General features: G+C 62.5%; 46 protein-coding genes and 2 pseudogenes (1 of these 48 running past the window's edge). 28 read left to right on the forward strand and 20 right to left on the reverse strand.

Translation table 11 applies throughout. The features are described 5' to 3' along the window. The 5 genes from KVP70_RS00005 to KVP70_RS00025 all read right to left on the reverse strand — a co-directional run. The coding region (locus tag KVP70_RS00005) for a DUF3304 domain-containing protein (RefSeq protein ID WP_217939985.1) at positions 1–451 on the reverse strand (451 nt) is incomplete at its 3' end. Positions 452–514: 63 nt separating this feature from the next. Continuing rightward, positions 515–1,288 (reverse strand): DUF3304 domain-containing protein, encoded by a 774-nt coding sequence (locus tag KVP70_RS00010; protein WP_217939986.1) that lies wholly within the window; start codon positions 1,286–1,288, stop codon positions 515–517. A 4-nt stretch (positions 1,289–1,292) separates the two neighbouring features. Beyond that, positions 1,293–2,120 (reverse strand): DUF4123 domain-containing protein, encoded by an 828-nt coding sequence (locus tag KVP70_RS00015; RefSeq protein ID WP_217939987.1) that lies wholly within the window; start codon positions 2,118–2,120, stop codon positions 1,293–1,295. A 3-nt stretch (positions 2,121–2,123) separates the two neighbouring features. Next, a complete protein-coding gene (locus tag KVP70_RS00020; RefSeq protein ID WP_217939988.1) occupies positions 2,124–4,991 on the reverse strand; it encodes a type VI secretion system Vgr family protein in 2,868 nt (955 codons plus the stop codon). Continuing rightward, entirely contained in the window at positions 4,988–5,653 is a 666-nt protein-coding gene (locus KVP70_RS00025) for a hypothetical protein (protein WP_229224483.1), read from the reverse strand. Before KVP70_RS00025 ends, KVP70_RS00020 begins: the two co-directional genes overlap by 4 nt. A 374-nt stretch (positions 5,654–6,027) precedes the next feature. On the opposite strand from KVP70_RS00025, the gene KVP70_RS00030 reads away from it, so the two are divergent. From KVP70_RS00030 to tssA, 6 genes are read left to right on the forward strand one after another with little or no spacing between them, the layout of a single operon-like run. Further along, positions 6,028–6,867, forward strand: coding sequence for a M15 family metallopeptidase (locus tag KVP70_RS00030; protein WP_217939990.1), 840 nt, complete (start codon positions 6,028–6,030; stop codon positions 6,865–6,867). A 37-nt stretch (positions 6,868–6,904) separates the two neighbouring features. Further along, on the forward strand, positions 6,905–8,287 hold the full coding sequence (locus KVP70_RS00035) for a hypothetical protein (RefSeq protein WP_229224484.1): 1,383 nt from the start codon (positions 6,905–6,907) through the stop codon (positions 8,285–8,287). Between the two features lie 32 nt (positions 8,288–8,319). Further along, positions 8,320–12,204 carry a type VI secretion system membrane subunit TssM gene (gene tssM, locus KVP70_RS00040; protein ID WP_217940481.1) on the forward strand — a complete coding sequence of 1,295 codons (3,885 nt, stop codon included), beginning with the start codon at positions 8,320–8,322 and terminating at the stop codon, positions 12,202–12,204. Then, a complete protein-coding gene (gene tagF / locus KVP70_RS00045) occupies positions 12,201–13,187 on the forward strand; it encodes a type VI secretion system-associated protein TagF (RefSeq protein ID WP_217939992.1) in 987 nt (328 codons plus the stop codon). Before tssM ends, tagF begins: the two co-directional genes overlap by 4 nt. A 2-nt stretch (positions 13,188–13,189) precedes the next feature. Then, the gene (locus tag KVP70_RS00050) at positions 13,190–13,990 is read left to right on the forward strand and encodes an OmpA family protein (RefSeq protein WP_217939993.1); all 801 of its coding nucleotides are present in this window, start codon (positions 13,190–13,192) and stop codon (positions 13,988–13,990) included. 16 nt (positions 13,991–14,006) lie between these two features. Next, positions 14,007–15,041 carry a type VI secretion system protein TssA gene (tssA, locus tag KVP70_RS00055; RefSeq protein ID WP_217939994.1) on the forward strand — a complete coding sequence of 345 codons (1,035 nt, stop codon included), beginning with the start codon at positions 14,007–14,009 and terminating at the stop codon, positions 15,039–15,041. Positions 15,042–15,044: 3 nt separating this feature from the next. On the opposite strand, the gene KVP70_RS00060 is transcribed toward tssA, so the two are convergent. From KVP70_RS00060 to KVP70_RS00100, 9 genes are read right to left on the reverse strand one after another with little or no spacing between them, the layout of a single operon-like run. Further along, positions 15,045–15,722, reverse strand: coding sequence for a hypothetical protein (locus KVP70_RS00060; protein WP_229224485.1), 678 nt, complete (start codon positions 15,720–15,722; stop codon positions 15,045–15,047). A gap of 14 nt (positions 15,723–15,736) precedes the next feature. Continuing rightward, positions 15,737–18,394 carry a type VI secretion system ATPase TssH gene (gene tssH / locus KVP70_RS00065; RefSeq protein ID WP_217939996.1) on the reverse strand — a complete coding sequence of 886 codons (2,658 nt, stop codon included), beginning with the start codon at positions 18,392–18,394 and terminating at the stop codon, positions 15,737–15,739. A 17-nt stretch (positions 18,395–18,411) separates the two neighbouring features. Beyond that, complete coding sequence (gene tssG, locus KVP70_RS00070) at positions 18,412–19,494, reverse strand: type VI secretion system baseplate subunit TssG (protein WP_217939997.1); 1,083 nt, start codon at positions 19,492–19,494, stop codon at positions 18,412–18,414. Further along, on the reverse strand, positions 19,458–21,302 hold the full coding sequence (gene tssF, locus KVP70_RS00075; RefSeq protein WP_217939998.1) for a type VI secretion system baseplate subunit TssF: 1,845 nt from the start codon (positions 21,300–21,302) through the stop codon (positions 19,458–19,460). The genes tssG and tssF overlap by 37 nt, the downstream gene beginning before the upstream one ends. 1 nt (position 21,303) lies before the next feature. Next, a complete protein-coding gene (tssE, locus tag KVP70_RS00080) occupies positions 21,304–21,795 on the reverse strand; it encodes a type VI secretion system baseplate subunit TssE (RefSeq protein WP_217939999.1) in 492 nt (163 codons plus the stop codon). A gap of 32 nt (positions 21,796–21,827) precedes the next feature. Continuing rightward, a complete protein-coding gene (locus KVP70_RS00085; RefSeq protein ID WP_008449053.1) occupies positions 21,828–22,319 on the reverse strand; it encodes an Hcp family type VI secretion system effector in 492 nt (163 codons plus the stop codon). Between the two features lie 40 nt (positions 22,320–22,359). Continuing rightward, the gene (tssC, locus tag KVP70_RS00090) at positions 22,360–23,844 is read right to left on the reverse strand and encodes a type VI secretion system contractile sheath large subunit (RefSeq protein WP_026334533.1); all 1,485 of its coding nucleotides are present in this window, start codon (positions 23,842–23,844) and stop codon (positions 22,360–22,362) included. Positions 23,845–23,846: 2 nt separating this feature from the next. Continuing rightward, complete coding sequence (tssB, locus tag KVP70_RS00095; protein WP_217940000.1) at positions 23,847–24,350, reverse strand: type VI secretion system contractile sheath small subunit; 504 nt, start codon at positions 24,348–24,350, stop codon at positions 23,847–23,849. 50 nt (positions 24,351–24,400) lie between these two features. Next, complete coding sequence (locus tag KVP70_RS00100) at positions 24,401–24,892, reverse strand: tetratricopeptide repeat protein (protein ID WP_229224486.1); 492 nt, start codon at positions 24,890–24,892, stop codon at positions 24,401–24,403. A gap of 383 nt (positions 24,893–25,275) precedes the next feature. Between KVP70_RS00100 and tssK (KVP70_RS00105) the strand changes: the two genes are divergently transcribed. The 14 genes and pseudogenes from tssK (KVP70_RS00105) to KVP70_RS35185 all read left to right on the forward strand — a co-directional run bounded on the left by tssK (KVP70_RS00105) (position 25,276) and on the right by KVP70_RS35185 (position 41,541). After that, on the forward strand, positions 25,276–26,616 hold the full coding sequence (gene tssK, locus KVP70_RS00105; RefSeq protein WP_217940002.1) for a type VI secretion system baseplate subunit TssK: 1,341 nt from the start codon (positions 25,276–25,278) through the stop codon (positions 26,614–26,616). A gap of 14 nt (positions 26,617–26,630) precedes the next feature. Beyond that, the gene (gene icmH, locus KVP70_RS00110) at positions 26,631–27,395 is read left to right on the forward strand and encodes a type IVB secretion system protein IcmH/DotU (protein ID WP_217940003.1); all 765 of its coding nucleotides are present in this window, start codon (positions 26,631–26,633) and stop codon (positions 27,393–27,395) included. Then, on the forward strand, positions 27,395–30,301 hold the full coding sequence (locus KVP70_RS00115; protein ID WP_229224487.1) for a type VI secretion system Vgr family protein: 2,907 nt from the start codon (positions 27,395–27,397) through the stop codon (positions 30,299–30,301). The genes icmH (KVP70_RS00110) and KVP70_RS00115 overlap by 1 nt, the downstream gene beginning before the upstream one ends. A gap of 12 nt (positions 30,302–30,313) precedes the next feature. Further along, positions 30,314–31,846 carry a hypothetical protein gene (locus KVP70_RS00120; protein ID WP_217940004.1) on the forward strand — a complete coding sequence of 511 codons (1,533 nt, stop codon included), beginning with the start codon at positions 30,314–30,316 and terminating at the stop codon, positions 31,844–31,846. Then, positions 31,843–32,922 (forward strand): Imm71 family immunity protein, encoded by a 1,080-nt coding sequence (locus KVP70_RS00125; protein ID WP_229224488.1) that lies wholly within the window; start codon positions 31,843–31,845, stop codon positions 32,920–32,922. The genes KVP70_RS00120 and KVP70_RS00125 overlap by 4 nt, the downstream gene beginning before the upstream one ends. Positions 32,923–33,052: 130 nt before the next feature. Further along, positions 33,053–33,661 (forward strand): annotated as a pseudogene (gene tssK / locus KVP70_RS00130) (type VI secretion system baseplate subunit TssK); the annotation flags it as partial. A gap of 14 nt (positions 33,662–33,675) precedes the next feature. Continuing rightward, positions 33,676–34,440: a type IVB secretion system protein IcmH/DotU gene (gene icmH / locus KVP70_RS00135; RefSeq protein WP_217940003.1), complete on the forward strand. Its 765-nt coding sequence runs from the start codon at positions 33,676–33,678 to the stop codon at positions 34,438–34,440. Beyond that, on the forward strand, positions 34,440–35,549 hold the full coding sequence (locus KVP70_RS34050; protein ID WP_229224489.1) for a type VI secretion system Vgr family protein: 1,110 nt from the start codon (positions 34,440–34,442) through the stop codon (positions 35,547–35,549). The genes icmH (KVP70_RS00135) and KVP70_RS34050 overlap by 1 nt, the downstream gene beginning before the upstream one ends. After that, positions 35,498–37,318, forward strand: coding sequence for a DUF2345 domain-containing protein (locus KVP70_RS34055; protein WP_262311681.1), 1,821 nt, complete (start codon positions 35,498–35,500; stop codon positions 37,316–37,318). Before KVP70_RS34050 ends, KVP70_RS34055 begins: the two co-directional genes overlap by 52 nt. After that, a complete protein-coding gene (locus KVP70_RS00145; protein ID WP_217940005.1) occupies positions 37,315–37,869 on the forward strand; it encodes a carbapenem self-resistance protein CarG family protein in 555 nt (184 codons plus the stop codon). Before KVP70_RS34055 ends, KVP70_RS00145 begins: the two co-directional genes overlap by 4 nt. A 10-nt stretch (positions 37,870–37,879) precedes the next feature. Beyond that, positions 37,880–39,583 (forward strand): LysM peptidoglycan-binding domain-containing protein, encoded by a 1,704-nt coding sequence (locus KVP70_RS00150; RefSeq protein WP_217940006.1) that lies wholly within the window; start codon positions 37,880–37,882, stop codon positions 39,581–39,583. A gap of 8 nt (positions 39,584–39,591) precedes the next feature. Then, positions 39,592–40,245: a M949_RS01915 family surface polysaccharide biosynthesis protein gene (locus KVP70_RS00155; RefSeq protein WP_217940007.1), complete on the forward strand. Its 654-nt coding sequence runs from the start codon at positions 39,592–39,594 to the stop codon at positions 40,243–40,245. A gap of 184 nt (positions 40,246–40,429) precedes the next feature. Continuing rightward, positions 40,430–40,747 (forward strand): hypothetical protein, encoded by a 318-nt coding sequence (locus KVP70_RS35180; protein ID WP_262311680.1) that lies wholly within the window; start codon positions 40,430–40,432, stop codon positions 40,745–40,747. A gap of 197 nt (positions 40,748–40,944) precedes the next feature. After that, positions 40,945–41,541, forward strand: coding sequence for a contractile injection system protein, VgrG/Pvc8 family (locus tag KVP70_RS35185; protein WP_262311679.1), 597 nt, complete (start codon positions 40,945–40,947; stop codon positions 41,539–41,541). On the opposite strand, the pseudogene KVP70_RS34060 reads toward KVP70_RS35185, so the two are convergent. Further along, positions 41,528–41,866 (reverse strand): annotated as a pseudogene (locus tag KVP70_RS34060) (IS3 family transposase); the annotation flags it as partial. The gene KVP70_RS35185 and the pseudogene KVP70_RS34060 sit on opposite strands and share 14 nt — an antisense overlap. Positions 41,867–42,035: 169 nt before the next feature. On the opposite strand from KVP70_RS34060, the gene KVP70_RS00165 reads away from it, so the two are divergent. After that, positions 42,036–42,467: a hypothetical protein gene (locus KVP70_RS00165; RefSeq protein ID WP_217940008.1), complete on the forward strand. Its 432-nt coding sequence runs from the start codon at positions 42,036–42,038 to the stop codon at positions 42,465–42,467. Positions 42,468–42,556: 89 nt separating this feature from the next. On the opposite strand, the gene KVP70_RS00170 is transcribed toward KVP70_RS00165, so the two are convergent. Then, positions 42,557–42,946 carry an OsmC family protein gene (locus KVP70_RS00170; RefSeq protein ID WP_217940009.1) on the reverse strand — a complete coding sequence of 130 codons (390 nt, stop codon included), beginning with the start codon at positions 42,944–42,946 and terminating at the stop codon, positions 42,557–42,559. Positions 42,947–43,100: 154 nt separating this feature from the next. Here KVP70_RS00170 and KVP70_RS00175 point away from each other — a divergent pair, with 154 nt between their 5' ends. Next, positions 43,101–45,335: a TonB-dependent receptor domain-containing protein gene (locus KVP70_RS00175; RefSeq protein ID WP_217940010.1), complete on the forward strand. Its 2,235-nt coding sequence runs from the start codon at positions 43,101–43,103 to the stop codon at positions 45,333–45,335. 131 nt (positions 45,336–45,466) lie between these two features. On the opposite strand, the gene KVP70_RS00180 is transcribed toward KVP70_RS00175, so the two are convergent. Beyond that, positions 45,467–46,612 (reverse strand): branched-chain amino acid ABC transporter substrate-binding protein, encoded by a 1,146-nt coding sequence (locus tag KVP70_RS00180; RefSeq protein ID WP_217940011.1) that lies wholly within the window; start codon positions 46,610–46,612, stop codon positions 45,467–45,469. Positions 46,613–46,746: 134 nt separating this feature from the next. Here KVP70_RS00180 and KVP70_RS00185 point away from each other — a divergent pair, with 134 nt between their 5' ends. Together KVP70_RS00185 and KVP70_RS00190 are read left to right on the forward strand one after the other, a co-directional pair. Next, positions 46,747–47,898 (forward strand): pyridoxal phosphate-dependent aminotransferase, encoded by a 1,152-nt coding sequence (locus tag KVP70_RS00185; RefSeq protein ID WP_217940012.1) that lies wholly within the window; start codon positions 46,747–46,749, stop codon positions 47,896–47,898. A 9-nt stretch (positions 47,899–47,907) separates the two neighbouring features. Further along, the gene (locus KVP70_RS00190) at positions 47,908–50,130 is read left to right on the forward strand and encodes an ATP-binding protein (RefSeq protein ID WP_217940013.1); all 2,223 of its coding nucleotides are present in this window, start codon (positions 47,908–47,910) and stop codon (positions 50,128–50,130) included. On the opposite strand, the gene KVP70_RS00195 is transcribed toward KVP70_RS00190, so the two are convergent. From KVP70_RS00195 to KVP70_RS00205, 3 genes are all read right to left on the reverse strand, one after another. Beyond that, positions 50,114–50,854: a substrate-binding periplasmic protein gene (locus tag KVP70_RS00195; RefSeq protein WP_217940014.1), complete on the reverse strand. Its 741-nt coding sequence runs from the start codon at positions 50,852–50,854 to the stop codon at positions 50,114–50,116. The genes KVP70_RS00190 and KVP70_RS00195 overlap by 17 nt on opposite strands. 101 nt (positions 50,855–50,955) lie before the next feature. Continuing rightward, positions 50,956–52,038 (reverse strand): metallophosphoesterase family protein, encoded by a 1,083-nt coding sequence (locus KVP70_RS00200; protein ID WP_217940015.1) that lies wholly within the window; start codon positions 52,036–52,038, stop codon positions 50,956–50,958. A gap of 10 nt (positions 52,039–52,048) precedes the next feature. Continuing rightward, entirely contained in the window at positions 52,049–54,265 is a 2,217-nt protein-coding gene (locus KVP70_RS00205) for a TonB-dependent receptor (RefSeq protein ID WP_217940016.1), read from the reverse strand. 292 nt (positions 54,266–54,557) lie between these two features. Between KVP70_RS00205 and KVP70_RS00210 the strand changes: the two genes are divergently transcribed. The 4 genes in view from KVP70_RS00210 to KVP70_RS00225 are tightly spaced (at most 16 nt apart) and all read left to right on the forward strand, a layout consistent with a single transcriptional unit that may run on beyond the window. Further along, positions 54,558–55,781 (forward strand): cytochrome-c peroxidase, encoded by a 1,224-nt coding sequence (locus tag KVP70_RS00210; RefSeq protein WP_217940017.1) that lies wholly within the window; start codon positions 54,558–54,560, stop codon positions 55,779–55,781. Between the two features lie 16 nt (positions 55,782–55,797). Beyond that, positions 55,798–57,114: a putative porin gene (locus KVP70_RS00215; RefSeq protein ID WP_217940018.1), complete on the forward strand. Its 1,317-nt coding sequence runs from the start codon at positions 55,798–55,800 to the stop codon at positions 57,112–57,114. Position 57,115: 1 nt separating this feature from the next. Beyond that, on the forward strand, positions 57,116–57,652 hold the full coding sequence (locus KVP70_RS00220) for an FMN-binding protein (protein WP_217940019.1): 537 nt from the start codon (positions 57,116–57,118) through the stop codon (positions 57,650–57,652). Further along, positions 57,649–57,671, forward strand: partial view of an FAD:protein FMN transferase gene (locus KVP70_RS00225; RefSeq protein ID WP_217940020.1) — the 5' end (the start) only. Its footprint extends 802 nt past the window's final position; 23 of the gene's 825 nt are visible here — the first part of the coding sequence; the start codon lies at positions 57,649–57,651; the stop codon falls past the right edge of the window. The genes KVP70_RS00220 and KVP70_RS00225 overlap by 4 nt, the downstream gene beginning before the upstream one ends.

Raw genomic sequence — 57,671 nt, forward strand, 5'->3', positions numbered from 1 at the left:
TTAACGAACCATCGGCGGCACGAACCACCCATAACTCCCCTGCCTTGCCATTGACATACTCAGGCACTTCGACGATCTTGGTTTCAGCGATTTCCGGCCCCGCTTTATCGGGCGAAAGCCGGGCGCTATGGACAGCTTGCACCTTGATCTGAATGCCGGGACGCCATATCTGCGGAAGACTATAGCAACACATAGTCCCGCCAGCCTCATACGGCCCGATACTCTCCCCTCCACCTTTATTCCGGCTGTCCAGAGGATCTTCGACGACGTAAGAAAAGTCGTCGCCACTGTAGTTCACTGCGTGAATACCGACAGGCACAGTTCCATTCCCGCACAGGCCGATCACCGGCAGCACGAACAGACTTGTCGCCAGCAATCGTCTGGAAGCGCGCAGCACGCGCTGAGTTGTCGACTTCATGTATTTCCCATTTCTTTTCAACAGCAACGACACTTTGTCGCCACTCGATCATTCCTTTAACCTTACCATCTCAATGTCACGAACATAGGCGGGCGCTCATGGCCGACGTTCCTGCACCTGTCGAACCTTTTCCTCAGAATTGTGTTTCATCTTCTCAAATTTTTTCCGAACGAATTCAAGATAACTCACATCTTCAGGACCGCTGAATCCTTCCACCAACTTCGCATGATATTTTCGATCGACATCCCATGACTCGAGAAGTAATTCCGCAGGGGAATTTTTCAACTCATCCAAAGCCTCGTTGGCGGTATCAAGCGCGTCTTGCGCCAGCTTCATATACTGCCCCCATCGCTGCCGTCGATACTCCAAAGACGGCACCGGCCATCCCTTGACGGCGCCAGGCCATTTGGCATGATCCGGCTGAAAATCGCTGGAGATTACGCTCAACGAGCCATCGGCGGCACGCACCACCCATAACTCGCCGGCCTTACCATCGACATACTCTGGCACTTCGACGACCTTGGTTTCAGCGATCTCTGGCCCCGCTTTATCGGGCGAAAGCCGGGCGCTGTGGACTGTATGTACTTTGATCTGAACGCCGCGACGCCATGTCTGCGGAAGCCTGTAGCAGCACATAATTCCACCAGCCTCGTAGGGGCCGATACTCTCCCCACCACCTTTGTTCGAACTGTCCAGTGCGTCTTCAACGACGTAAGAAAAGTCGTCGCCACTATAGTTCACTCCGTGAATACTGACAGGCACAGTTCCATTCCCGCACAGGCCGATCGCAGGCAACGCAAACAGGCCCGTCACCAGCAAGCTTCTGGAACCGCGCAACACGCACTGATTTGTCGGCTTTATGTCTTTCACATCCCTATTCAATAGCGGCAACACTGTGCCGCCACTCGATCATTCTTTTAGCCATCACTATCTCATCCGGCAACACGGAATGTATCAGACACTCCTCACACCAATCGATCAGCAAATTATCATCCAGCGTCTGCGTCTCTGCGATACGCAACGCCTGGGAAATCGTAGCGTGCAAATGGGACGGCTTCGCATCAGGCAAATGCTGGCGGCGAGAGATACGAACCAGCATGGATTCGACCTCGTTATCGCTGACCATCATCCCGAACTGCCCGTCATCAAGCTCGGGCCGCCCCTGGGCAACAGGTCCATCCAACATTGGAACAGGCAACTCCTTCCATCCCCCTTCGCGATCGATATACGCCCATCGCGTTGCCGGTCCGGCCAGTTGTGCCCGTTGATCGGCACGCAGGGCAGAGAAAATCCCCGGCAGCCGGCGAGTATCCGGAAAGCGGAAATTAAACCTTTGCCCGTCCGAGTAGATCACACACCAGGCGGCCAATCGTTCCGTCAACTGCTCCAGTGTCTCCTTGGTCTCGACTGCGCTAACCATCGGCGAGCCACTGCAATGGCCCAATATTTTTTCGAGACCACTCAGCGTTGCGTCGTACCGCACTAGAAATGGCGACACGTCGCGCACCTTGTCAGAGCAAGAAGGCAGGGTCTCAAACAGCAGCGTCATCTCCATTGCCGGTACCGCCTTCCGAACTTGACGATACAGTCCGGGGACAAACACGCCATCGATCAAGAGGTAGATTTGGGCATGCTCGTCAAGCTGGCTTGCCCGTTCATGCAAGTCAGTTAGCCAGTCTTCATGGTAAGTATCGATAAGCATATTTTATTCAACAACCGTAAAGGCAGACCCTGCGGCAAGTGACTTTTTCAGGCACTCAACGCAGATACTGTTTGGCAGGCCCGGCATTGGATACGGCATTTTCGCTGGCCCAGAAAAATTCTTGGTCCCCGCATGAATCGTAATCTTGCCTGGACACTGCACCGTGATATTGCCACCATCGATGGTGATGTTGGCGCCGCCAGCAGTCGACAGCGTGATGCTTTTGGCAGCGGCCCAGTCGACAAACGCGTTGGCGCTGACAAGATTGACCTCATCACGCGCCTGCACCTTCAGCACATCCGCTTGCGCCTGGATATCGATGGCATCCTTGGCGGCAATCATCTGTACTCCGATATTATTCTCACCGGCTTTGACCGCACCGCCCAATACGCCAATCGCCTGTCGTGTTTGCACGCGCAGTTGGCCGCCGCTGACAAATTGGCTGTCAGCGCCACTCATCAGGGCAATCGTTTCGCCGTTGGACATCTGCATAGCCTGACCTGCGGTCGCGCTCAGGCCGCCCTTGCCGCTGATAGCGATGATCGGCGAACTGGCATGCGGCAATTGATCATCACCGGGTGCGGTATTCTTTTTGCCGGCATCAGCCTTGGCGGCACCCAGGCTGGCATTACCCACCATGCCCGACGCCGCCGCCAGCATCGCCTTCAACGGCGCGGACTTGTCGTCCAGCGCGCTCTCATCGGCCTTGGTGGCGCCGATGTGCGAGGCCAACGCAACCGTCTCATGCGTCTTGGCCGCGTCGCTGAACGTCTGCCCCAGTTGTACCGCCTGCTTCAGCAGCGCGATGCCGGCCGTGTTGTCGCCCATCGGCTCTCGCTCGCTGGCACTGTGGCTGATCGCATAGCTCGACACCAGCAAGCCACCAGCCGCGCGCACGACGCCATACGCATCGGTGCGCAGCTCGGCGCCCTGCCCGCGCAGACTGCCGCGATAGTTGTCGGCGCTGTGGATCAGATGACCCAGCGTCAGCTCGCTGGCCGCATGCGTCGAGCGCAGCTGCACGCGCCCCTGCGCGTCGGTATCGTCGAACAGCAGCTGGTTGTAGCCGGACGCGCCAAACTCCTTGCTGCGCACGCCCCACTGCGCCGCCGCGTTGCCGTGGCCGCCAGTATCGGCGGAAGCACCGTGCCACAAGGGACTGTTGCCCGCCGCCAGATTGCCCTGCGCGGAAGGCGCATGATCGCTGGCTGGATTGAACACTGAAGCCCGGCTGTCCCCGGCCGCCTGCCCCGCCGGGGTTGGCGCCACACCGCCCTCGCCCTGGCCGTTGTACAAGGCGCCGAGGATGACGGGCCGGTCGATATCATTCTCGATGAACTGCACCAGCACTTCCTGCCCCACGCGCGGCAGGAACTGGCTGCCCATGCCGCCGCCAGCCGAACGCTGCGCGACGCGCACCCAGCAGGTGGCGTCACCGCTGTCCTGCCAGTGGTAACGGATGCGCACGCGGCCCAGCGCGTCGCAGTGGAGCTCGTCGGCGCCGGCCGGCTGGTCCAGGCCATCGGCCCCGACGACGATCGCGCTTTGCGCGCCCGAAGCGGTTGGCTTTGGATGGTTGCGGCCATCGCTGTCCGGCAGTTGCGGACGCCAGATCACATCGCTGGCAACCGCTTCAAAACTGTTGGCGTAACCTGTGCTGCGGGCCTGCTCGATCACCAGCGCAAAGTCCGCATCGCGTTGCGGCGCCAATTCTTCCAGCAATTCCGGAATGGGGCCAAACAACTCGGCCAAACCCTGCTGCGCCGGCGACGGCAGGTTGTTGACACCGACGCTGGTCACGCGCAACAAAGTGTAGGCCGGCACAGCAGCGCCCTCGGCCGAAGCCAGCGGCCCCTGCGTGACATTCACGCGCCGCCCAGCGGCCATGGTACGCACCGTCGATCGACCGCGCCACATCTGGCTGCGCGCTTCCCGTCCCTGCATCTGCAATTCGGCGTAATGCTGCGCCAACCCGCCGTCCGCATAGGCGTATTGGCCGGGCACGTCGAAACTCTCCAGCGCCGGCAATTTCTCGGACTGCCGCATGGCCGGCACACTGGCGCTGACGGCTTTCTTGGCCTTGTAATCGTAGCTGAGCAAGCTGGTCAGCGTAGCCGACACACTGCGCCGAGCCTGCAAAGCCTGGATGGTGTCCTGCTGCTCGCCGGCGCGCACGCCGTGGAAGCGGATACCGCCACCAGCCTCGCTGCTGGCGTCTTCCGGCACCGCGCTGAGCTGGCTGCTGTCGGCGAACAGCACCAGGCACAGGCCGTCCTTGCTCTCCTCGAAGCGCCAGACCAGCCCCTCCTCGGTCAGCAGGCGCAGCACGAAGTCGTAATCCGACTCACGATACTGGCAGCAATAGCTGCGCGCCGGCACATCGGCCAGGAAACTGTCGACCTCTTCGCTCCAGCGCCATTGCGCCAGCGGCCGATAGATGTCAAAGACCGATTCAACAATCTCGATCACTGTCTTGTCCTGCCAAACGCGGCTGTTGCGCACCTGGCCCAGGCGCCACAGCCACGGCGTCAGCCGCAAGCGGAAACGCGCCAGGCCGCCTTCGCTGCCCAGCATGGCTGCCTGCGTGATATCGCCGCTGAAGGTGGTGCGGCTGCCGTCCACCAGGCTCACATCCAGGCTGGCCGGCTTGCCCAGCAACGTCGCCAGCTCGACGTGCGCGTTGGTCGACAGCACGATGATGTCGCGCGCCCCCGTGCCCTGCACCACGTCGTCTGCCGAAAAAGCTTCCACCAGCAGACCGCCGGCACCCAGGTCGGCGTCATCGTCACCCAGCTTCAGCGCGTACAGGCGCGTGGCGCTGGAGAATTGCGCCAAGGCGGTGGTGATTTGTTCCAGCAGTGCGGCACTCATGAGTTCGATGCGGTTTTCGCGCCGGGAGCAGCCTTACATTCGGGCTCTTTCTTGGCGTCGGCCGCGCACAGGCGCGCGCGACACTGCTCTTCGCCGGCGGCGTTGTATTGCTTGCAGGTCTTTAGCTGCTCGGCAGGCGTGCTGGTCTTCTTGACCGGCGGACGGGTCTGCAAATGCGCCATCAGCGCGGTGATCAGCGTAACGTCGTTGTCCGGTTGCTTGGCTGCCGGTTTGTCCTTGGCCGGCGCCGTTTTCTGGGCCAGCTTGACGTTGTCGGATTTGTGCTCGGCCTTGCGTTCGGGCTTGTGCTCAGTCTTATGTTCGGGCTTGCGCTCAGCCTTGGCCAACTGCGGCGCCTTCGGCTGCGGCCGTTCCAACGCCTGCGTCAGTTCGTCGGGAGCGGACTTGGGCTTGGCCGGCGCGGCCAGCATTTCCTTCAGCGACGGCAATTTCTCGGACACCGGGGCGACGACCGGCGCCTCCTCCAGGATCGCCGCAGTCGACACTTCGGGCTCGGCCGGCACAGCCGCAACGGTTACCGGCTTGGCCGGCGCCGCGACCACAGCGACTGGCACACTGTCTTCGTCAGGCGTATTGCTCATCCAGGCCAGCGCGCCGCCCACCGCCGCCAGCACGCCAATGCCTACTGTGCCCCAAACCAATAAACCGCCAGGACGCCTGCCTGGACTGCGCGCCACGGCGCCCCCGGACGCAGGCGGTTTGTTGTCCAACGTGCTCAGAATGCGCTGGCGGTCCACCTCCGCTTGCTGTTCCGAGGAAAGCAGACTGGGCCTGCCCCCCTTTGAAGGGCGATCGTCTTGACGTTGCAAAATGTACTCCTTGTTAATTTCGCATTACTTTACGCGATTCAAGGAAAACGCGACGCATCTTACAAAGTCAACCGTGCGCACCCCGGATTTCCGCCGTGTCATAGGGCGATTTCAATCGTGCGCTGGATTGTCATAACTGTAAGATATACTCAAAGCAATGCTTTAAGGACACTAATGATGCAACGTTATGCTGGAGAGGAACTGTCGTGCTGATACTGGCAATCGCACTCTATTTCGTACTTGCCTGTTTGATCAGCTGGATGGTCCTGTTCCCGGCCGGACGCGAATTCGTGCTCAGCGCGATCGCTGGCGCCGGCCAGCGGCTGCAACAGCGCATGGGCCAGATCGCCCAGCGCCGCCATCAGGACGCCAGCGCGCTTGGCCGCACCGGACGCGCCTCGGCCGGCGAAGTCGGTTCCTTCCTGCGCCAGCACTATGTGTTGTGCCTGGGCGGCGCGGCGCTGATCTGCGTGCCGCCGCTGCTGGCGCTATTGATGAGTTCCAAAAGCACGCTAAGCGGCTTCGACACCTCGACCCGGGAAGTCAACACCCAGGTCGCCGATCTGCTGCAAGGCGAGCAGCTGGTGCCGCCGCAGGCGCTGCCGCCGCTGGTGTTTGCCTCGGCTGAAGTCGCGCTGGAGCGGCCGATGCTGGTTTCCGCAAGCCGCGACTGGGCCTTGATGGACGCCGCCTATGCGCAGCGGCTGCTGATGGCCTTCAAGATCATGAAGGAGAAGCACGGCTACGACATGGCGATCCTGGAAGGCTACCGCAGCCCGGAACGCCAGAACAAGCTGGCCGCGATGGGGCCGAACGTCACCAACGCGGCGGCGTTCCAGAGCTGGCACCAATACGGCCTGGCCGCCGACTGCGCGTTTCTGCGCGACGGCAAGCTGGTGATCTCGGAAAAGGATCCGTGGGCCATGCGCGGCTATCAGCTCTACGGCGAGGTGGCCGAGTCGCTGGGCCTGACCTGGGGCGGACGATGGAAGATGATGGACTTCGGGCACACGGAACTGCGCATGCCCGGTGTGATGAAACGATAAGGTACAGCTAAAAATGGCGGCATGGCTTAAAAATTTGATGATGACGCTCCTGGCATTCGGCGCCAGTTGGCTGGGCGCCGTCTGGTACTGGCGCGCGAACAACCGCGTGCCGGCCACCGACGACCTGGTGCTGTACCTGTTGGTGCTGCCGCTGGCGCTGCTGGCCGTGTTCTGGCTGGGCCAAAAAATCTATCGCGCCATCAGCGCTCCCGCAGCTGGCGCGGCCACCGTCGACGCTGCCGCACAAAGTGTAGCGCCGGCGGAACCGGCGCGCGGACCATCGCTGTCGCTGGTGGCAGCCGCCGTGCGCGCACCGCATGGCGTATCGCCCGCTGAACTGAGCGCCACGCTGGCCGACGACAGCCCGCGCCCCGAGCTGGACCCGGAACTGATCGACGCCTATGGCTACCCGATCATGAGCGCCCGCATCGCCGACCTCGATACCGAAGTGCTGCGCGCCGAAATGTCGGACTGGCTGACCACCAACGCATTGCCCTCCAACTTCAGCGACGAACAATGGCGCGCACTGAGCGCCGGCAGCGAAGTGGTGGCCGAGCTGTCCGGCCACCTGGCCGGCCACGCCCAGCTCGAGGCTCACGCCGGCCACATCGCGCAACGCGAACCGTCGCCGCTGCCGATGCTGCAACTGCATCCTGTATGGCCGCCCGAATGGAAACCCGAGCAGCGCCAGGCCACCACGCTGTGGTTCCGGCACCTGGCGATCCAGGCTGGATGGCCGGAAGACCGCATCACGGCCGCCCCCGAACGGGGCGCGGCCGACACCGAAGCCGGCACCGTGCTGGCACGGCTGCTATCGAACGAGCCGCCGGCGTTGGCGCTGGTTGTGGCCTGCGGCTCCCACATCGGCGCCGACAGCGTCGAGAGCATGGACAACGCCACCGCGCTATTCAACCCCAACCACCCGCAAGGCCGCATCCCCGGCGAGGGCGCCGCCGGCCTGCTGCTGGCCGACGCCGCCCAGGCCAAGCTGCTGGCGTACGGCGCCGAGCTGCCACAATTGCTAGCCATGAGCAGCGGCCAGCTGCCACATTCCGCCGATACATCCAAACGTTCCAGCGCCGAGCTGCTGCAAGAGCTCAGCGCCAAGGCGCTACTCGGCGCCGGCCGCGAGGCATCCTCCATCGCCCTGATCGCCGCCGATACCGACCACCGCACCAGCCGCGTCATGGAGCTGATGGGCGTGGTGTCGGCATCGACGCCGCAACTCGATCCTGGCGTCGATGTGCTCAGCGTGGGCGCCAGCTGCGGCAGTTGCGGCGGCGTCACCTGGTTGACCGCGCTGGCATTGGCGCGGCAGGAAGCCGAGAACCGCAACGCCGCGATCCTGTGCATCAGTAATCTTGACCCGTTCCGGCGCTACGTCGCCGTGATCGGCCCCGCCGTTGCCGTACCTGTTTGACTTTGACGAATTTTTCTAGAGCCCCAATCATGATGCAAAAAACCTGGCAATTCCTGACGACCCGCAACAGCCTGATCGTGATCGGCTGGGTGGCATTCGCCGCCTGTTTGCTGATCGCCGCCGCCATCTTCCAGTGGCCGGCCAGCGTCGCCTGGACCGTGCTGGCAATTGCGCTGCTGTTCGGCGCCGTCGTCTGGCTGTGGCGCCGCCAGCGCCGCCAGCGCGCCGCCGCGCAACTGGGCGACATGCTGGAACAGCAGGTCAACAAGTCGCCCGCCAAACCCGATCCGGCCCAGCGCCAGGAGACGGACGTGATCCGCAAGCGCCTGCTGGACGCCATCTCCACCATCAAGGGCTCGAAGATAGGCCAGTTCTCCGGCAACGCCGCGCTGTACGAACTGCCGTGGTATATGGTGATCGGCAATCCGGCCGCCGGCAAGAGCACAGCCATCGCCAGCTCAGGCCTGCAGTTCCCGTTCGCCGACACCAAGATCGTGCAAGGCGTGGGCGGCACCCGCAACTGCGACTGGTTCTTCACCACCGACGGCATCCTGCTCGACACGGCGGGCCGCTACTCGGTCGTCGACGAAGACCGTGGCGAATGGTTTGGCTTCCTCGACCTGCTAAAAAAATACCGCAAGAAGGCGCCGATCAACGGCGTCATCATCGCCGTCAGCATCGCCGAACTGACGCGCAACCGTCCGGAATTCGCCATCAACCTGGCCAAGAACCTGCGCCAGCGCGTGCAGGAACTGACCGAGCGCCTCGAAGTGCATGCGCCGGTGTACGTGGTCTTCACCAAGGCCGACCTGATCACCGGCTTCAACGAATTCTTCCAGGACGCCGAACGTGGCGAACGCGATAAGATCTGGGGCGCCACCCTGCCCTACAGCCAGTCCACCACCAGCGAACAGATACTCGACCAGTTCGACGCCCGCTTCGATGAACTGTACGACGGCCTCAAGGATCTAAGCCAGGCCAATATGGCGCTGCAGTGGCGCGAACGCATGCCCTCCGGCGTGTTCACCTTCCCGCTGGAATTCAGCTCGATCAAGCCGTCGCTGCGCGCCTTCATCGCCACGCTGTTTGAAGAAAATCCATTCCAGTTCAAGCCCGTATTCCGTGGTTTCTACTTCACCAGCGCCCTGCAGGAAGGCGAATCGGTCTCCGCTTCCTCGCACCGCGTGGCCCAACGCTTCGACCTGAAACTGCAACCGCAGGAGCACGAAGAAAGCCACCAGCAGCAAGGCTACTTCCTGCTTAACCTGTTCCGCAAGGTGATCTTCGCGGACAAGGACCTGGTCGCCCAATACGCCAGCCCGGCCAAGACGCGCATGCGCTACGCCGCCTTCTTCGCCGCCACCGCCTTCGTCGGCCTGGCGCTGGCCGGCTGGAGCTGGTCGTACATGAACAACCGCCAGCTGGTCGCCAACGTCCAGGCGGACCTGGACCAGGCCATCAAGGTGCAGCAGAACCGTATGGACCTGCAATCGCGCTTCCAGGCGCTGGAGATCCTGCAGGACCGCATCGAACAGCTGGATAGCTACCGTGACCACCGCCCGCTGTCGCTGGGCCTGGGCCTGTACCAGGGCGACCTGCTGGACCGCAAACTGCGCGAGGAATACTTCGCCGGCGTGCGTGAAGTCATGCTCAAGCCAGTGGGCCAGTCGCTGGAAGCCTTCCTCGCGGAAGTCAACAGCGGCGCCGCGCAGCTGCAACCGATGGCCAAACCGGTGACGGCGGCGGTCACCGCCGCAGCCGGCGGCGTAGCGACCGACGCCAGCGCGTCCGCCGCCCCGGTCAACAACGGCGCCACCCAGTTCAAGGACGCCTCTCCCGCCAACGCGGAAGACGCCTACAACGCGCTGAAAACCTACCTGATGCTCAACGATAAGTCGCGCGCCGAAGCCGGCCACCTGAACGACCAGCTGACCCGCTTCTGGCGCGTCTGGCTGGACGGGAACCGTGGCGCCATGCCGCGCGAGCAGATGATACGCAGCGCCGAACGCATGATCTCCTTCTACCTGGCGCAGATCAACGATACGTCGTGGCCGCAGATCGACGGCAAACTGGCGCTGGTCGACCAGACCCGCGACAACCTGCTCCGCGTGGTGCGCGGCATGCCGGCGCGCGAGCGTGTCTACGCCGACGTCAAGGCCCGCGCCGCAACCCGCTTCCCATCGATGACCGTGGCCCGCATCGTCGGCGACCAGGACAAGGAACTGGTACTGGGCAGCTACGCCATTCCCGGCAGCTTCACCCGCCAGGCATGGGAAGGCTTCGTACAGGAAGCCTTCCGCGACGCCGCCAACCGCGAAATGCAAAGCGCCGACTGGGTGCTGAAGACCTCCTCCAAGGACGACCTGACGCTGGAAGGCAGCCCGGAACAGATCCAGAAATCGCTGGTGGAGCTGTACAAGAACGACTACGCCAAGGAATGGGAGAAGTTCATTCAGGGCGTCACCATCCGCGACCTGGAAGGCTTCGACAACGCCGCCGCCGCGATGAACCGCCTGGGCGATCCGCAAACCTCGCCGATCAACAAGCTGGTCACCACGGTCTACGAACAAACCTCGTGGGATAACCCGTCGCTGCTGGACGCCGGCCTGCAACGCGCACAACGCGGCGTATCCGGCTGGTTCCGCGAGACCATCCTGCGCCAGAAGCCATCGCAGCTCAACATCAACGTCGGCAGCTCCGGCAATGTGCAGAACGCCGCGCTGCCGCTCGGTCCTGTGGGCCGCGAGTTCTCCGGCGTCGCCCGCCTGGTGGTGACCAAGGACCGGGACGCATCGCTGATGCGTGGCTATATGGAGCAGATGTCCAAGCTGCGCACCCGCTTCAACCAGATCAAGAACCAGGGCGATCCAGGCCCGGGCGCCAAGCAGCTGATGCAGCAAACGCTGGACGGCAGCGGTTCCGAACTGGCCGACGCCCTCAAATACGTCGACGAACAAATGCTGACCGGGATGACCGATGCGCAGAAACTGGCGATCCGCCCTCTGCTCGTGCGTCCGCTGATGCAGACCTTCGCCGTCATCGTCAAGCCGACCGAGACCGAAATCAACAAGGTTTGGGTCGCGCAGGTGCTGCAACCGTTCAGCAAGAACCTGGCGCTGAAGTATCCGTTCGCGACCGAATCGCGCGCGGAGGCCACCAACGCCGAAATCGGCGAGATCTTCGGACCGGATGGCGCCATCGCCAAGTTCTTCAACACCACCATCGGACCGTTGGTGGTGCGTCGCGGCGACTCGCTGAGCGCCAAGACCTGGGCCGACATGGGCGTCAACCTGGCGCCGCCAGTGGTGGCGGCCTTCCCTAACTGGATCGCGCCACTGTCGGCGGCCGGCGTCGCCAACACCGCCGCATCCAGCGGCGGCGAAGCGCAGACCATGTTCGACTTACAGGCGCTTGGCGCCGTCGGCGCGACCGAGTTCACCATCGAGATCGACGGCCAGTCGCTGCGCTGGCGCGGCCAGCCGCAGCCTTGGGTACACATGGCCTGGCCGAATCCGCAAGGCGTGCCTGGCTCGAAGATCACCGCGATCACGCCGGAAGGCCGCAGCGTCAGCCTGCTGAGTGAGCCTGGCCACTTCGGCCTGAAGAAAATGATCGACGCCGCCAAACGCAAACGCAAGGACAACGGCGTGTTTGAACTGAGCTGGGACAACGCCGGCGTGGTCGTCACCGCCAACCTGAAGATCGTCACCACCACGCAGGCCCCGGCGCCGCAGCCGGTGCAAGCGGCGCAAGGCTTCAAACGCCTGCGCCTGCCGGAATCGATCATCGCCGCCGGTCAGCTCCCGGCGCCAAAGGCAGCACCGGTCACACCGGCCGCACCGGCGGGAGCGCCTGCGCCCATGCCGCCGGCCGCGCCATCGCGCACCGCTGCCGCCACCTCGGGAGCCGCTCAATGAGCCGCGGCGCCACGCCCATCAGCGTCGGCTACTTCGGCAAGATTCCAAGCCGGGGCGACTTCGTCAAAGGCAGCGACAGTCCAGCACTGATCAAGGTGCTGGACGACTGGTTGTCGCAGGCGATGGACCTGATGAGCACCGACGCCCGCTGGAAGCTGAACTACGACGCCGTCGCGCCGCTGCACTTCGCCTTTGTCGGGCCGCGCCGCCGGCATGCCATCGCCGGCCACATCGTCGCCAGCAGCGACCAATCCAACCGCCGCTACCCCTTCCTGATGATGGGCGCGATGGAAGTGGCCGAGCCGACCACCTTCGTGGAGAACTCCCCGCTGGTGCTGACGCGCCTGTGGAACCGCCTAGAAACGCTGACCAACGGCGTGCGCGAAGCGAGCGACCCCACGCTGCCGCTGCAAAGCGCCGCCAATCACATGATCGAACTCGATCTGCGTTCGGCCGCCTACGATGCCGCCTTCGAGGACTTCCTCGAACTGCAAACCGTGGGCGCGCTAGACGCCATGCTGGCGCAGACCGGCTTCAAAGGCACGGTGCGGCAGATCCTGCTGGCCCTGGGCATGCTGCTGCAACCAGTGATGGCCAGCAGTTCCAGCCGGCTGGAGAAAAGCCTGCTGCTGCCGTTGCCGACCGATCCGATGTACCGCAACTTGGTGGCAGCCTTCTGGATGCACCTGATCACGCCATTCCTGGCACGCGCCGATTTCGAACTGGCGCTGTTCGTCACGCGCATCGAACAGCGGCCATCGCTGGTGCTGGGCTTCAGCGGTGCCTCGGCGCAGACGCTGCGCGCGATCATGGATCCGCAAACGGCGCTGGAGCACCACATCGACTTCGAACAACTGGATTGGGTGGAAGAGCAGATCGATTCCGACTACGGCGTCAAGAAACTATCCACCTATCTGGCGCAAGCCAACCTATCACTCAAGTCCGCGCTGGATTCCGTCGGCGCGGCGTTTATCGGAACCTGACCATGCGCTCTAACAAAACCATCGCCAACGCCCTGCTGGCCGCCCTGTGCGCGCTCAGCGCAGCCGGCGCCAGCGCCCAGAATCCAGGCCTGGCGCCTGTCGCGCCGGAGCCGGGCCAGGTACTGGCCAGCGGCACCGTGCCGGACGAAGGCAGCAAGGCCGCCGTCCTGACCAAGCTGCGCGAAGTCTACGGCGCCGACAAGGTGGTCGACCAGATCGCCATCGGCCCGGTCGCCATGCCGGCCAACTGGAACGGCTACGTGCAAAAGCTGATCACCGCTGACCTCAAGCAGATCAGCCGTGGCCAGCTGAAAATCGACGGCAGCAACGTCAGCCTGCGCGGCGAAGTGGCCAACGAATCGGTGCGCCAGCGCATCGCCAGCACCGTCGCCACCAGCCTCAATCCGACCTACACCGTCAACAACGGCCTGCGCGTATCGGCGGCCGACCAGAGCATCCTGGACACCACGCTGGCCAACCGCACCGTCGAATTCGAAAGCGGCAAGGCGACACTGACGCCGGCCGGCAAAGCCATTCTCGATGAGATGCTGGCTGCGCTGCTCAAGCTCAAAGGCCGCAAGGTCGAGATCATCGGCCATACCGACAGCGCCGGCCTGCGCGCCACCAACCTGGGCCTGAGCCAGGCGCGCGCGGAGACCGTCAAAACCTACTTCGCCAGCCACGGCCTGAATGGCGACCTGCTGACCGCAAGCGGCCAGGGTCCCGACCGGCCTATCGCCAGCAACGACAGTGCGGACGGACGCGCGCGCAACCGCCGCATCGAGTTCCGCATGGCCCAATAAACAATCGGAGGACATCATGTTTTCAGCAGAGCAGTTATTAATCCCCATCAGCGACAGCCGCCCGTCAGGCGAGGACCTGTCCTTCTCGTCCGACCTGGACGCCATCGGCCAGGCGCGCAAATACGACGACCCGTCGCTGGATCAAGGCGAATGGGTGACGGAGTTGAAGGAAGCGGATTGGGAATTCGTCGTCAAGCGCTGCGCGGCGCTGTTGACGGAAAAGAGCAAGGACCTGCGCCTGGCCGTATGGCTGACCGAAGCCGCCGCCAAGCAGCATCACCTGCGCGGCCTGGCCGAAGGATATCGCCTGCTGGCGGGCCTGTGCGAGCAGTATTGGGACATGGGCTTGTTCCCGGAAGCGGACGGCGGCGACAACGACCAGCGCATCGGCAATTTAAGCTGGATATTGGCACGCACCCGCACGCTGATCCGCGAGATGCCGCTGACGGAAGGCCGCAACACGGCCTACTCCACTATCGACTTCGAGTACGCCCGCAAGCGGGCCACTGGCAGCGACGATCAATCCGGCGCGCCGAAGCTGGCGGACATGGAAGCGGCCAAGCGCTCCAACTCCGCGCAGTTCTGCGCCAAGTTCGTCGCGGATGCACAGTACTGCATGGACGCGCTGCTACAACTGGAGAAAGCGGCGGATGCGAAACTAGGCCAGGACAGCCCCGGCTTCTCGGCCGCGCGTGACGCCGTGCAATCGATGCTGCACGTGATACCGGCGGCGGCCAAATCCAATGGCGCCGAAACGCAAGCCGACGAAGCCGACGAGCAGCTTTCGCATGCCGACAACGGCGCAGCGGCGCCACAGCAACGCGAAGGCGCCTCCGGCCCGATCCGAAATCGTACCCACGCGATCGCGCAGCTGCGGGCGGTAGCGAAGTTCTTCCGCGATACCGAGCCGCATAGCCCGGTCTCCTACTTCGCCGAAAAAGCAGCCACCGCCGGCGAACAAGACCTGCACACCTGGCTGCGCTCCGTCATCAAGGACGAAGGCTCGCTCTCCCACATCGAAGAGATGCTGGGAGTGCGGCCTCCTAACTAAGTCCTACTCGCCGATCAACTGAACGGCGTCTACTCTCTTGTAGCCGCGCTGGACGTTGTTGGCGATCGTGATCTTGACACCTTTGACTTTGTAGGCCGTCTTGTCAAAGGTGCGCACGAACCAGGTGCGGTTTCCGCGCCTGTCCTGCTTTACCTCACTGATGCCGGTCCAGATGGTGTTCCATTTGCCATCCGTGTCCTGCAACTCCACCTTGTTCACCGCCTCCACGCCTTCGCCACTAGGAATGATCACCCGCACCTCGGTTGCGTTGACCGGCTTGGCATAGCCCAGTTCCAGCCAGTCGAATCCCTTGTCCTGGTTGTTGTTGGTCCAGTCGCGGTCATCAGACGGACCTACCACGTTCTTGGCTACGTTGACTTCCGACGGCTCCTTGCCGTCGTCGTCGCCAAAGGTCGTACTGGCCTTCGCTGCCGTTGCCCACTGCCCTTTAGGGTCATTCAGGTACTTGTCTTCCATCGTGCCGTAATCGAGCAGGGCCTGCTTTTTCGCCATCTCCTCCTGCTGCTCGGTTGGTTGCGTGGCTGCTGGCGCCGGTGCGGCAGGAGCGGCCGCCGGCGCTGGCGCAGCGGCGACCGGTGTCTCTTCCTGCTTGTCCTTTTTGTGGCATGCGCTCAAGATCAACGTAGACATCAAGATCGCAATAGTGGCGTGGCGCTTCATAGTCATCATTCTCCTCATTTAACGGTGTATTTAAACTGTCCCTGCTTGTTGGCGCTGACCTTGATCTTGCTGATCGCGGCGCCTTCGGCCATCTTGGTCAACACGGATTCGGCCACCTCCGGCAGCAGCGTGCCGTTGACGATATTGTCGACATTGCGGGCGCCGGAATCGACTTCTGTGCAACGCGCCAGCACCGCTTCGACCAAGGCCTCGTCGTAGCTGAACTCCGCCTTGTGATTGACGCTGATACGCTGCTGGATCTTGCCAAGTTTGAGCTTGATGATCTCCACCAGCACATCGTCGGGAATCGGGTAGTACGGGATCACCTTCAGGCGGCCCAGGAAGGCCGGCTTGAACTGCTTCATCAGGTGCGGACGAATCAACTCTTCCAGCGCCGCAGGATCGGGCAGCTCGTCGCCGGTCTTGTTCAGGCAGGCCTGCATCATCGCGGCCGACGCCACGTTCGAGGTCAGGATGATGATGGTGTTCTTGAAGTCGATCTCGCGGCCTTCCGCATCGTCCATCACGCCCTTGTCGAACACCTGGAAGAACAGCTCCATCACGTCAGGGTGGGCCTTTTCCACTTCATCGAGCAGCACCACGCTGTACGGGTTGCGGCGCACGGCCTCGGTCAATACGCCGCCTTCGCCGTAGCCCACATAGCCGGGTGGCGAACCTTTCAGGCCGGAGACGCTGTGCGCCTCCTGGTATTCGCTCATGTTGATGGTGATGAGTTTGCGCTCGCCTCCATACAGCACATCGGCCAGCGCCAGCGCGGTTTCGGTCTTGCCGATGCCGGATGGACCGACGAACAGGAACACGCCCTTGGGCTTGTTCGGATCGTCCAGATTGGCGCGCGAGGTGCGCACGCGCTGCGCCACCGCTTCGATCGCATGCGGCTGGCCCAGCACGCGCTGCTCCAGCATCGGCTTCAGGTTCAGCACCGTCTTGATCTCGTCCTTGACCATCTTGCCCAGCGGGATACCGGTCCAACCGGCGACAATCTCCGCCACCACATGACCATCCACCTGCACCGGCACCATAGGCGTTTCGCCTTGCAGCGACTTCAGTTCCGTTTGCAGTGCCTGCAAATCCTTGCCCTGGCCTGCGCCACCCTCGCCGCCGGCCTCCAGCACCACGCGTCCTGCCTTGATCTGCTCCGTCAGCGCCTTCTCCTTCTCCCAGCGTGCGGACAACTCGGCATGCTGCGCGGCGGCGGCCACACGGCCCGCCTCCAGCTCCGCCAGACGCGCGACGTGCGCACTGCCGCCGGTGTTCTGCTCACGTTGCAGCGATACCGATTCCGCAGCAATGCGTTCCAACTTGCGCGCCAGGTTTTCGATCAGAGCAGGCGTGGCGTTCTGGCCCAGCGCTACTTTCGCGCAAGCGGTATCGAGCACGCTGATCGCCTTGTCCGGCAGCTGGCGGCCCATGATGTAACGATGCGACAGGCGCACCGCCTCGGTGATCGCCTCGTCGTACACGCGCACGCCGAAGTGTTTTTCCATCAGCGGCGCCATGCCGCGCAACATGGCGCAAGCCAGTTCCTCGCTCGGCTCCTCGACCTTGACGACCTGGAAGCGGCGCGCCAATGCGGCGTCCTTTTCAAAATACTTCTTGTACTCGCCCCAGGTGGTGGCGGCGATGGTGCGCAGTTCTCCGCGCGCCAGCGCTGGCTTCAGCAGGTTGGCCGCGTCGTTCTGGCCGGCCTGACCGCCGGCGCCGATCATCGTATGCGCTTCGTCGATGAACAGGATGATGGCGTGCGGGCTTTTTTTCACTTCATCGATGACGTTCTTCAAGCGGTTCTCGAACTCGCCCTTGACGCTGGCGCCGGCTTGCAGCAGGCCCATATCCAGCGTGTGGATCTCCACGCCCTTCAGCACGTCCGGCACGTCGTTCAGCGCAATGCGCAGCGCCAGACCTTCCACCACGGCGGTCTTGCCGACACCGGCCTCGCCGGTCAGGATCGGGTTGTTCTGGCGGCGGCGCATCAGGATGTCGATGGCCTGGCGGATTTCCATATCACGGCCGATCACCGGATCGACCTTGCCGTCGCGCGCGCGCTGCGTCAGGTTGGTGGTGAACTGGTCCAGCGCAGGCGTTTTGGTCGCGGTCTTGGCCGACAGATCGCCGACCGGGTCACCATCCAGCTCTTCGTGCTCGCCGCCCTGCGTGGCCGCCACCGCTTCGTCCGAGCCGGCGGTCAGCTTGTCCAGGTTGTGCTTGATCTGGTCCACTTCGAATTTCGCAAACAGCTTGGAACCGCGATAGGCCAGCTGCGCCAGCTCCGGCTCCGTCAACAGCGCCTGCAGCAAGTGGCCGCTGCGGATCTTGGCCTGCTGGCCCGCTTGCAGGTCCAGCGACGCGATCAGCCACGCATGCTCAAACAACTTGGGCAAGTGCTCCGAGAACACCGGCGTGCGGGAATTGCCCGCTTTCAGGCGCGCGACCTCCGCCTGCAAATCGGCTTCCAACATGCTGACACTGATACCGCTCTGCCGCGCGATGACGACGAAATCGCTCTTGGGCTGTTCCAGCAGCGCCAGAAACAGGTGTTCGATGTCAACCTCGTACTGGCCCAGCGAGACGCACAGGCTGGCGGCGCGGGTGGCTGCCGTGCGGCTGGTGTCGTTCAGTTTTCCGATCAGTGTTTTCAGATTGATGCTCATGATGGTTCCTTTATTTTTTATACTGTATGAATCTCATAGCGCACATCGGCGCGGTCTTGCGTCTGGACGTCGGTGACAAGGAAGCTGTCCCACCCCAGTCGTCCGCCAACGCGATCATCCTCCAGCCGCGCCCCTTGCACGTCGGCCGCGCGCAGCACCAGCTGCACCTCGTACTCCAACGAGAGGCCGGTAAACATGGTCAACATGGTTTCCAGCGCCTTCGCCGCTTTACCGCCGGGCAGGAAGGATTCGTAGCCTTCCAGGTCCAGCGGGCCTATCACCAACCGCAATCGCAAATCGCGCTGCCACACGCGCGAGCCGGCCATGGCGCCGGCGCCCAGCATGGCGTTGCCCAGGCCAAGCACTGTCTGCTGCTCTTGCGGCACGTCGTACCAGCAGCCGATGAACTGCTCGGCCTTGATCTTCTGGTTGAAATACTCCGACAGCACCTTCGCAATCTGCACCGCCGAAGCAGGACGCTGGCGCATGGCGGTGGCGAAGTAGCCGATCGACTCATCGAGCACGCCATCCCCGTCGTCCGACAGGCGCCGGCGCAGCGACTCGTTGCCCATGCCGGCCAGGGACAGCAACAGCGGCAGGAAGGTGTCCTTGCCGTCGACCTGATACGTCAGCTCCAGACGGTATTTTCGCCAGGCCTCGTAGAACAGGGCCAGCGCGCGGTTGGAGAAGGTATCCAGGAAGGCGCGCGGGCCGTCGTCCTTTTCGTACAGCGCGTGCGCGGCGATGCGCTCCGTGTAGTGCGCCGGCAGCGTGCCGCTGGTGCCCAGAAAACCCATGAAGGCCGGCGTGATGCGGATATACTTCAGTTGCGTCGATTGCAGCGCCTCCGCCAGCGAGCGGGCGTCGGTCGGCACTTCGCGTGGTTCCGGCTGCATCGCTTCCAGCTGGCTGGCCGGGAAGTTGAGCGAGGTCGAATTCTGGAAGCGCAGGTAGTTGGCGACAGCGCCCTCGCCCGGCGCGCCGTGGCGCTTGAGCCACAGCTCCAGCATGCGCACGGCCTGGAAATACTCGAACCGGTACGGCTGCGCGAACAGCCGCTCGATTACAGCAGGCTCAAATCGCCGCTTCGTGGCGTGCATCGCAACAGCTCCTCTCCAGTTTTATTCGATACGATCACCAGTTGGGTGAAGCTGTTGGCGTGCACGTACAGGCCGAGGAAGCGCTCGATGATGTGGGCGAAAGCGTGGATGCCGCTACCGACGAAGGCTTCCTCGTCGATGGTCAGGCGCACCTCGATGCCGCGCACCAGGCAGGCGAACGGATTCCCCGGCAGCCAGGTATTGGCAGCCTTGTGCGCCACCGCCAGGATGCCGCCGATCTGCCGCTGCGACGACGGTGAGCGTGGCAGGTCGTACAGCGTCAGCATCTCGCGGAAGGCATCCAGACCGCCGTCCGACAGCGACAAATGGTTCAGCGACAGGTGCGAAATCAGGCGCCAGTGCGCGCCGCGGCCACGCTCGAAGCGATGCGAGGACGTCGGCTTGCGCAGGAAGCTGATGGCGCGCACGCTGGAACCACCTTCCAGGAACAGGTCGCCGCCGCGCTGACCGTAGCTCAACGAAGCCGGTAAATCGCGATTGGTGCAGCTCAGTTCCAGGCTCAGGGTGTCGGTCTCCACCTCGGCCGGATCGAAGTCGATGTCGACGATGGAGATCAGCGTTTCGTAGCCTGGGCTTTTCTCGGCGATGATGTCATCGCGCCGCATGACCCAGTAGTGGCCATTTTTTTCCGGCGTCTGGCCGTGGCGCAGCGAGTAGAACGGGCGGAACTCCAGCACCGATTCGCCTTGCGGCGTTTGCCGCACCAGCTTAACGGAATCGATGGACTGCACCTCGTAAGCGAACGCACGGCGCGCGTCTGCCAGCACCGGATAGCTGGCGGTGGTGTGCGTCAGGCGGATAGGTTCGCCGCGCTGGCGGAACAGGTTGACCACCGGCGTGCAGCCCAATAGCAGATTGTTGATGTTCAGCGTGCCGAGCATGCGGGCGGTGTTGGAATCGGTGCGCATGCCGGACAAGGCCAGGTGCAGCGTCACCGATTTGCAACCGGCAGGTAGCACGCCGGCCAGCGCGTGCAGGTCGATGTCGAAGAAGTTAAACTTCTCGGGGAAGCAGAAATATTCGGTCAACAGGCGATAGGCCGCGTGCGAACGCGCCGAAAAATCGATCAGCGAATCTTCCTCGTCGAAGCCGGCCGGGGTCACCGGGATCTTATGCAGCGGTATCCAGCGGCCATTGCCGTCCGCTTCCACATAGGCGCACACGCCGCGCATGAACAGCGCATCGCGCAGCGCAGCGCAGAAGGACGGCTCGCCGTCGATGAACACGCGCAGCTTGGACAACCCAAGCTGCGGCACCGCGACCTGGGCCGAGGTGCTGGAGATGGTCAGGCTGATGCTGGAGGTGACATTGGGCGGTGTGCGCGTCGCTTCCGGCGCATCGATGATGGCGGCGAAGGCCGCCTGCGTCAGCGCCAGCGGCGCGACCGTCACCGGATACGCAGTGCGGAAGGTGCATACGGCGCCGCGCACCGGGCGCGTGGTCAGCTGGGTGCCGCGCGGGATCTCGCTGGCGGTGGTCAGCTGCGCCGCGGCGCCGCTGAAGTCCATGCGCGCGATCGAACACGAAGGAAACGGCCGCAGATAATGCGGATACAGCACCTCGAACAGTGCTTCGGTAAATTCTGGATAGTCGTCGTCGAGCCGTTTGGCGATGCGCGAATTAAGCAGCGCGAACGATTCGATCATGCGTTCGATGTGCGGGTCTTCGCACACCTCGCCGCCGATCAGCAGCCGGCCGGCGATTTTTGGGTAGCGTTCAGAGAATTCGCGCGAATAGCGGCGCAGGAATCCCAGCTCCCTTTCGTAATACGGTAATAATTGGTCCAACTCAGGCTCCCGATTGCGCCACGCGGCGCGCCTTGCTTATGGTGTAGTGCAGGCTGGACGGCTGCAACACAGCATCAAAATTGACCGGTTCATGGGCCGAACTTACCACCAGCAGCGCCGTGATGGCGAAGTTGAGGCGGTTGATGGAGTCAGCGCGCAGTTCGAGCGAAGCCTGCACATTGCGCAGGCGAGGCTCGTGGCGCGCGATGGCTTTTTCAAGACATCGGCAAATAAAAGCGCGATCATCGGTGCTCGACAGCGACAGGCCGGCAAAGTCATTCAAGCCGTAAGTCACGATCGAGCGTCCGCATTCGGGATACCGCTTCAGCAGCTCTTCCGGGATCACGGCGCGCGTGTTGAGCAGCGCTTCCAGATCGCGCGCGACCGAATCCTTCAAGTCCTCGATCGACAAGCGCGATACCGTGCCGCTGGAGGCGCCGTTGACTGGCATATCCATCAGCCGGTCAAACAGTCCCGGCGTAAAACCCTTCATCGGTATCCCATCAAACAGTCAGTCGCAGTCGATTAAGCGGTCTTGTTAGCCGACAGATCCCAGCCACCCGAGGTGTTACCGCCCGAACCGCCGCCAACTTTCTGTTGGGTGTACTTCCACTTCACTTTCGAATACTTGATCGCCACGTCTTCAGTCAGGATGTTGCCCTGCTTGACGGTTGGTGCAACGCTGCTGATCAGAACATTTTCCAGTTCGATTTCGAAGTACTTGATACGCTCGCCATTGCCGTCGGCGCGCAGGAATTCCAGCTTCGCCTTGGGAATGGTTTTACCCGACGAGCAGGTTTGCAGGAGCAGAGGAGTAGCCAGGTCGGCCAGCTTCGAGACCACGATGTCTTTGTGCTCGGTGCGCTCGGCGGTGTGGCCGCCGCCAGTCGATGCGGTAGCCGACTTAGGCTGCAGCACTTCCCATTGAACGGTCGATACCTCGATCCAGTCCTTGTGGGTAGCATCGGCGGATTCGCCTTTGATACCATCGATTTGCAGATAGACGTCGATTGCCATTGTTATTCCTTTCGGTTGTTAAAGTAAGTACTACGGTTGCTTAGTTCTTGGTCGATGCAGGGAGCTCCGCGACCAAACGGAGTGAAACGGACAGCTCGTCGAGCTGGAAGTGCGGACGCAGGAACGACACGGCGCGGTACACGCCCGGACGGCCTGGCACTTCGGATACTTGTACCGACGCTTCACGTAGCGGGAACTGGGCTTTCTGTTCCTGGCTGGCGTTATCGTCCAGCAGCACGTACTGGGTCAGCCAGCGGTTCAGGAAGTCTTCCACGTTCGAGGCGGCGGCGAAGCTGCCGATTTTGTCGCGCATCATCGCCTTCATGTAGTGGGCGATGCGCGAGACGGCGAAGATGTATTGCAGCTGCGCCGACAGCACGGCGTTGGCGTTGGCGGCATCGCTGTTGTACTTGCGGGCTTTCTGCGCCGATTGCGCGCCGAAGAAGGCGGCGTAGTCGGTGTTCTTGCAGTGGACCAGCGAGATGAAACCGAGGTCGCTCAGTTCCTTTTCGCGGCGGTCGGTGATGGCGATTTCGGTCGGGCACTTGAGCGCCACTTCGCCTTCATCGGTCTTGAAGGTGTGGGTCGGCAGGTCTTCCACCAGGCCGCCGCCTTCCACGCCGCGGATCGCCGCGCACCAGCCGTAGTCCTCGAAGGCCGCGGTCAGCTTGGTGCCGAACGCGTAGGCGGCATTACACCACAGGTATTTCTGGTGATCGGTGCCGTCGACATCCTCGACGAAGTTGAAGCCTTCGGTGGTGGCGCCATCGGCCGGATTGAACGGCAGGCGGCCCAGGAAGCGCGGCAGCGTCAGGCCGACGTAACGCGAGTCTTCCGATTCGCGGAACGATTTCCACTTCGCGTATTCGACGGTGTCGAACACCTTGGACAGGTCGCGCGGCTTACCCAGGTCGCTGTAGCTCTCCAGGCCAAACAGTTCCGGCGACGCGGCCGAAATGAACGGCGCGTGCGCCGCGGCGGCCACGTGCGACATCTGCTCGATGAAGTACATGTCTTCCGGCTGGCGGGTGATCTCGTAATCGCCCAGCAGCGCGCCGAACGGCGCACCGCCGAAGGTGCCGAATTCTTCTTCGTAGACCTTCTTGAACATGGTGCTCTGGTCGAATTCCAGCGCGGACTGGAAGTCCTTGACCAATTCCTTCTTGGTCGCGTTGAGCATCTTGATCTTCAGGTTCTGGCCGGTGGCGGTGTTGCGCACCAGGTAGTTCAAGCCGGTCCAGCTGCTTTCCAGCTTCTGGAATTCCGGCGCGTGCATCACGGCCGACAACTGCGCCGAAATCATGCGGTCCAGCTCCGCGACGCGGGCGTCGATGGTGGCGGCCAGGTTGTCGGAAACGACCACGGTGCCGTCCATGACCTGGTTCACCAGTTCGGAAATCAAATCCTTGGCGCGAGCGTGTTCGGCGCTGGATTTGGCGACCTTGCTTTGCTCGACGATCTGGTCAAGCAAAGCCATTTCAGTGGCGGCGGCGGGCGCGCCGCCTGGAGTCAGTTGAGCGGACATGATCAGGCTTTCGTGGTTTGCTGGCCCAGTTCGGCCAATTTCTCGGTGCTGTTCAAGACGTCGTTAAGGATGTCTTCCAGCTTGTCGTTACCGGCCAGCTTGTTGCGCAGGTCGGCCAGCTTGGTGCGCGCTTCGAGCAGCTTGCGCAGCGGTTCCACCTGCTGCACCACGGATTCGGGACGGAAGTCGTCCATCGACTTGAATTTCAGGTCGACCGCGAACTGGCCGGCTTCATCGCTCAACTCATTCGATACGCGATAGGCGGCGCGCGGTTCGACGGCTTTCAGCACCTCGTCGAAGTTATCGCGGTCGATGCCGACAAAACTGCGGTCCTTCAGGCGCTTTTGCTCGACTTCCGAATTGCCGCCGAAATCGCCGACCACGCCCATCACGAAAGGCAGTTCCTTGTTTTCGATGGCGTCGCCGATTTCAACGTCGTAGGTCATCTGGACCCGTGGCGGACGAATTTTCTGTAATTTTTTCTGGACGCTGGTATTTTTTGACATGGGAGTCCCCTATCGTTGGGTTAAATGCAGATCTCTTTACAATCGCGGGTTTACTTCAAGGCGTTGAACGGGTTGGCGCTTGAATCCTCATCCGCCGCCTTGGCCTTGCCTTTTTTGCCTTTGGCGGCAGCGCTGTTGTTGCTGCGCGCCGGGTTGGAAGCTTGCGATGGCTGTGGCGGCACCAGTACCGATTCACCAAGGCTTTCGCGCAGCAGCTTGGCCAGGTCTTGCGACTCGGTGCGCAGCGATCCGGACAAATTGTTCTGGCGGCTCAAGTCAGACAGCGCGCGCGTCGACAGACGCAGGCCACTGATGGCGATGATGCTGTTGGCCAGGCGGTCGTTGGGATCGCGCACCAGCACTTCCTGTGCGCTGGTAATGGCTTCGCCATATTGGCCAGCTTCATAACGGGTCTGAGCGATATTGGTCCACGGCGCCTTGTCGGCCGGGTAGGCGACAGCCGCCTCCTTCCACAAGGTCACGGCTTGCTCTTTCTGTCCCGAGCCGCTGGCCTGGCTGGCCTTGGCCAGCATATCTTCCATGCTAGGCAGCGCGGGTTTCGGGATAACCGGGGCGGTCATACAAGCGCTGAGCGATGCGGCGCAGACAGCGGCGCCAATAAAACGACCGATGCGGCCGAGGGAAATAACGGTATTCATGCTGTCCTCAAACTAAATATCAAAAAAGAATGCTTAATCACTAATTTCTCCAACAGGCGCCACGTTATCAGAAATTTATTATTGACCGCGTTCAATTGAATTTTTGGTTGCGAAGGGGAACTTTTTAGTTCCACAGGGGTCCAAGTTGCCTATTTTTTAAGCTGCGCACGATACAAACCAAGCGGGCGCGGCGATTGGACAAGAAATGTTATTGTTCTGCTACTTAACAAATGGCATCAATGCGCCACACTCTCAAGGACGCACGCATGAGCAGCAAAATTCTATGGGGCGAAGGCTTATTCCTGCGCCCGCAGCATTTCCAGCAACAGGACCAGTATCACGAGCAGCGCCTGCATCAAAGCATGCTGGCCTTGCATCCCTACGCCTGGGGCGTGAACCAGTTGCAGATCGACCGTGACGCCTTGGCCAACAACACCTTGCGGGTGCTGGAGCTGTCGCTGCGTTTCCAGGACGGCGAGCTATATAGCGCCCCCGGCGAAGACGAGCTGCCCGATTCCGTGGACCTGAGCCAGATGCTGCAATCGCAGCAGAGCGTGACCTTCTACGCCGCCCTGCCTGCGTTCAAGCCGTTCGGCGGCAATTTCGGCGACGGCGCCAACGGCGGCAACGCGGTGCGCTTCCTGCAATCGAACCGCGAAACGCCGGACCTGTACACGCAGGCCGCGTCGGCGCAGTTGAGCTATCTGAAGAAAACCGTGCGCCTGGTGTCGGAGTTTGAGCCGCGCGATTCCTACACCCACTTCCCGCTGCTGCGCCTGCGCCGCGCTGCCACCGGCGGTTTCGAGCTGGATGCCGCGTTTGTCGCGCCCAGCCTGTCGATCCGCAGCTCGCCGCTGCTGTTCCTGCAGCTGCGCCGCCTGATCGACGCGCTGCAGGCGAAGGTCAGCGCGCTGTACGGCCACCATCGCGAGCCGAGCAAACATGTGATCGAATTCCGTTCCGGCGACATGTCGTCCTTCTGGCTGCTGCACACGGCCAGTTCGGCGTTTGCCTCACTGTCGCATTACTTCCATCATCCAACGCTGCACCCGGAACGCCTGTACGAACAGCTGCTGTCGCTGGCCGGCGCGCTGATGACCTTCTCGAAGAGCTGGACCCTGGCCGACCTGCCGCCGTATCTGCACACCGATCCCGGCCCGGGCTTCGCCCAGCTGCACCAGATCATCCGCGAACTGCTCGACACGGTGATCTCGTCGAAGTACTTCGCCATCGCGCTCAAGGAAGTCAAGCCGTCGTACCACCACGGCATGCTGGACTCGCAGAAGATCGACGACAAGACCACCTTCTACATCGCCGTCTCGGCCGACCTGCCGGCCAGCGAGTTGGTGGACATCGTGCCGCTGCGCTTCAAGATCGGCGCGCCGGACGACGTCGAAAAATTCGTGCTGTCGGCCATGCCGGGCGTGCGCCTCACACATGCGCCGCAGGTGCCGGCCGCAGTGCCAGTGCGTCCGGACGCCTGCTACTTCGCGCTCGAAGCCAAGGGCCAGATGTACGAACGCATGATGCAAGCCCAATCGATCTCCATTTACGTCCCCGGCGGCATGCACGACCTGAAGCTGGACCTGGTGGCCGTTACTTCCTGAACTGAGGACCAAAAATGAACGCAGTTACCGCACCTTCCCTGATGGGCGCCGGCGCCCCGGCCAGCGCCGCCAGCGCGCCGCAGACCCTGCTCGACCTGATGTACGACGGCTTTTACGCGCTGTTCATGCTCAAGAACGGCAACGGCCCCGCGGACGACGGCGAATTCGCCCGCAAGATGACGGCCTTCCTGGACGACTTCGGCCGCGGCGCGAAGAAGCACAACGCTTCGCCGGACGATATCGACAACGCCAAGTACGCCTTCTGCGCGGCGGTCGACGAGATCATCCTGCGCTCGACCTTCAGCATCCGCGACGCGTGGGAGCGCCGTCCGCTGCAACTGGTGCTGTTCGGCGACCAGCTGGCCGGCGAAAACTTCTACAACCGCCTGGAGAACCTGCGCGCACGCGGCAGCGCCCACATGCAGGCACTGGAAGTGTTCCATATGTGTTTGCTGCTCGGCTTCCAGGGCAAGTACATCCTCGAAGGCTCGGAAAAACTGAACTACCTGACCTCGCGCCTGGGCGACGAAATCGCCCACATGAAGGGCAAGCGCGGCGGCTTCGCGCCGCACGCCGAACGTCCGGACCAGATCAGGCACAAGCTGCGCAGCGACCTGCCGGTGTGGGTGCTGTGCTCCGTGTTCGGCTTGATCTGCGTGCTGGGCTACATCGGCCTGCGCACTTCGCTGGACCACAATGCCGCCAACCGCATGAACGCATACAACGATGTAGTTAAAATGGCGCCGCGCGCCGCCAACCTGACGATCACCCTGCCCTGATGGATCTGCTGTCACAAATTCCCTCGGCGCTTGGCCTGTTCGGCACGGGCCTGAGCCAACACGCGCGCCTGCTCACGCTGACCAGCGCCCAGGATTCGGGACTGCCCGAATCGCTGATGGCCGAACAATTCAGCGGCCGCGAAGGCGTCAACGAACTGTATGCGTTCGAAGTGGACGCGCTGAGCGTATCGACCGACCTGGATCTGACCATCTTCATCGGCGAAGAGCTGACCGTCACGCTATTGCAACCGGATGGCAGCAAACGCGCATGGCACGGCATCTGCACCGAAGCCGCATGGCTGGGCGCGGACGGCGGCGTGGCGCGCTATCGCCTGCAGCTGGAACCCGCGCTGTCGCTGCTGCGGCTGCGCCGCGACAGCTATATTTTCCAGGACAAGAACGCCCAGGACATCGTCACCGAACTGCTGGCCGACTATCCGCAGCTGCGCTTTGAATTCGACGTCACCCAAACGCTGGAGCCGCGCGCGATCTGCACGCAGTACCGCGAAAGCGACCTGGAATTCTTCAAGCGTTTGCTCGCTTCCGAAGGCCTGAGCTGGCGTTTCGAGCACGAGCAGGCAGACGATGAGAGCAAGGACGGCCAGGCCAAGCACAAGCTGGTGATCTTCGACAGCAAGGCGCGCGCACCGGATACGCCGGGCGACGCCGAGATCCGCTTCCACGGCGTGCGCGCCACCGATACCGACGACGCCATCGATCACTTCTCGGCGCGGCGCCAGGTGCAGGCCAACGCCGTCAGCATCAGCAGCTGGGACCCGGTGCAGTTGCTGGCGCCGTCGGCCGAGCAGCCATCGAGCCTCGATGCGGGCGAACTGCCGGTGCTGGCCGTGTATGACGGCAGCGGTGAGCGCATCGCCAGCGGCGCCGACAACGGCGTCGCCGCCGATCCGCACAGCCAATTGATGCTGCAAGCGCTGGAACTGGAGAACAAGGTCTTCGAAGGCAAAGGCGCGGTACGCCGCCTGGCTGCGGGCCACGGCTTTCAGCTCACGCAGCATGAACGCTATGCCGACGGCGACAACCGCTTCATAGTGCTGTGGGCGCGCCACGAGGCGCGCAACAACATCCAGTCGCAGATCAAGACGGCCGCTTCGCTGATCGGCGGCGGCATCGAGAACGGCACCTACCGCAACAGCTTCGGCTGCGTGCGCAACAGCGTGGCCGTCGTGCCGCGCGCCACTTCCGCGCCGCACGCCAGCACGGCGCTGGGTCCGCAGACGGCGGTAGTCGTTGCCCTGGCCGGCGCGATCGCCACGACGGACCGCAACCACCAGATCAAAATCCAGTTCAGCTGGCAGCGCGGACAAGGCGCCAACGCCGGCGGCATGGGCCACAACACCGACAGCAAGGGCAACGCGCCAGGCGACGAGAGCTCCGGCACCTGGGTGCGGGTGGCGGAGGCGCTGGCCGGCCCGAACTGGGGCTCGCAATTCACGCCGCGCATCGGCGCCGAGGTGCTGGTCGACTTCATCGAAGGCGATATGGACCGGCCGATGGTGGTGGCGCAGCTGTACACCGGCTCCGACCTGCCGCCGTTTTCGGCGGGCGTGGATTCGGGCGCCAATCACGCGGGCACACTGTCCGGCATCCACAGCCACAACTTCGACGGCGGCGGCTACAACCAATGGCAGCTGGACGACACGCCGGGACAGGTGCGCACGAGGCTTGCCACCAGCAGCGCCGCGACGCAGCTGAACCTGGGCTATCTGATTCAGCAGGATCCCTCCTCCGCCCAGCGCGGCGCCTATCGCGGTAGCGGTTTTGAACTGCGCACCGACGCCTGGGCCACGGTGCGCGGCGCCGCAGGCGTGCTGCTGACCACCAACGCGCGCGCAGCACAGGGCAGCAGTGTGACGTCGACGCAAATGGATGCGACAGAGGCGCTAGGTTCATTGAAATCGTCGAAGGAACTGGCGGATAAGCTTAGCGAAGCGGCCACGCAGCAGCAGGCCTTGTCCAGCAAGCTGGCCGCCGATGCGCACAAGGACTTCATCACGCAGCTCGATCCCAAGGAAAACGGCAAGCATGCCGGCGCGGTCAACGGCCAGCAGGCGGCCAAGGCCAAGGACGGTGCGCGAGAGATCGACTCGGCCAAGCCGGTGGAAAAATTCGGCGCCCCGCTGGTGCTGATGGACGCGCCATCCAGCATCAACTGGGCCACGCCTGCATCGACCGTGCTGTTCGCGGGCCAGCAGCTGCACTGGGTGTCGCAGGGCGACTTGCACCTGACGGCCGGGTACACGGTATCGTCGGTGGCGGCCAACGCGGTGAGCTACTTCTCGCACGCGGGAGGCATCCAGGCCATCGCCGGCAATGGCCCGGTATCGCTGCAAGCGCACACCGACCAGCTGGAGATTTTGGCCGACAAGTCGATCACCGTCATCTCGGTCAACGACAGCATCGAGATCAAGGCCAATCAGAAGATCGTGCTGCAAGCGGGGCAATCGTCCATCACGCTTGAAGGTGGCGACATCATCTTCGCCTGCCCTGGCAACTTCACCGTCAAAGGCGGGAAGCACGTATTTGAAGGCGGCGCCAGCGCACCGGCTACACTGCCGATGCTGCCCGAAGGAGCGCTGCCGCCAGACACATTGTATTTGGACCATCGCTATCACGACGATCAGCCGCTGGCCGGTGCCGAGTATTTTGTCAAACTGGCCGACGGCACCGAACGCACTGGCAAGCTCGATGCGCAAGGCCGCGCGGTGATTACCAACATCAAGACGGGGATGGCCCAGGTTAGTTTTGGTCCGATGCCGGGTGCGTTCCAGCGAGTGGACAAAACGCCGATGCCCAATTACGATGCTGTCCCTTCCAGCTCGAAGATCAACAATCTGATCGACAAATATCTTAAATCGGACAACACCGGCAGCGCCGCCGGATAAGGAACAAGCATAATGAGCGACATGCAGAACCCTCCTGCCGATTGGACGGTGAGTTATTTTAAGGCTGTCTGTGCCGATGTTGGAAGTTGGACTTGGGGAACGGTACAAGGGGCTTTCAACGAAAAGGCGAGCATCACCCAAATTATTGTGGACGCGGTCATTGGCATGATCCCGCTGGTCGGTGATGCGACAGCTGTGCGAGATCTGATCGCCGTTGTCTTTGGCTTGACCGATGATGAGGAAAAACGCAATTCAACGTGGCACTGGGTATTGCTCGTTGTGTTGCTGTTTGCACTGATACCGGTGTTCGGCGGAGTCGTCAAAGGCGTGGGACGTATCATCGTAAAGGTTGCCGAGGAAGCTGCCCATATGGCAGCGGCCGCCAAGATGGCGCATATGGTCGAAGGCGCAAAGGAAATCATCGAGTTCCTTAACCGAATCGGCGTCAAAAACGCCGAGAAATGGTTGCTCGCGCTGCGCATCAGCGACCACATGGGACCGTTAGTTGAAAAATTCACTCACCTGATGGTAACTCTCGACAATATCCTGCTTAAAACCCGTACCAAGATCGCCGGGATCGCGCCCAGTCTGGCCAAGCGCATCGAGTCGCTGCGGAATGGGCTCGTCAAGGTACGGAACAAAGGTAAGGAAATGATCCCGATCGCTGTGAAAGAACTGGATCAGAAGTTACGGGAAATTCAGGCCTACATCCGTTCCGGTGGCGAAACTACTAGTCGCTTGGCGCTGCACGAGGTGGCTACTGGTCAGAAGGTGGCAACTCGCACAGAGGAGCGGCGGTTGATCGAAGACGGCGTGCTCCCCACAAGAAATAGTCGGGGAGGATTTGACCAAAATCCTGCGTCCCCTCTACAACCGAAGCAAGTCGGGAAATATTATAAGCCGGAAGCCGACTATCCAAATTTATTACGAGTTGATCCAAAAACCAATGAGTACAACAGCGTGGCGGCGTTTGCCGGCAAGATGGTTAACCGGCCACTGAAAGATGGCGAAGAGGTATTTCGTTTTTTTGGTCCAGGTCGAACTACTCATGGTGTCCTCGTTGATGAGTCCGGTGCAGGCGGTGCATGGTGGGGCATAGGCCATCCGCCGAAGACTGCTAAAGAGTGGCGAGAGAAGGCTGCAGTGCTCGATAGCTTTAATGGTGATGGCTTTTACGTATCAGCTCGCGTGGTGGGCAATAGAGGACCAAAAGCGGTGGTCGGTACAGTCTCGGAGCAATTTGGCGAAAAAATCCCCGGACAATTTCTTCCTGGTGGCGCGACTCAAGCCTTCTTCTTTTTAGACAAGCGATTTCAAGACATCTTGAACCAGATCGGACATAATTTCGCCAATGGAGCCAAGCGCAGTAAGATCAGTGATCCGCTAACAGGCTTGGAATTTACGTTTTACCGTACAGGCTGGACAGATGCGAATGGTATCTGGGGTTATCTCCGCGCCCCGGGGACTACTACCACTCAAACCGCACGCGTCGGCAGCCGTGAACAAGCAACGAAACATAACGAACAGGTAGTCATCCACCCATGAACCAAACCACTACTGCAGATGCTGTCATGCTTCCAACTGATTTTGAACGGCAGCAGATTTTTTTCTGGCTGAAAAGGGTCAGTTCTGTCACCTCGTGGCGCCGTATTTTCGAATTCTATAAAACCTGGGCGACCGCCACAGAGAATAGCGCACGTGAGGCAGATGAGCGGGGCTGGGGTGACAAGACTGCACTTCCACAAGCAGAATATGCACTCATTCTCAAAGGACTGGCGCACTGCGAAGAAGGCATGCTGAGGCTCGGTAAGGGCAACAAGCGCGTGTTTAAATTCGACGCGAACGGCGAATTTGCAATGGCGCGACGCATTCTTTTTCATTGGGCCGAAATGACGACGCGCATAGAAATGGGCGAAAACATAATTGACGAAAAACACACTCCGCTGTGGGGGAAATTTTGCGAAACGCTAACCTCGGCCTGTCAGGCTTGGCAAGAGTGCGCTATACATATTCTTGAGCCGCGTTATCTTGGCGAACCAGGCCGGACACTTTACGGGGACTGGCTTAGAGCAGAACTGAAAGTTATGCCTTTTCCAAAGGATCTAGCTGCGGTTCCCAATCCAACCGACAACACATTCGTCAGCACGGACAATTACACGCCATGTTCTGGTATTTGGGAGCCAATCGAAGTACCCAAAGCGCCGTTCCTGAGTCTGCTCACCGGCACTCCGAAACCGCAACCACCATTCAAGATCATGGGTGCCATGAATTATTTACACGAGGGTTCAAAGGCGCCGCAGATAACAGTAGAAACTGCGACTGACAATCTGAATCTGGATACAACCTGGCGTTTGTTGTGGCGAGACGACCGCTACGGCGAAGGTGAATTTCCTGAGGAAGAGGCGCTCTACCGCTTCACAGAACCGAAAGAGGTACGAGCCTCATCTCCAGGTGTCTGGACGGCTGACGAAACCACCTGGGCAGAAAGCGGCGCGGCAGTTTCGGTTACAGGAAGATGGGTAGTTGAATCTGATCTGCATACAAGCATCACGCTACAACAAGGTCAAAAACTGCCGCTACACCAAGGCCGCGAAGTGCGCTGGGTTCTAGCTAACGATTAACTGTCGATGGCGTCTCGGCATTGTGTCGCCCCTGCAAAAGGCCGCGACTTTGAACTGCCGGATTGCGTCAACCTGAGCCAGATGCCGCAAGCCCAGCAGACGGTCACTTTCTACGCCGCCCTGCCCGCGTAGTTCGGCGTTTGCCTCGCTGTTGCACTACTTCCATCATCCGACGCTGCACCCGGAACGCCTGCACGAACAGTTGCTGTCGCTGGCCGGCGCGCTGATGACCTTCTCGAAAAGCTGGACCCTGGCCGACCTGCCGCCGTATTTGCATACCGATCCCGGCCCGGGCTTCGCCCAGCTACACCAGATCATCCGCGAGCTGCTCGACACGGTGATCTCGTCGAAGTACTTCGCCATCGCGCTCAAGGAAGTCAAGCCGTCGTACCACCACGGCATGCTCGATTCGCAGAAGATCGACGACAAGACCACCTTCTATATCGCCGTCTCGGCCGACCTGCCGGCCAGCGAACTGGTGGACATCGTGCCGCTGCGCTTCAAGATCGGCGCGCCGGACGACGTCGAAAAATTTGTGCTGTCGGCCATGCCGGGCGTGCGCCTCACACATGCGCCGCAGGTGCCGGCCGCAGTGCCAGTGCGTCCGGACGCCTGCTACTTCGCGCTCGAAGCCAAGGGCCATATGTACGAACGCATGATGCAAGCCCAATCGATCTCCATTTACGTCCCCGGCGGCATGCACGACCTGAAGCTGGACCTGGTGGCCGTTACTTCCTGAACTGAGGACCAAAAATGAACGCAGTTACCGCACCTTCCCTGATGGGCGCCGGCGCCCCGGCCAGCGCCGCCAGCGCGCCGCAAACCCTGCTCGACCTGATGTACGACGGCTTTTACGCGCTGTTCATGCTCAAGAACGGCAACGGCCCCGCGGACGACGGCGAATTCGCCCGCAAGATGACGGCCTTCCTGGACGACTTCGGCCGCGGCGCGAAGAAGCACAACGCTTCGCCGGACGATATCGACAATGCCAAGTACGCCTTCTGCGCGGCGGTCGACGAGATCATCCTGCGCTCGACCTTCAGCATCCGCGACGCGTGGGAGCGCCGTCCGCTGCAACTGGTACTGTTCGGCGACCAGCTGGCCGGCGAAAACTTCTACAACCGCCTGGAGAACCTGCGCGCACGCGGCAGCGCCCACATGCAGGCGCTGGAAGTGTTCCATATGTGTTTGCTGCTCGGCTTCCAGGGCAAGTACATCCTTGAAGGCTCGGAAAAACTGAACTACCTGACCTCGCGCCTGGGCGACGAAATCGCCCACATGAAGGGCAAGCGCGGCGGCTTCGCGCCGCACGCCGAACGTCCGGACCAGATCAGGCACAAGCTGCGCAGCGACCTGCCGGTGTGGGTGCTGTGCTCCGTGTTCGGCTTGATCTGCGTGCTGGGCTACATCGGCCTGCGCACTTCGCTGGACCACAATGCCGCCAACCGCATGAACGCATACAACGACGTAGTTAAAATGGCGCCGCGCGCCGCCAACCTGACGATCACCCTGCCCTGATGGATCTGCTGTCACAAATTCCCTCGGCGCTTGGCCTGTTCGGCACGGGCCTGAGCCAACACGCGCGCCTGCTCACGCTGACCAGCGCCCAGGATTCGGGACTGCCCGAATCGCTGATGGCCGAACAATTCAGCGGCCGCGAAGGCGTCAACGAACTGTATGCGTTCGAAGTGGACGCGCTGAGCGTATCGACCGACCTGGATCTGACCATCTTCATCGGCGAAGAGCTGACCGTCACGCTATTGCAACCGGATGGCAGCAAACGCGCATGGCACGGCATCTGCACCGAAGCGGCATGGCTGGGCGCGGACGGCGGCGTGGCGCGCTATCGCCTGCAGCGGGAACCCGCGTTGTCGCTGCTGCGGCTGCGCCGCGACAGCTATATTTTCCAGGACAAGAACGCCCAGGACATCGTCACCGAACTGCTGGCCGACTATCCGCAGCTGCGCTTTGAGTTCGACGTCACGCAAACGCTGGAGCCGCGCGCGATCTGCACGCAGTACCGCGAAAGCGACCTCGAATTCTTCAAGCGCTTGCTGGCCTCCGAAGGCCTGAGCTGGCGCTTCGAGCACGACCAGGCCGACGATGAGAGCAAGGACGGCCAGGCCAAGCACAAGCTGGTGATCTTCGACAGCAAGGCGCGTGCACCGGATACGCCTGGCGACGCCGAGATCCGCTTCCACGGCGTGCGCGCCACCGATACCGACGACGCCATCGATCACTTCTCGGCGCGGCGCCAGGTGCAGGCCAACGCCGTCAGCATCAGCAGCTGGGACCCGGTGCAGTTGCTGGCGCCGTCGGCCGAGCAGCCATCGAGCCTCGATGCGGGCGAACTGCCGGTGCTGGCCGTGTATGACGGCAGCGGCGAGCGCATCGCCAGCGGCGCCGACAACGGCGTCGCCGCTGATCCGCACAGCCAGTTGATGCTGCAGGCGCTGGAGCTGGAGAACAAGGTCTTCGAAGGCAAAGGCGCGGTACGCCGCCTGGCTGCGGGCCACGGCTTTCAGCTCACGCAGCATGAACGCTATGCCGACGGCGACAACCGCTTCATGGTGCTGTGGGCGCGCCACGAGGCGCGCAACAACAGCTGGGTCCGCAGACGGCGGTAGTCGTTGGCCTGGCCAGCGCGATCGCCACGACGGACCGCAATCACCAGATCAAAATCCAGTTCAACTGGCAGCGCGGACAAGGCGCCAACGCCGGCGGCATGGGCCACAACACCGACAGCAAGGGCAACGCGCCCGGCGACGAAAGCTCCAGCACCTGGGTGCGGGTGGCGGAGGCGCTGGCGGGCCCGAACTGGGGCTCGCAATTCACACCGCGTATCGGCACCGAGGTGCTGGTCGACTTCATCGAAGGCGATATGGACCGGCCGATGGTGGTGGCGCAGCTGTACACCGGTTCCGACCTGCCGCCGTTTTCGGCGGGCGTGGATTCGGGCGCCAATCACGCGGGCACACTGTCCGGCATCCACAGCCACAACTTCGACGGCGGCGGCTACAACCAATGGCAGCTGGACGACACGCCGGGACAGGTGCGCACGAGGCTTGCCACCAGCAGCGCCGCGACGCAGCTGAACCTGGGCTATCTGATTCAGCAGTATCCCTCCTCCGCCCAGCGCGGCGCCTATCGCGGTAGCGGTTTTGAACTGCGCACCGACGCCTGGGCCACGGTGCGCGGCGCCGCAGGCGTGCTGCTGACCACCAACGCGCGCGCAGCACAGGGCAGCAGTGTGACGTCGACGCAAATGGATGCGACAGAGGCGCTAGGTTCATTGAAATCGTCGAAGGAACTGGCGGATAAGCTTAGCGAAGCGGCCACGCAGCAGCAGGCCTTGTCCAGCAAGCTGGCCGCCGATGCGCACAAGGATTTCATCACACAGCTCGATCCCAAGGAAAATGGCAAGCATGCCGGCGCGGTAAACGGCCAGCAAGCTGCCAAAGCCAAGGACGGCGCGCGCGATCTTGACGCGGCCAAGCCGGTGGAAAAATTCGGCGCCCCGCTGGTAGTGATGGACGCCCCGTCCAGCATCAGCTGGGCCACGCCGGCATCGACCGTGCTGTTCGCGGGCCAGCAGCTGCACTGGGTGTCGCAGGGCGACTTGCACCTGACGGCCGGGTACACGGTATCGTCGGTGGCGGCCAACGCGGTGAGCTACTTCTCGCACGCGGGAGGCATCCAGGCCATCGCCGGCAACGGGCCGGTATCGCTGCAAGCGCACACCGACCAGCTGGAGATTTTGGCCGACAAGTCGATCACCGTCATCTCGGTCAACGACAGCATCGAGATCAAGGCCAATCAGAAGATCGTGCTGCAAGCGGGGCAATCGTCCATCACGCTTGAAGGTGGCGACATCATCTTCGCCTGCCCTGGCAACTTCACCGTCAAAGGCGGGAAGCATGTGTTTGAAGGCGGTGGTAGCGCGGCCGGGATCACAACGGCCTTGCCAGATCAATTGCAATCCATCCCAGCCGCCTTTGTTTCCCAGGCAGGTCCGCACAGCTTACGCTTTGCGGTTGCCGGCGCGGATGAGTTGGCCGCACTCGCAGGCATGGCCAAGCAGCCGTTCAAAATCGTCGATAATGTCGGTAAAGTGCTGCAGCAAGGTGTAATCGGTGAAGATGGCCGCTTGCCGCGTGTCGATTTACCGAAAGCGGACAACCTGACTCTGCAGATTGGCGAAGAGAAATGGGAGCCGTTCCCGAACACACCTGCTGCCGTCCCTCCAGCGGGAATGGAGGAAGACGAGCAACTAGCGTCGGCCGACTTGGCTGGCAGCTATCCGCTCGCAGATCACAACGACGACGACCTCATACACTTATCAAAAGACATCATTGCGCTGTATGCCAGCGCAATCCATGGAGAACAAGACGAATGAATTGGAAAACACTATCCGCGATTGCCTTATGCGCCATTGCGTTCAGCAGCGTACCGGTGCTAGCTGCCGGGCCGGCAGAAACCGTGCCGATGAAGCAGGGGTTGCATCAGTGGCCTGCCCTTAAAGGCAGATTGATGCTGGTCGTGGGAACCTATCAGGACACGACTAATTTCCACCGCAGCTATACATTCTACTTCAAGGATGGCAAGGACGAGGCTTGGAATCAGGTCCCTGTGCGTAACAAGGCAGGACGCGCGCAATTCGAATGGGATAGCGCCACCGGCGCCGAGGTCACGCTGGCCGATGGCGTGGTCGCTTCGCGTCCGAATGGTGTTTACTTCGTCGTCGCCGACAAGCATGCCGAGCAGGCATACCAGGATAAAGGCGATATCACCGTTACCTGGTACAAGCTGACCGAATCCGACGACGATCATCCCGACGATCCGGCCTACCAGTTCAAGCCTGAATTCACGCGCGCCTATCCGAAGTCCGGGATGACGGTGGAGGCCATCCTCGCCAAGGAACTGATCCTTCAACCCCGTAATAAGTAGTGAGACAGCGATGGAGTATCTGAGCGCAAAGTACGACGCCGACACGCTAACCTGTGACTACGCTGCGGGCGACGGCAGCCACTTGCTGCGCAGCGGTGGCACCGCTGCGTGGCGCTTCAATAATCCGGGCAACCTGCGCCCCAGCCGAAAAGGCACATTGCTGTATGGCGCTATTGGCATAGGCAAGACCAAGACGAACAAAAGCTTCCTGATTTTCTCCAGTTACGAAGAGGGTCGCAAGCAGAAAAAGGCGCTGCTGCGCCGTAAATACAATAGCCGTACCATTTACACCATGCTGGCGGGGATCGACGATGGTCACGGCAATATGATCGAGGGTTATGCGCCGGCCAGCGACAGCAACGACCCGATGACCTATGCCGAAGCGCTCAGTAAGCACACCGGTTTGCCTACGGGCACCGTGCTGTCCTCCATGACAGACACGCAACTGGAAAGCATGATGGACGCGATGGAGCAGAAAGAAGGCTATCACGCGAAGAAGGAGACGCGTAAGGAAACCGTCGTCCATACCACTTCGATCACCCTTTCGGATGGCGCCAAGCCGAAACCCGGCGTGGAAACCAAGATCAAGGCCGGTGCCCAAGAGCACCTAACCCAGACCGATAAAAGTGGCCGCCTGCCGGCCATCGTGCATACCGATCCGGGCCAGCCGATTCAGGTGTTCATGAGGTCAGTGGAAGGCGAATGGAAGAAAGTTTACGACGGTCTGATGGAGGCCAAGTCCACAACCATGGCCCTGTTTAACCCCTTGGACTTGTTCAGCGCGCCCACCGCACCCAAGCAGCCCATGTCGCCCCCGCCGAAGCCAGAACGCACGCCGATGCGCTATGTGATCGAGTCTCACGACACACTATCCAAAATAGCGGCACGTTTCAAGACGACCGTGCCGGCCATCCTGCACGACAACCCGCAAATCAAGGACGCAACCAAGATTTATCCTGCTCAGGTGATTTCGATCTACGGCAGCGGCGCCAGAACCGCGCCCAAGAAGTCTGCACCCAAGACTCAGCCACTCCAGCAAGCGCCAAAGGCCGGCGCCAAGCCGGCGACCGCGCCAGCCGATAACCCGGTGGCGAAAGCTGCGAATCCGGCCCCTGTCACTCGCAGCAAGGAGGGGCAAGGTGCACCGCTCGCACTGCTGATGCCGGATCAGAAGCAGGCACCGTGGATGCAGGTCGCCGTGGTGCAGGCAAAGAAATGGGCAGGCAAGACCGAAGACGTCATCACCAAGACCAGCAATTTCCACCAGTTGAACGGCAATGGCTTCCTGGCCTCGATGGTGGGCACCGACAACGCCTGGTGCGGTTCGTTTGTAAATTACTGCCTCAGCCAGTCCACACCAGCGTATACAAAGTGGAAGAACTCTTTCCGCGCGCGCGCGATAGCGCTCGATGCCAATTTTGTTGAGATCAAGACACCAGTCTTTGGTGCCATCATGTTGGTGGGTACGCACCACGTCTGCCTGGTCTACGCGAAGAGCGGGGCGAGTTATGTCTGCCTGGGCGGTAATCAGTCGGACCAGATCAACTTCTCTCCGTTCGGCAAGGAAAGGTTTTTTGTTCCGCTCGCGTATCATGCTTTCGCGCTGCAGGAGATCGCCAAGGGCACCAAGTTGGCGGAGCACACAGCCGACGAACTCAATACTGCTTTTGGCATACCCATAAAAAAGAAAAAGAAAGGCAACGCCTTGCGTTGACATCATGTATGAAGACTGTATCGATCACTTTTCTGTCCGCTGGCATGTTGCTGTGTATGAGCACGGCATGCAGCGCCCGCGCGCCCACACCGGATAACCAGCCTGCAGATCTCGCCTACTTGACAACCCAACACATCCCGTCCGCCGGCAATCTTGTGATGGCCCGGCGCGTTCGCGACAAAGAAGGCGAACATGTGCTGGTTCTTAACCGCAAAGCCGGGCCCTCGCCCGCCAAGCCCAAGTCGGGACGAGTCGAGCATATTGAACTGGATGTAGGCTACTATTCGCGGCAAGGCAGCGCATGGAAGGCGGAATGGTCCCTCCATGACTTCGTGGATTGCCCGGGCCTGGATTCCGTTGCCGAGTTCTTCGTCCCAAACGTGGGCATCACCGACCTGAACGGCGACGGCAAGGCGGAAGTCACTATACCGTATAAACTGTTTTGCGGCGGTGGCGTCGATTCATATACAGTAAAAGTTATACTGCGCGAGGGTACGCTGAAGCTGGCAATCCGCGGCGATTCGCTGGTGAAATTACCCGGGCAGGAACCGTTCGGTGGCGAGCACCAGTATGACAAAACCCTACTAGCACCGACTTACGCACTATACAAACAGCATATGGATAAAGTGTGGGACGCTGTTTCAATTGACGTTCGCAAATAGTCCGAGACGTAGATCTATTCGTCCGTTCTGCCTATCGCAGCTCTGCAATAGAATCGGGGAAACAACTCCATGCCCGCCGCGCAGCAACCGATGAGCTTACACATGATTCGGACTACGCTTTTTGCTCCTCTCGCTGTAGCAACGGCCCTGTCGCACGCGGCGATAGAACGGGGGAGGAACATCCGTGCAAAAAACCGCGCAAAGCTATATCACTGGGTTTCGCAGTGGCGAGAACTTCAGCCCCGGCGATTCGGTTGCGGGCATCCTGATCAAGCACCGCATGGAGGATGGCACTCTTGCGCTCTTGACCAGGGAACTCTCCAGCGGCATAACGGAAGTCCGCGAGAACATAGTGCGTCTGCTGGAAGAGCTTGGTTCGGAAATGGATGCGCCCACGCCGGACAAGTTTCCAATTATCCGCGACCAAGCGATCATTCCTGCGCTAGTGGTCGTGGTTTTGCCAAAGACGACGCCGCAGCAAGCCATGCCGCGACAATTTTGACCGAGCGCTGCAAGCCATCAGATCTGGCTGCGTTTAGCAATGTTGTCATTCAAGCCGAGAAAGCCGCGTCGCCCGCGCCACCTAATCGCTTCTACAACGTAGACTATGATGGATCCGCTGTCACAAATTCCCTCGGCGCTCGGCCTGTTCGGCACTGGCCTGAGCCAACACGCGCGCCTGCTCACGCTGGCGGCGGCGTGGCGCGCTATCGCCTGCAGCTGGAACCGGCGTTGTCGCTGCTGCGGCTGCGCCGCGACAGCTATATTTTCCAGGACAAGAACGCCCAGGACATCGTCACCGAACTGCTGGCCGACTATCCGCAGCTGCGCTTTGAGTTCGACGTCACGCAAACGCTGGAGCCGCGCGCGATCTGCACGCAGTACCGCGAAAGCGACCTGGAATTCTTCAAGCGTTTGCTCGCTTCCGAAGGCCTGAGCTGGCGCTTCGAGCACGACCAGGCAGACGATGAGAGCAAGGACGGCCAGGCCAAGCACAAGCTGGTGATCTTCGACAGCAAGACGCGCGCACCGGATACGCCGGGCGACGCCGAGATCCGCTTCCACGGCGTGCGCGCCACCGACACCGACGACGCCATCGATCACTTCTCGGCGCGGCGCCAGGTGCAGGCCAACGCCGTCAGCATCAGCAGCTGGGACCCGGTGCAGTTGCTGGCGCCGTCGGCCGAACAGGCGTCCAGCCTCGATGCGGGCGAACTGCCGGTGCTGGCCGTGTATGTTGGCGCTGATCGAATATTGCCCCACGGGCGTGCTGCGGATTTGCTGCTCTGCCGGTGACATGTTTGCGTACGTCGGGGTGCAACTCCTCAATCCAAGCTGCGAGACTTTCGCGGCATGGGTATCCCAGTACCTTGATGGTGGAGGCAATACAGCGACCGTGCTCGAGGAAATACTGGACCGCCAACTTTTTCTGTTCGGCCGAGTACTTCTGCTTAACGCGCACATAGCCAAGCTGCAAATCCCGCCCTTGTTCATATTCCCGATGCCAACTCTTGAGCGTGTTTTTAGTTGGATAGCCCAGCTGTCGAATTGTCGGCCCCGTACGTTTTCCCAGCTTCAGATACAGCTTTACCGCCCTAATGCGCTCGTCGTATGAGTACATGAACTACCTCCAAGTAGTCCAAGTATTACGCAGCCCCCCCGGTGGGTCAATTTTCGGTCAGCGGCAACAAGCAGGCGTCTCAGGAATAGAATTTGATATGAAATCCTAGTTTACATCAGCCTTGGTGATCGGACATACAGCTGGCACACTACTTTTGGTAGGCTGCTCCATGGAAGACCATACTTCCAGCGTATCGGACAACCTGTCCGCACTACGTGAAGTGGTCAATATTCAAATACCGGCGACCTCGGCCCGCTGGGAGATTTTTGGCACGCCGGAATACAAGGGCAGCGTGCCCGGCCCTACCGATTTCACCACCCTGATCGCCGAGTTGCAACCTGCTGACGGCGCCTGGTTCGCATCGCAGAAGGAAACCGCCGACGCCTCCTTTGTCGCTCCGGAAGCCGCGCGCCCGTGGCTGAGCGAGCCGTTTCACCGCTTACTGGCGGAGCATAAGAATACGACGGCGGATCTGTCCGCCCTGCGTGACTGCCGCCGCTACGCCACGACATTGAAGCAGTCCGGCAGCCCGGTGCAGGGATTCGTTAGTGGCGGAGACCGCCACTTGCTGCTGTATGTTACCTTGTCCTCGCCGCAGTGAAAGGGCGCCGGGGCCAGTTCCGGCATTCGGACACAAGCTCAGATCTGGCTCAAGAGGGGAACACCCGCGCACGCCGGAGCGGCTAACTGTCAGTGGACAGTCGTGTCTATCACCATCCCGGCCTTCAACGTCAACGTCACCGGCGTCTTCTCGGCGATTTCGGCCATGCGGTTTTTTTGGTCGGCGTCCAGCGCGCCGGTGAAGGACAGCGTGCGCTTGACCATCATGGCGCCATCGTCGCCGTGGCTCAGGTGCAGGCCGACATCGACCGCGTCCAGCGGCCACTGCTTGCGGTCGGCGTACATGCGCAGCGTGATGGCGGTGCAGGCGCCCAGGCCAGCCAGCACGAAATCGTAGGGCGCCGGACCGGTGTCGCGCCCGCCGTTGCGCTCAGGCTCGTCGCCGACCAGCTTGTGGCCGCTGACCTCGATGGTGGTTTGATAGCTGTCCTTGCCGATATGTGCGATGCCGCGTGCCATGTGATCCTCCTATGTGATGGCCGCTATTTTAGCCCGCACCACCGGCCTTAAGTAAAGTATTGTAAATAGCAATCATTCTTACTTAAGTTCAAATGTAAAATGGCAACCTTTCAACGACGGACAAGATGGCGCCGACGCATCGGCCCGCCCCACCATGCACAAGATATTCCTGACCGCCTGCCTCGCCGCGCCGCTGACCGCCCTCGCCCAAACCCAGCCTGCCGCCGCCAAACCGGACGCCAAGCCGACCACCGCGGCCAAGCCCATGGAAGCGGCGCCGGTGCTGCCGTCGGTGACGGTGGCCGGCGAACGGCCGACCAACCGCATCGACCGCCAGGTGTACGACGTCAAGTCCGACATCAGCAGCACCAACGGCACCGCCGCCGACGCGCTCAACAACGTGCCGTCGGTGGCGGTCGACCCGGACGGCACCGTCACGCTGCGCGGCAGCAGCAATGTGCAGATCCTGGTCGACGGCAAGCCGTCCGCCATGCTGCAGGGCGACAACCGCGGCCCGACGCTGCAGGCGATGAACGCCGACGATATCGAGTCGGTCGAAGTGATCAACAATCCCGGCGCGCAGTTCGGCAACGAGGCCGGCGGCGGCCCCATCCTCAACCTGGTGATGCGCCGCAACCGCAAGCCGGGCGGCTTTGCCAACCTCAACGCCAACGCCGGCTATGCCGGGCGCTACAACAGCGCCGCGTCGGGCAGCTACAACGAGGGGCCGTGGGGCTTCCAGGGCGGCGTCAACATGCGGCATGACGGCCGCAATTCCACCGCCGTGGTCAGCCGCGACCGGCTCGACCCGGCCACCGGCGCCTTCGTGCACAGCAGCCAGAGCTCGTCCGGCGCCGGCCTGAACGACATGGGCGGCGTGAACGGCACCGTCAGCTACAACCTGGACCAGAGCGACACGCTGAGCGCAAGCGCCAACTACATGGGCCGCGGCAACGACCAGCGCGGCGTCGACCACTACGTCAACGGCGCCACCGCCGGCTTCCCCGCCACCGACTACGTGCGCACCACCGCGCGCGAGGGCGACGCCAAGAACTTCAGCTGGGGCGGCCGCTACGATCACAAGGGCCAACTGACGAACGAGACGCTGAAGATCGACCTGCGCGTGTCGGCCTCCGAGAACGACAGCAACAGCGCCTACGCCAACGACTACGCCGGCGACATCCGGCCGGACACGCGCGCCCACCAACGCAACGACAACAACACCCACATCGTCGACTTCACCGGCGACTACGAGCGGCCGCTGGCCGGCGGCAGCCTCAAGGCGGGCTACAAGATCGCCACCAACAAGAACAGCTTCGACACGCTGTACACCGACATCGATCCCTTGAGTTCGGTCGCCGTGGTCAACCCGGCGCGCAGCAACCGCTACCAGCTGGAAGAGACGGTGGTCGCGCTGTACGGCTCCTACCAGTTGAAGCTGAACGACACTTGGGGCGTGCTGGGCGGCCTGCGCACCGAGCACACCGGCATGGACATCCACCAGATCACCAGCGGCGTCGAGGCCAGGAACAACTACACCAACTTGATCCCGAGCCTGTTCGCCACCTACAAGGCGAGCGAGACGGCCAACATGCGCTTCGCCTACGCGCGCCGCATCCGCCGTCCGAACGCCAGCGACCTCAATCCCTACGTGGTGTATCGCGACGAGTTCAACGTCTCGTCCGGCAATCCGATGCTCAAGCCGACCAAGACCGACTCGTTCGAGGTGGGCTACGAAACCAAGCTCGGCGCGCTGGAAACCAATCTGCGCGGCTACTACCGCAAGGACACCGACGCCATCGTCGACTACCGCACCTTCATCGGCAACAACGTGCTGCTGACCACGCGCCAGAACGGCGAAGGCAGTCATGCGAGCGGATTGGAATTCACCGTCAGCGGCAAGCTGACGCCGTCGCTGACGCTGAACTCCAGCGGCAACCTGGCGCGCAGCCAGCAGACCACGCAGGACGACAGCGGCGCCCTGGTCACCCGCACGGCCAACTCGCTGAGCGGCCGGGTGCGCCTGAACTATGCCTACAGCGCCGCCACGCAAGTACAGATGGCCTTGCAAATGCAGGGCAAGACGCTGTCCGGCCAGGGCTACCGCTCACCGAACAACACCTTCAACCTGAGCGTGCGGCAGGCCGTGACGCCGCGTCTGAGCCTGGTGGGCACGGTCACCGACCTGTTCAGCACCAACAAGATGGAGACCGTGATCAACAGCGCCACGCTGCGCGAGACCAGCACCCGCCGCTTCGACGGCCGGGTGTTCTACCTGGGCTTGTCCTACCGCCTGGGCGGCGCCGCCACGGCGGGCGACACGCACAACGAACCGCGCTTCGGCCCGCCGCCAGGCGGCCCCGGCCGCGGCGGCCCGTCGGAAAGCTAAAACCACGGGGGTGAAGTCTGACATTCGGACACGAGCTCTGCCGTAGAGGCTTCTACGGCAGAACTCGTGTCCGAATGTCAGACTTGACCCCCGATTGTGAATGTCAGACTTGACCCCCGATTGTTATTTCATCACCGCCACTTTTCGCGCTTGGCGTTGCGGAAGGTGTAGATCGTCAGCACGCCGTCTTTGACGTCGCCGCGCGCGTCGAAGGTGATGTTGCCGGTCACGCCCTTGTGGGTGATGCCGGCCAGCGCCGGCAGGTACTTGGCCGGCTCGGGCGAGCCGGCTTTCTGCATCGCTTCGACCATCGTCATCAGCGCATCGTAGGCATACGGTGAGTAGGTCTCGACGTCGATGCCGAATTTTTTCTTGTAGGCGATGCGGAAATCGGCCATGCCCTTTTCCTGCGACGGCTCGACCCCGCCCGCTTCGGCGCAGATCACCTGGCCGTCGCTCATGGCGTCGCCCGCCAGGCGCGGCACCGAATCGGAACACATGCCATCGCCGCCCATGAACTTGATCGGGATCGCCAGCGCCTTCATCTGGCGCAGCATCGGCCCGGCCACGGCGTCCATGCCGCCGAAGAACACCATGTCCGGCCTGGTCGCCTTGATGGCCGTGAGGATGGCGCTGAAGTCGGTCGACTTGTCGGTGGTGAACTGGGTCGACACCACGCTCGTGCCCGAGGCGCCGCCAGTGCGCTTGACGTTCTTGACGAATTCATCGACCAGCCCCTTGCCATACGCGGTGCGGTCGTCGATCACGGCGATGCGCTTGGCCTTCACGTTCTGCATGGCGTAGCGGGCCAGCGCGGCGCCCAGCTGCTCGTCGTTGGCGATGTTGCGGAACGCGGTCTCGTAACGCTGGCGCGTGTACTGCGGATTGGTGGCCGACGGCGAAATCTGCGGTATGCCGGCGTCGTGATAGATGCGCGATGCCGGTATCGTCGTGCCCGACGTCTCGTGGCCGATCACGCCGTTGACCCTGGCGTCCACCAGCTTCTGCGCGGCGGTGGTGCCCTGCTTGGGATCGGCGCCATCGTCTTCCGCCTGCAACACGATGCTGTACTTCTTCCCGCCGATGACCACGCCCTTGGCGTTGAGCTCGTCGACCGCCATGCGGGCGCCATTTTCATTGTCCTTGCCCAAATGGGCGATCGGCCCCGAGGTCGCCGCCACATGGCCGATCTTGATGATCGCTTCCGCCTGCGCGGCGCCGGTGGCGACGAAGGCCAGCGCAAGCGCCCGGCCACATGTTTTTGTTGTTAATCGCATAAGATTATTGAGCCATCCTCATTGGTTAAGTAAACAAGGATACCACCAGGCAAATATGTGTGCAGTCGTGCGTACTGGCTTCCTTATCTGAAGTAGAATAACAATCCGAAACATTTGCCATAGAGACACTTTGCATGGAAACATCACAACGCATCGCCCGCTCCCAGCCGCTGGCGACCACCGCAATGCACGGCCGGGTCGACGCCATGAAGGCGCGCGGCGAGGAAGTGATTGACTTCTCCATCGCGATTTCGCATTTCCAGGCACCGGAAAGCGTGCTGCAAGCGGTGCGCGACGGCCTGAAACAACCCTCGCTGCCCTACACCACAGTCGGCGGCGACGCCGGCATCCGCGCCCGACTGGCCGCCAAGGTCTCCAGCGAAAACGGCATCGCCGCCAGCGCCAGCGAGATCATCGTCACCAATGGCGCCAAGCAGGCCTTGTACCAGGCGCTGTACGTGATGGCCGATCCGGGCGACGCCGTCATCATCTTCAAGCCGCACTGGCCGGCCTACGTCACCACCTGCAAGCTGCTGGGCCTGGAGCCGGTGCTGGTCGATTTGCCGGCCACCGTCAGCGCCGAGTTCCTCGACAGCCTGCCGCCGGCCAAGATCCTGATCGTCAACAATCCGCACAACCCCACCGGCGGCGTGCTGCGGGCCGACGAGATCGAACGCATCGCCGCCTGGCTCAAACGCACCGGCACCCGCGCCATCGTCGACGAGAGCTACGAAAAGCTGATCTTCGAAGGCGTCCATACCAGCCTGGCCGCGCGGCCGGACTGGCAGCAGATCGGCATCGTCAGCATCTATTCCGCCTCGCAGAGCTACGCCATGATGGGCTGGCGCGCCGGCTTCGCGGTGGCGCCGTCCAACATCGTCACCGCGATGGAAACGCTGCAAGGCCCGATCACCGCCGCCGCGCCCATGTTGATCCAGCTGGCGCTCGCTTCCGCCTTCGAATCGGGCGAACCGATGGCGATGCTGCACGAATACCGCCAGCGCCGCGACATGGTGCTCGACATGGTGCACGGCCTGCCGTGGATGACCATGCGCTGCCCTGCCTCCGGTCCCTATCTGTGGGGCGACGTCTCCGCACTGACCATGGACACCAAACAATTCGCCGAGGAGCTGCTGAACCAATACGCGGTGGCGCTGATGCCTGGCGACGCCTTGGGTGCGCCGGGCTTTATCCGCATCGGGTATATTTCGGATGACATTGCCACGCTGCGGCGCGGCGTGGAGGCGATCATCCGCTATGGCAACGCACGTTATCGGGCCCGTTAAGCAGCCAGCATGGCCTTTCTTCTCTTCCAACTCAATAGCTTGCGCAGCCGCCTGATCCTGCTGGTGGCGCTGGCGATCGCCCCCATCGCGGTGATGACGCTCGTCAGCGGCGTGCGCGAACGCCAGCACGCGGTGCAGGTGGCGGAAGAGAACCTGCAACGCCTGACCAACCTGGCCGCCGCCAACGAGGCGCAGTCGATCGAGGGCGCGCGCCAGATCCTGCGCGACCTGGCCAGCATTCCCGACCTGATGGGCGACCAGCAGCATTGCAGCCGCCTGCTGGCCAATATCCAGCGCCAGAATCCGGACTACGCCAACCTGGGCCTGATCCAGCTGAACGGCGACGTCACCTGCAGCGCCATCCCCTCGTCGACGCCGGTCAACCTGGCCGACCGCTCGCACTTCCGCCGCGCCGTGCACCTGCGCCGCTTCGTGGCCGGCGGCTACGTGTTCGGCCGCGTGATCCAGAAGCACACCGTCAACCTCACCTACCCGCTGCTCGGCGACCGCGACCAGGTCAAGGCCGTGGTGTTCGCGGCGCTGGACCTGACCAAGCTGGATCGCTTCGTGGCCGACATCAAGCTGCCGCCCGGATCATTGCTGCTGACGTCAGACTCGGAAGGCAAGATCATTTCACGCAAGCCCAACCCGGACCAGTGGTTCGGCCAGTTGGTGTGGCCGGAAATGCGGGCCGCCATGGCCGGCGAACCGGGCAAGCCGGTGCTGCTGACCGGACCGGATGGCGTCGAGCGCCTGCACCGCTTTGCCCGCGTCGGCAACAACGGCTTGTCCGACTACACCGTCACCATCGGCATTCCGGCCGACGACATCACCGCCGCCGCCCGCCACGACCAGCTGCTCGACATGGTGGCGCTGGCCGTCACGCTGGCGCTGGCGCTGCTGGCGGCCTGGTTTGTCGGCGACGTGCTGGTGCTGCGCCGGGTCAAGCGCCTGGCCACCACCGCCAACAGCATCGCCTCCGGCACGCTGGGCGCGCGCAGCGGCATCGTTTACGGCAACGAGGAAATCAGCGAACTGGCGCGCGCGCTGGACGCGATGGCCGAGGCCCTGCAGCAAAAGGAACTGCAGCACATGAAGGCGGAGAGCCAGCTGCGCCTGGCCGACCAGCGCAAGGATGAATTCCTGGCGATGCTGGCGCACGAACTGCGCAATCCGCTGGCGCCGATCAGCGCCGGCGCGCAGCTGCTGCAAAGCGGCCACGCCACCGCCGCGGCGGTCGAGCGCACGGCCAGCATCATCGTGCGCCAGGTGCACCACATGACGCGCCTGGTCGACGACCTGCTCGACGTCTCGCGCGTGACGCGCGGGCTGGTGACGGTGACACGCGTGCCGCTCAACGTGGCCGACGTGGTGGCCGACGCCGTCGAACAGGCGGAGCCGCTATTCAAGAGCAAGCATCAGCATTTCGAACTGTCGCTGCCCGAGGTGCCGCAGCAAGTCAGCGGCGACCACAAACGGCTGGTGCAGGTGCTGGTCAATGTACTCAACAACGCGGCCAAGTACACCGCGGTCGACGGCACGATCAAGTTGTCGGTGCATGGCGGGGACGGCGTGGTGCGGATGGTGGTCAGCGATTCAGGCATCGGCATGGCGCCGGAGCTGCGCGCCCGCGTGTTCGAGTTGTTCGCCCAGGCCGACCGCAATCCCGACCGTTCGCAAGGCGGGCTGGGACTGGGCCTGGCGCTGGTCAAATCGCTGGTGGAGCTGCATGGCGGCAGCGTCTCCGCCGACAGTCCGGGCGAGCAGCAAGGCAGCACCTTCACCATCTCCTTGCCCGGCGGGCCGGGCCAGCACGCACCGGCGGCTTCCGGCCCGTCCGCCGGCGCCGGCGCCAAGCTGCGCGTGCTGGTGGTGGACGACAACATCGACGCCGCACAAACGCTGCAACTGCTGCTCGACGCCTCCGGCCACGAGGTGCTGGTCGCGCATACCGCGCTCGAAGCGCTGGAGATCGCCCAACGCATGTCGCCGGAACTATGCCTGCTCGATATCGGCCTGCCCGACCTCAGTGGCAACGAACTGGCGCGCGGGCTGCGCGCACTGCCGCAGACGGCCAACGCCACGCTGGTGGCGGTGACCGGCTACGGCAGCCGCGAAGACCGCGACCTGGCCAGCGAGGCCGGTTTCGACCACTACTTCGTCAAGCCGGTCGATGTCGAAGCGCTGCTGGCGTTGATCGGGAAATTATCGCCGGCTACTCCCACGACTTAGCGATACGTTCGAGCTCTCCGCTTTTCTCCAGCGTCTGCAAGGCTGTACGCAGGCGCTCGACCACCGCCGGATCGAGCTGCTTGGCGACGACGAAATACAAAGGGCTGACAGCCATGACGGTCGGCAGGATCTTGAATTTGGCGGCCATGCCTGAGCGGTCGAGCACCGCCTGCAAACCCGGCGTCCGATGGAAGAAGAAACGGCCCCGGTGGGCCAGCAGCTTTTGCAGGTTAAGTTTCGGATCGGCGGCACCGGCATCGATTTTGTCGACGCCCGCAGACTCCAGCACCATCACGGCGGCGAAACCGCGGTTGGCCAGCACCACATTGTCCGGCGCCAGCCTGCGCAGGTCGTCCCAGTTGCCGATCAGCGCGGTGTCGTCGCTGCGCGCGACCAGGTAGTAGCGGATCGAGAACAGCGCCGGACCGATAAATAAATATTTCTTGTCCCGCTCAGCCGAATGCGAGAGACCGCAGGAAGCATCCTGCACGCCACGGTCCAAGCCGGAGTAAATGCGCGGCAAGGGCTGCCAGGACTGGTCGCCGGTGAACTTCAGGCCAGGATCGAGCTTTTCGACGGCGCGCATGATGTCGACGCAGATACCGACCACGCGGCCGCCCGCCGCGCCGGCGCTCTGGAATTTGGGCTCGGTGCCCTGCTGCGCCGCGGTACGGATTTCGGTGGCGGCCACGCCGCCCCCGGCCGTCGACAGCAAGGACAGCACAGCACTGAGTACAACAACCCTGGTCGGCGCACATAGCATCGGCCCATTGTAGCGCGCCGTTCCCGCGTCGTCACCAATTGCCGGCGAAGCGGGGGCCGGACTCAGAACTGGATGGTTCTTAAACGCTTGGTTTTGCCGTAGTGTTCATCGAAACCGTACACCTCGATGCGCACCTTGCCGCTGGCATGCACTTTGACCAGCGCCCAGGCGTAGCTCCGATCCTGCGGATTGCGGCTGTCCCCGTCCTTGGCGCTGAACGGCGAGCCACCGGAGCCCACCATCACCTGCCACGCCTTGCCGCCGTCGGCACGCGCCGGCTGCTGGGCGTTGAAGATGTGCTGGTGGCCGCAGAAATAGGCGCCGCCATATTCTTCCATCACCTGCCAGAAGGCCTTGGCGTTGTCCGGATAGATGTCCATGCCGTCCGTCTCCACGCCGTCCTTGAAGTAGTAGGTGTAGGCCGGTTTGTGGCCGAACACGAAGAAGCGCCTGGCGCCGCGCGCCCTGGCCTGGCGGAAGTCCTCCGCCAGCCAGTGTGCCGGGCCGTGGCCGTCATTGCCTACCGGGTCGGTGTCGATCACGGCGAAGTGGCTGCCGCCGGCATCGAAGGAGAACGTCAATTGCGACTGGCTGGTCTGGTTGCCATCCGGCCCACCCACCGGCGGCGCGTTGCCGGCGTCGAAGGCGCTGGCCTCGATGCCGGTAACGGCCTTCCAGCGGGCGGTGTCCAGTATCAGGTCGCCCATGCTTGCGCGCCACAGCTCTTCGTTTTCAAGACGCGCGGTCTTGGTGGTCGTGCCGGCGGCGTCCGTGTGCTTGAACTGCATTTCATGGTTGCCGGTCACCGGCACCACGTAGGTGCCGTTTTCCATCAAGCCCGCCGTCATGCCGCGCCAGTAGGCGTACTGGCGCGCGATCGCGCCCTGGTCGGCGGTGTAACCCATGATCATATCGCCGTTGAAGAACAAGGCCTTCGGCTTGGCCGCCTGGATCTCACGCAGGATGCGCGACAACGCGCGGGTGTTTTGCAGGTAGACCTTGTCCTGCGCCGTCGCGGCACTGGCCGGGTCGGCGCGCGAGTCGCCCACGGTGGCGAACGACATCACCACCGGGTCGGACGCCGCCATCGCGGCACCCTGCCCCAACACCAGCGCCGCGCAAAACAGCATCGTGGATATGCGCATGCCAGCCATCTTAGAAGTCGGCATTGAGCGACACGGTCCAGCTGCGCTCAGGCACAAAGCTGTACTGGTCGAACGCCGCGCCCTTGCTGCTCGCACTGATCGCCGTCGCATCTTGTTTGTTGAAGACGTTGTTCACGCCGACCTGCACCTTGAGCATCTTGACGACGCCACCCACGCGCCAGCGGTAGCCGGCGGTGAAGTCGGTCACCGTGTAGGTGCCGATCTGATAGGCGGCAGGTTCGCCGTCCTTGGCGTACTGGCTGCCGTTGGTCTTGGCGATCAGCGAGCCATACAGGCCGTGGTCCTTGTACAGCAGGCCCAGTGCGGCGGTCGATTTCGGCACCTTGGCGATTTGCAGGCCAGTGTCCTTGGCTTCGGCCTTGTTGACCGAACCGTTGGCGTGCAGCGAGAAGCCGCTGCCGACGTAATACGTGGCCGCGCCCTCGATGCCCTTGTAGACCACACCGCCCTGGTTGTAGTAGACCAGGTCATTGCCGCTGCCGGTCGAGGCGATCTTGTTGTTGAAATCGATGTAGTAGAGGTCCGCATCGAAGGTCAGATTGCCCGACTGGTGCACGGCGCCCAGCTGGTAGTTGGTGGAGGTCTGCGGCTTGGGCGTGCTCAGATTCGGGTTATTCACGTAGAACATCGACAGGTCCGGCACCAGGAAGCCGCGCGCCACCTGGCCATAGGCCGACCATTCCTTGTTGACGGCGTAGTTCGCGGTCAGGAACGGCAAGGTGGTGTTGTAGGTCTGGTCAGCCTTGGTCGGAATGCGGGTGCCCTGGTTGACCACCGCGTCCAGCGAGCGCTTGAAGTTGACGTACTTGAGGCCCGGCGTCACGGTCCACTGCGGCGCCACCGCCCATTCGAATTCGACGAATGGCTGGTACTGCTTCCACGACGAATTCTGGTTGTACGAAACGTCTTTCGGCGCGCTCGCCTCCCTCGGGTTCGGTACGTTCAGCGTCCAGTCCAGATCGAAGGTGTGGCGTTCGGTATCGGAGTTCTCCAGCCAGACGCCGGCGCGCAGCAGGCCCGCCTGCAGCTGCCTGGTCAGCTTGAAGATGTCGCCGTTGACGCGATAGGAATTGAGCTTGTTGTAGCCCGGGACGTTCTTGTTGCCGGCCGCGCCGGATTTGGTGCCGTTGGCGGTGGCGCCGCTGGCGTCCTGGCCGGAGAAGGTATTGTTGTCGTAGGCGTAGGTGTAGAGCGTGTTGTCGATCGCCCAGCCGCCGTCCAGGTTCGATTGCAAGCGGATGTATTCGAAGTCGGTGCGCTTGTCGTTGTAGTTGTAGCCGTAGTAGTTCTGGCTGGTCTTGTCGTTGTTGAGCGAGTAGTTTTTGCCGTACAGCGCCACCTGGGCCAGCGTGACGCCGGCCTTGTCCGGCACATAGCTGTGGATCTTGTTATAGGTCGAGAACACCGTCAGCATGGTGTCTTTGCCCAGCGGTTTCTGGAGCTTGAACTGGTAGTTGTCTTCCTTGACGCCGCTGTAGGTCTGGTAGCCGTCGCTGGTCAGGCGCGAGGCGTTGAACATCATGCGCGCATCGCCGAACCGCTCCAGCTGGCCGGAGTCGATCTCCGCGCCGAGGATCCTGGTGTTCCAGGAACCGTAGGTGGCGTAAGGCGAAAAGCGGAATTCGGTCGCCAACTCTTTCGAGAACAAGTTGATCGAACCGCCGAAGGTGGCTTGTCCCAGGTTGCTGGCGTTGCCCGGTCCGCGCTCGATCACCATGCCGCCGATGATACGGGCAGGGAAGTAGGAGGTCGAGTGGTGGGTGGGATTGTTAGTGTCGCCGAAGGGGATGCCGTCATAGGTGATGTTGTACTCGCCGTCCTGGAAGCCGCGCAGCGTGACCTTCGATTCGCCCAGCCCAGGGCCGTTGGACGACAGGCCCGAGCCCACGCTCGGCGCGATGCGCGCCACCGCGTTGAAGTCCGCCAGCGGCGTGACCGCCTGCTCGATGAAGGTCGCGGTGATGATGGACTGCGGCTGCGTGGCCTTCAGCGAGGACTGCACCGGCGCGCGGTTGGCGGCGTTGGAACCGGTGATCACCACCCGGCTTTTGATCGCTTCCGAATCCAGCGCGGTATTCGATACCGGCACATCCTCGATGGTCGGCGCGGCGGTTTGCGCTTGCACGCCGCCGGACATCAGGGTCAACGCGGCCAGAACGTGGGCCGACATAGTCGACAAGATCAAGTGCTGCTTCGGATTCTTCATAGGACTTTCCAGTTTGCGGGGGTGTGAAAACCGGAAAGTCTAAGAACAAATTATGACAACATCATGAATCGCATTGATACACCTTAGTCCATGCATAGGCCAAATAGCGCACGGCGGCGATTCTAGCAGAGCGTAAATTAACGCAGAATTAAACCCTTCGCATGAATGAGATTCATAATCATTCACTATCCAGGAGGAAAAATAAACCACAGTCGGCTGGCCGGATTGGCATAAAACCAACGCATCATGGATAATGCGAATTGTTGTCATTCCCATTTACTAATAAAACCGCATGCTTACACTCTATTCCCGCGCCGCCCTCCTTCCCGCCGCATTGCTGCTGGCCAGCCTGGCCGCGTGCAGCGGCGGTGGCGGCGGCTCCTCCGCGCCGACACCGACACCGACGCCGCCCGTCGTTGAGGCAGGCCTTAGTCCGGCGGCCCAGCTGGGCGAATTGATTTTCAAGGACCAGTCGCTGTCGGCCTCCGGCAAGCAGTCGTGCGCCACCTGCCACAGCCCGGACAACGCCCACGGCCCGACCAACAACCTGTCCGCCCAGCTGGGAGGCGCCAACGGCGACGTGCAGGGCTTCCGCGCCGCGCCGTCGCTGCGCTACCTGAACCAGAACCCGGCCTTCTTCTTCGCCAAGGACGGCACGCCGACCGGCGGCATCGACCGCGACGGCCGCGCGCAAAGCCTGGCAGAACAAGCCGAGCGCCCCTTCCTGGCGCCGCACGAAATGGCCAACGCCAGCAAGCAGGAGGTGATCGATAGACTGAAGAAGGCCCCATACGTCGAACAGTTCCGCGCCCAATTCGGCGCCGCGATCCTGGACAACGCCGAACAGGCCTTCGGCCGCATGACCTTCGCGCTGCAAAAATATCAGCTGGAGGACGAGGAGTTCCACCCCTTCGATTCCAAATACGACCAATTCCTGGCCGGTAAAGTGAAGCTGTCCGACCAGGAGCTGCGCGGCCTGGCGCTGTTCAACGATCCGGCCAAAGGCAATTGCATCGGCTGCCACACCAGCGCGCGCGGGGGCGACGGCGCGGCGCCGCTGTTCACCGACTTCACGTTCGACAATCTCGGCGTACCGCGCAACAAAAAGCTGGCGGCGACCGCCGATCCGGCCTACTTCGACCTTGGCCTGTGCGGCCCCGACCGCACCGACCTGGCCGCGCGCGCCGACTTGTGCGGCGCCTTCAAGGTACCGACGCTGCGCAACGTCGCCACCCGCCAGACCTTCTTCCACAACGGCGCCTTCGACAACCTGAAGGACGTCGTGGCCTTCTACGTGCGGCGCGACACCAATCCGGAAGAGTGGTACCCGACCGGCGCCGATGGCGTGGTGCAGAAGTTTAACGACCTGCCGCCGCAATACCGCAAGAACGTCAACACCACCGAAGTTCCCTACAACCGCCAGCCCGGCATGGCGCCGGCGCTGTCGCCCGGCGAGATCGACGATGTCGTCAAATTCCTCGGCACGCTGACCGACGGCTACAAATCCAACCCTTAATCGCAGAGACCTGAACATGAACAAGCACCTGATCGCCACCGCCCTCGCCGCCGCCTTCCTCAGCGCGCCTTTCGCCGCCACCGCTGGCGAGGCCGAACTGCTGGCCCGCATCGACAAGATGGCAGCCGAACTGGAACAGCTGAAGGCCGAGCTGAAAGCCAGCGTCAAAAAAACCGAAGCAGTGGAACAACGCCAGCAGGCGCTGGCCTCGGCGCCGCCACCGGCCGCCGCGCGGGTGAGTGCGCCGGTGTCGCTGGCCGCGGTGGAAGTGCCGTCGGCGCCGGCCACCGTCTTCGGCGCCTACGGCGAAATCAACTACAACCGTCCGAGCAAGAACGCCAGCGGCGCGCAGGCCGACGTGCGCCGCGCCGTGATCGGCATCGAACACCGCTTCGATCCGAAGACCAAGATGGTCGCCGAATTCGAATGGGAACACGCCGTCGTCTCGGCCGACGACAAGGGCGAGGCCGAAGTCGAACAGCTGTACGTTGAACGCGAATTCGGCAACGGCTTGCGCAGCAAGGTCGGCCTGTACCTGATTCCCATGGGCCTGTTGAACACCAACCACGAGCCGACCGCCTACTACGGCGTCGAGCGCAACTTCGTCGAGACGGCGATCATCCCGTCGACCTGGCGCGAAGTGGGCGTGAGCCTGTCCGGCGACACCGCCAACGGCCTGACCTGGGACACCGGCATCACCACCGGCTTCGACCTGGGCAAATGGGACGCCGCCGGCAGCGACGGCCGCGAATCGCCGCTCGGCTCCATCCACCAGGAAGGCCAGCAGGCCAAGTCGCGCGACTTGAGCGTGCACGCGGCGCTGAACTGGCGCGGCGTGCCGGGCCTGCTGGTGGGCGGCTCCATCTTCACCGGCAAGGCCGGCCACAAGGCCGACGGCTTCACCGCCAACGACGCCCGCATCACGATGGTCGACCTGCACACCCGCTACACGCCGGGCCGCTGGGACCTGTCGGCCTTGTACGCGCGCGGCCAGATCAGCAACACCGAGGCGCTCAACGAGACCCTGGTCGGCAATCCGACGCCGGTGCCGAAGAGCTTCGCCGGCTGGTACACCCAGGCCGCCTACCGCCTGCTGCAAGCGGGCGACTACACGCTCAGTCCTTTCGCACGCTACGAGCAGTTCAACACCGCCAAGAGCTATGCCGCCGTGCCCCAGGGCCTGGGCGTGGCCGCGTCGCCGGACGAAAAAGTCACCACCGTCGGCGCCAATCTGAAGGTCGGCGAAGGCGTGGTGCTGAAGGCCGATTACCAGTGGTTCAAGGAGGACAAGTCGCGCGACCGCCTGAACCTGGGCATGGGCTTCGCATACTGATATGCGCTACCGACTCTGGATACCGCTGGCCGCATGCGCCGCCGGCGCGCCGGCCTTCGCGGCGCAGTACCTGAACGCGGAACAGGCGCAGAAGCTGATGTTCCCGGAGGCGAGCGCGTTCCGCGAACAGGACGTGGCGCTGTCGCTGCCGCAGATGCAACAGGTGGAAAAGCTGGCGGGGCTGGCGGCGCGCTCGGTCAACTGGCGCGTGGTGGGCGCCTACAGCGGCGACAAGCTGCTGGGCTACATGGTGCTCGACGACGTGATCGGCAAGTTCGAGCTGATCTCGTACGCGGTCGGCCTCAATCCCGACGCCACCGTGCGTCAGGTCGAGATCCTGACCTACCGCGAAAGCCACGGCGGCGAAATCCGCCTGCCGGCCTGGCGCCGCCAGTTCACCGGCAAGTCCGCGCAAACGGGCGGGCTGGCGGTGGGCGACGGCATCGCCAACATCAGCGGCGCCACCCTGTCCTGCACCCACCTGACCGACGGCGTGCGGCGCATCGCCGCCGTCGCCCAGGTGGCGCTGAAAAAATGATACGGCGCGCCCAGCCCTG

It is taken from the genome of Duganella violaceipulchra (assembly GCF_019166075.1).
GTDB classification, from domain to species: domain Bacteria; phylum Pseudomonadota; class Gammaproteobacteria; order Burkholderiales; family Burkholderiaceae_D; genus Rugamonas; species Rugamonas violaceipulchra.

Coding starts and splice junctions, on each gene's coding strand:
- KVP70_RS00190 (WP_217940013.1), top strand. CDS start 47,908: ATGGCCTTTCTTCTCTTCCAACTCAATAGCTTGCGCAGCCGCCTGATC.
- KVP70_RS00145 (WP_217940005.1), top strand. CDS start 37,315: ATGAATTGGAAAACACTATCCGCGATTGCCTTATGCGCCATTGCGTTC.
- tssC (WP_026334533.1), bottom strand. CDS start 23,844: ATGTCCGCTCAACTGACTCCAGGCGGCGCGCCCGCCGCCGCCACTGAA.
- KVP70_RS00185 (WP_217940012.1), top strand. CDS start 46,747: ATGGAAACATCACAACGCATCGCCCGCTCCCAGCCGCTGGCGACCACC.
- KVP70_RS00220 (WP_217940019.1), top strand. CDS start 57,116: ATGCGCTACCGACTCTGGATACCGCTGGCCGCATGCGCCGCCGGCGCG.
- tssG (WP_217939997.1), bottom strand. CDS start 19,494: ATGCACGCCACGAAGCGGCGATTTGAGCCTGCTGTAATCGAGCGGCTG.
- KVP70_RS00170 (WP_217940009.1), bottom strand. CDS start 42,946: ATGGCACGCGGCATCGCACATATCGGCAAGGACAGCTATCAAACCACC.
- KVP70_RS00200 (WP_217940015.1), bottom strand. CDS start 52,038: ATGCGCATATCCACGATGCTGTTTTGCGCGGCGCTGGTGTTGGGGCAG.
- KVP70_RS00050 (WP_217939993.1), top strand. CDS start 13,190: ATGCGCTCTAACAAAACCATCGCCAACGCCCTGCTGGCCGCCCTGTGC.
- tssE (WP_217939999.1), bottom strand. CDS start 21,795: ATGAAGGGTTTTACGCCGGGACTGTTTGACCGGCTGATGGATATGCCA.
- icmH (WP_217940003.1), top strand. CDS start 33,676: ATGAACGCAGTTACCGCACCTTCCCTGATGGGCGCCGGCGCCCCGGCC.
- KVP70_RS00175 (WP_217940010.1), top strand. CDS start 43,101: ATGCACAAGATATTCCTGACCGCCTGCCTCGCCGCGCCGCTGACCGCC.
- KVP70_RS00155 (WP_217940007.1), top strand. CDS start 39,592: ATGAAGACTGTATCGATCACTTTTCTGTCCGCTGGCATGTTGCTGTGT.
- KVP70_RS00100 (WP_229224486.1), bottom strand. CDS start 24,892: ATGGAAGATATGCTGGCCAAGGCCAGCCAGGCCAGCGGCTCGGGACAG.
- KVP70_RS34050 (WP_229224489.1), top strand. CDS start 34,440: ATGGATCTGCTGTCACAAATTCCCTCGGCGCTTGGCCTGTTCGGCACG.
- tssM (WP_217940481.1), top strand. CDS start 8,320: ATGCAAAAAACCTGGCAATTCCTGACGACCCGCAACAGCCTGATCGTG.
- KVP70_RS00015 (WP_217939987.1), bottom strand. CDS start 2,120: ATGCTTATCGATACTTACCATGAAGACTGGCTAACTGACTTGCATGAA.
- tssB (WP_217940000.1), bottom strand. CDS start 24,350: ATGTCAAAAAATACCAGCGTCCAGAAAAAATTACAGAAAATTCGTCCG.
- KVP70_RS00085 (WP_008449053.1), bottom strand. CDS start 22,319: ATGGCAATCGACGTCTATCTGCAAATCGATGGTATCAAAGGCGAATCC.
- tssH (WP_217939996.1), bottom strand. CDS start 18,394: ATGAGCATCAATCTGAAAACACTGATCGGAAAACTGAACGACACCAGC.
- KVP70_RS00115 (WP_229224487.1), top strand. CDS start 27,395: ATGGATCTGCTGTCACAAATTCCCTCGGCGCTTGGCCTGTTCGGCACG.
- tssK (WP_217940002.1), top strand. CDS start 25,276: ATGAGCAGCAAAATTCTATGGGGCGAAGGCTTATTCCTGCGCCCGCAG.
- KVP70_RS00165 (WP_217940008.1), top strand. CDS start 42,036: ATGGAAGACCATACTTCCAGCGTATCGGACAACCTGTCCGCACTACGT.
- KVP70_RS00035 (WP_229224484.1), top strand. CDS start 6,905: ATGATGACGCTCCTGGCATTCGGCGCCAGTTGGCTGGGCGCCGTCTGG.
- KVP70_RS00020 (WP_217939988.1), bottom strand. CDS start 4,991: ATGAGTGCCGCACTGCTGGAACAAATCACCACCGCCTTGGCGCAATTC.
- KVP70_RS00215 (WP_217940018.1), top strand. CDS start 55,798: ATGAACAAGCACCTGATCGCCACCGCCCTCGCCGCCGCCTTCCTCAGC.
- KVP70_RS00180 (WP_217940011.1), bottom strand. CDS start 46,612: ATGCGATTAACAACAAAAACATGTGGCCGGGCGCTTGCGCTGGCCTTC.
- icmH (WP_217940003.1), top strand. CDS start 26,631: ATGAACGCAGTTACCGCACCTTCCCTGATGGGCGCCGGCGCCCCGGCC.
- tssA (WP_217939994.1), top strand. CDS start 14,007: ATGTTTTCAGCAGAGCAGTTATTAATCCCCATCAGCGACAGCCGCCCG.
- KVP70_RS00210 (WP_217940017.1), top strand. CDS start 54,558: ATGCTTACACTCTATTCCCGCGCCGCCCTCCTTCCCGCCGCATTGCTG.
- KVP70_RS00125 (WP_229224488.1), top strand. CDS start 31,843: ATGAACCAAACCACTACTGCAGATGCTGTCATGCTTCCAACTGATTTT.
- KVP70_RS00205 (WP_217940016.1), bottom strand. CDS start 54,265: ATGAAGAATCCGAAGCAGCACTTGATCTTGTCGACTATGTCGGCCCAC.
- tagF (WP_217939992.1), top strand. CDS start 12,201: ATGAGCCGCGGCGCCACGCCCATCAGCGTCGGCTACTTCGGCAAGATT.
- KVP70_RS00120 (WP_217940004.1), top strand. CDS start 30,314: ATGAGCGACATGCAGAACCCTCCTGCCGATTGGACGGTGAGTTATTTT.
- KVP70_RS00060 (WP_229224485.1), bottom strand. CDS start 15,722: ATGAAGCGCCACGCCACTATTGCGATCTTGATGTCTACGTTGATCTTG.
- KVP70_RS00150 (WP_217940006.1), top strand. CDS start 37,880: ATGGAGTATCTGAGCGCAAAGTACGACGCCGACACGCTAACCTGTGAC.